The 53933-nt window shown below is 71.6% G+C and carries 60 protein-coding genes and 1 pseudogene (1 of these 61 running past the window's edge); 34 read left to right on the plus strand and 27 right to left on the minus strand.

Annotated elements, in window-relative coordinates:
- The first annotated feature begins 789 nt into the window (after window positions 1-789).
- The 3 genes from ACIGHB_RS32900 to ACIGHB_RS32910 all read left to right on the plus strand — a co-directional run bounded on the left by ACIGHB_RS32900 (window position 790) and on the right by ACIGHB_RS32910 (window position 2563).
- Window positions 790-1503, plus strand: a complete 714-nt coding sequence (locus ACIGHB_RS32900; protein ID WP_399918328.1) for a hypothetical protein — start codon at window positions 790-792, stop codon at window positions 1501-1503.
- Window positions 1500-1946: a helix-turn-helix domain-containing protein gene (locus ACIGHB_RS32905; protein ID WP_399918330.1), complete on the plus strand. Its 447-nt coding sequence runs from the start codon at window positions 1500-1502 to the stop codon at window positions 1944-1946. Before ACIGHB_RS32900 ends, ACIGHB_RS32905 begins: the two co-directional genes overlap by 4 nt.
- 185 nt (window positions 1947-2131) lie before the next feature.
- Complete coding sequence (locus ACIGHB_RS32910; RefSeq protein ID WP_399918332.1) at window positions 2132-2563, plus strand: hypothetical protein; 432 nt, start codon at window positions 2132-2134, stop codon at window positions 2561-2563.
- Between the two features lie 1084 nt (window positions 2564-3647).
- On the opposite strand, the gene ACIGHB_RS32915 is transcribed toward ACIGHB_RS32910, so the two are convergent.
- The 5 genes from ACIGHB_RS32915 to ACIGHB_RS32935 form a co-directional block, all read right to left on the minus strand.
- Window positions 3648-3920: a hypothetical protein gene (locus ACIGHB_RS32915; RefSeq protein ID WP_399918334.1), complete on the minus strand. Its 273-nt coding sequence runs from the start codon at window positions 3918-3920 to the stop codon at window positions 3648-3650.
- Window positions 3920-4153: a hypothetical protein gene (locus ACIGHB_RS32920; RefSeq protein ID WP_012477033.1), complete on the minus strand. Its 234-nt coding sequence runs from the start codon at window positions 4151-4153 to the stop codon at window positions 3920-3922. The genes ACIGHB_RS32915 and ACIGHB_RS32920 overlap by 1 nt, the downstream gene beginning before the upstream one ends.
- Before the next feature lie 305 nt (window positions 4154-4458).
- Window positions 4459-5238, minus strand: coding sequence for a hypothetical protein (locus ACIGHB_RS32925; RefSeq protein ID WP_399918337.1), 780 nt, complete (start codon window positions 5236-5238; stop codon window positions 4459-4461).
- Window positions 5239-5342: 104 nt separating this feature from the next.
- The gene (gene tpg / locus ACIGHB_RS32930) at window positions 5343-5933 is read right to left on the minus strand and encodes a telomere-protecting terminal protein Tpg (protein ID WP_399918339.1); all 591 of its coding nucleotides are present in this window, start codon (window positions 5931-5933) and stop codon (window positions 5343-5345) included.
- Between the two features lie 104 nt (window positions 5934-6037).
- Window positions 6038-6598, minus strand: a complete 561-nt coding sequence (locus ACIGHB_RS32935) for a hypothetical protein (RefSeq protein WP_399918341.1) — start codon at window positions 6596-6598, stop codon at window positions 6038-6040.
- A gap of 183 nt (window positions 6599-6781) precedes the next feature.
- Between ACIGHB_RS32935 and ACIGHB_RS32940 the strand changes: the two genes are divergently transcribed.
- From ACIGHB_RS32940 to ACIGHB_RS32960, 5 genes are all read left to right on the plus strand, one after another.
- Window positions 6782-7105 (plus strand): hypothetical protein, encoded by a 324-nt coding sequence (locus tag ACIGHB_RS32940; protein ID WP_399918343.1) that lies wholly within the window; start codon window positions 6782-6784, stop codon window positions 7103-7105.
- On the plus strand, window positions 7105-7719 hold the full coding sequence (locus ACIGHB_RS32945) for a 2'-5' RNA ligase family protein (RefSeq protein WP_399918345.1): 615 nt from the start codon (window positions 7105-7107) through the stop codon (window positions 7717-7719). The genes ACIGHB_RS32940 and ACIGHB_RS32945 overlap by 1 nt, the downstream gene beginning before the upstream one ends.
- Complete coding sequence (locus ACIGHB_RS32950; RefSeq protein WP_399918347.1) at window positions 7716-8015, plus strand: hypothetical protein; 300 nt, start codon at window positions 7716-7718, stop codon at window positions 8013-8015. The genes ACIGHB_RS32945 and ACIGHB_RS32950 overlap by 4 nt, the downstream gene beginning before the upstream one ends.
- A 101-nt stretch (window positions 8016-8116) precedes the next feature.
- Window positions 8117-9631: a hypothetical protein gene (locus tag ACIGHB_RS32955; protein WP_399918349.1), complete on the plus strand. Its 1515-nt coding sequence runs from the start codon at window positions 8117-8119 to the stop codon at window positions 9629-9631.
- A gap of 115 nt (window positions 9632-9746) precedes the next feature.
- Window positions 9747-9968: a hypothetical protein gene (locus ACIGHB_RS32960; RefSeq protein ID WP_399918351.1), complete on the plus strand. Its 222-nt coding sequence runs from the start codon at window positions 9747-9749 to the stop codon at window positions 9966-9968.
- Between the two features lie 202 nt (window positions 9969-10170).
- Here the strand turns inward: ACIGHB_RS32960 and tpg (ACIGHB_RS32965) are convergent, their stop codons facing one another.
- Both tpg (ACIGHB_RS32965) and tap read right to left on the minus strand, forming a co-directional pair.
- Complete coding sequence (tpg, locus tag ACIGHB_RS32965; RefSeq protein WP_399918353.1) at window positions 10171-10728, minus strand: telomere-protecting terminal protein Tpg; 558 nt, start codon at window positions 10726-10728, stop codon at window positions 10171-10173.
- A gap of 12 nt (window positions 10729-10740) precedes the next feature.
- Window positions 10741-12999, minus strand: coding sequence for a telomere-associated protein Tap (tap, locus tag ACIGHB_RS32970; RefSeq protein WP_399918355.1), 2259 nt, complete (start codon window positions 12997-12999; stop codon window positions 10741-10743).
- A 364-nt stretch (window positions 13000-13363) separates the two neighbouring features.
- Between tap and ACIGHB_RS32975 the strand changes: the two genes are divergently transcribed.
- Together ACIGHB_RS32975 and ACIGHB_RS32980 are read left to right on the plus strand one after the other, a co-directional pair.
- Window positions 13364-13609 (plus strand): hypothetical protein, encoded by a 246-nt coding sequence (locus tag ACIGHB_RS32975; protein ID WP_399918358.1) that lies wholly within the window; start codon window positions 13364-13366, stop codon window positions 13607-13609.
- A gap of 67 nt (window positions 13610-13676) precedes the next feature.
- The gene (locus ACIGHB_RS32980) at window positions 13677-14210 is read left to right on the plus strand and encodes a hypothetical protein (protein WP_399918360.1); all 534 of its coding nucleotides are present in this window, start codon (window positions 13677-13679) and stop codon (window positions 14208-14210) included.
- Window positions 14211-14364: 154 nt separating this feature from the next.
- Here ACIGHB_RS32980 and ACIGHB_RS32985 read toward each other — a convergent pair whose 3' ends face one another.
- The 4 genes from ACIGHB_RS32985 to ACIGHB_RS33000 all read right to left on the minus strand — a co-directional run bounded on the left by ACIGHB_RS32985 (window position 14365) and on the right by ACIGHB_RS33000 (window position 17682).
- Complete coding sequence (locus ACIGHB_RS32985; RefSeq protein ID WP_399918362.1) at window positions 14365-14739, minus strand: hypothetical protein; 375 nt, start codon at window positions 14737-14739, stop codon at window positions 14365-14367.
- Between the two features lie 177 nt (window positions 14740-14916).
- Entirely contained in the window at window positions 14917-15669 is a 753-nt protein-coding gene (locus ACIGHB_RS32990; protein WP_399918364.1) for a GntR family transcriptional regulator, read from the minus strand.
- Between the two features lie 207 nt (window positions 15670-15876).
- On the minus strand, window positions 15877-17001 hold the full coding sequence (locus tag ACIGHB_RS32995) for a hypothetical protein (protein ID WP_399918366.1): 1125 nt from the start codon (window positions 16999-17001) through the stop codon (window positions 15877-15879).
- Between the two features lie 9 nt (window positions 17002-17010).
- A complete protein-coding gene (locus tag ACIGHB_RS33000) occupies window positions 17011-17682 on the minus strand; it encodes a histidine phosphatase family protein (protein ID WP_399918368.1) in 672 nt (223 codons plus the stop codon).
- A 48-nt stretch (window positions 17683-17730) separates the two neighbouring features.
- Between ACIGHB_RS33000 and ACIGHB_RS33005 the strand changes: the two genes are divergently transcribed.
- From ACIGHB_RS33005 to ACIGHB_RS33025, 5 genes are all read left to right on the plus strand, one after another.
- Window positions 17731-18675: a phosphotransferase gene (locus ACIGHB_RS33005; protein ID WP_399918370.1), complete on the plus strand. Its 945-nt coding sequence runs from the start codon at window positions 17731-17733 to the stop codon at window positions 18673-18675.
- On the plus strand, window positions 18668-19684 hold the full coding sequence (locus tag ACIGHB_RS33010) for a hypothetical protein (RefSeq protein ID WP_399918372.1): 1017 nt from the start codon (window positions 18668-18670) through the stop codon (window positions 19682-19684). Before ACIGHB_RS33005 ends, ACIGHB_RS33010 begins: the two co-directional genes overlap by 8 nt.
- A gap of 25 nt (window positions 19685-19709) precedes the next feature.
- A complete protein-coding gene (locus ACIGHB_RS33015; RefSeq protein ID WP_399918373.1) occupies window positions 19710-20525 on the plus strand; it encodes a class I SAM-dependent methyltransferase in 816 nt (271 codons plus the stop codon).
- Window positions 20525-21304 carry a class I SAM-dependent methyltransferase gene (locus tag ACIGHB_RS33020; protein ID WP_399918521.1) on the plus strand — a complete coding sequence of 260 codons (780 nt, stop codon included), beginning with the start codon at window positions 20525-20527 and terminating at the stop codon, window positions 21302-21304. Before ACIGHB_RS33015 ends, ACIGHB_RS33020 begins: the two co-directional genes overlap by 1 nt.
- A 186-nt stretch (window positions 21305-21490) precedes the next feature.
- On the plus strand, window positions 21491-21745 hold the full coding sequence (locus ACIGHB_RS33025; protein WP_399918375.1) for a hypothetical protein: 255 nt from the start codon (window positions 21491-21493) through the stop codon (window positions 21743-21745).
- Between the two features lie 47 nt (window positions 21746-21792).
- Here the strand turns inward: ACIGHB_RS33025 and ACIGHB_RS33030 are convergent, their stop codons facing one another.
- The 4 genes from ACIGHB_RS33030 to ACIGHB_RS33045 all read right to left on the minus strand — a co-directional run bounded on the left by ACIGHB_RS33030 (window position 21793) and on the right by ACIGHB_RS33045 (window position 24063).
- Entirely contained in the window at window positions 21793-22710 is a 918-nt protein-coding gene (locus tag ACIGHB_RS33030; protein ID WP_399918377.1) for a multiprotein-bridging factor 1 family protein, read from the minus strand.
- 3 nt (window positions 22711-22713) lie between these two features.
- On the minus strand, window positions 22714-22956 hold the full coding sequence (locus tag ACIGHB_RS33035) for a hypothetical protein (protein WP_399918379.1): 243 nt from the start codon (window positions 22954-22956) through the stop codon (window positions 22714-22716).
- A gap of 613 nt (window positions 22957-23569) precedes the next feature.
- Complete coding sequence (locus ACIGHB_RS33040) at window positions 23570-23884, minus strand: hypothetical protein (protein WP_399918381.1); 315 nt, start codon at window positions 23882-23884, stop codon at window positions 23570-23572.
- 41 nt (window positions 23885-23925) lie between these two features.
- On the minus strand, window positions 23926-24063 hold the full coding sequence (locus ACIGHB_RS33045; RefSeq protein ID WP_399918383.1) for a hypothetical protein: 138 nt from the start codon (window positions 24061-24063) through the stop codon (window positions 23926-23928).
- A 288-nt stretch (window positions 24064-24351) separates the two neighbouring features.
- Between ACIGHB_RS33045 and ACIGHB_RS33050 the strand changes: the two genes are divergently transcribed.
- The 3 genes from ACIGHB_RS33050 to ACIGHB_RS33060 all read left to right on the plus strand — a co-directional run bounded on the left by ACIGHB_RS33050 (window position 24352) and on the right by ACIGHB_RS33060 (window position 28809).
- Window positions 24352-25692, plus strand: coding sequence for a hypothetical protein (locus tag ACIGHB_RS33050; protein ID WP_399918385.1), 1341 nt, complete (start codon window positions 24352-24354; stop codon window positions 25690-25692).
- 184 nt (window positions 25693-25876) lie between these two features.
- On the plus strand, window positions 25877-27673 hold the full coding sequence (locus ACIGHB_RS33055; RefSeq protein WP_399918387.1) for a hypothetical protein: 1797 nt from the start codon (window positions 25877-25879) through the stop codon (window positions 27671-27673).
- A gap of 242 nt (window positions 27674-27915) precedes the next feature.
- Window positions 27916-28809, plus strand: coding sequence for a hypothetical protein (locus tag ACIGHB_RS33060; protein ID WP_399918389.1), 894 nt, complete (start codon window positions 27916-27918; stop codon window positions 28807-28809).
- A 78-nt stretch (window positions 28810-28887) separates the two neighbouring features.
- Here ACIGHB_RS33060 and ACIGHB_RS33065 read toward each other — a convergent pair whose 3' ends face one another.
- Together ACIGHB_RS33065 and ACIGHB_RS33070 are read right to left on the minus strand one after the other, a co-directional pair.
- Entirely contained in the window at window positions 28888-29256 is a 369-nt protein-coding gene (locus ACIGHB_RS33065) for a hypothetical protein (protein ID WP_399918523.1), read from the minus strand.
- Window positions 29257-29264: 8 nt separating this feature from the next.
- Window positions 29265-29522, minus strand: coding sequence for a hypothetical protein (locus tag ACIGHB_RS33070; RefSeq protein WP_399918391.1), 258 nt, complete (start codon window positions 29520-29522; stop codon window positions 29265-29267).
- A gap of 57 nt (window positions 29523-29579) precedes the next feature.
- On the opposite strand from ACIGHB_RS33070, the gene ACIGHB_RS33075 reads away from it, so the two are divergent.
- Window positions 29580-31424 carry a zeta toxin family protein gene (locus ACIGHB_RS33075; RefSeq protein WP_399918393.1) on the plus strand — a complete coding sequence of 615 codons (1845 nt, stop codon included), beginning with the start codon at window positions 29580-29582 and terminating at the stop codon, window positions 31422-31424.
- On the opposite strand, the gene ACIGHB_RS33080 is transcribed toward ACIGHB_RS33075, so the two are convergent.
- Window positions 31388-31663, minus strand: coding sequence for a hypothetical protein (locus ACIGHB_RS33080; RefSeq protein WP_399918395.1), 276 nt, complete (start codon window positions 31661-31663; stop codon window positions 31388-31390). The two genes, ACIGHB_RS33075 and ACIGHB_RS33080, sit on opposite strands and share 37 nt — an antisense overlap.
- A 209-nt stretch (window positions 31664-31872) precedes the next feature.
- Between ACIGHB_RS33080 and ACIGHB_RS33085 the strand changes: the two genes are divergently transcribed.
- Window positions 31873-34575 (plus strand): ATP/GTP-binding protein, encoded by a 2703-nt coding sequence (locus tag ACIGHB_RS33085; protein ID WP_399918397.1) that lies wholly within the window; start codon window positions 31873-31875, stop codon window positions 34573-34575.
- Window positions 34576-34711: 136 nt separating this feature from the next.
- Here the strand turns inward: ACIGHB_RS33085 and ACIGHB_RS33090 are convergent, their stop codons facing one another.
- On the minus strand, window positions 34712-35104 hold the full coding sequence (locus ACIGHB_RS33090) for a hypothetical protein (protein WP_399918399.1): 393 nt from the start codon (window positions 35102-35104) through the stop codon (window positions 34712-34714).
- A gap of 415 nt (window positions 35105-35519) precedes the next feature.
- On the opposite strand from ACIGHB_RS33090, the gene ACIGHB_RS33095 reads away from it, so the two are divergent.
- Together ACIGHB_RS33095 and ACIGHB_RS33100 are read left to right on the plus strand one after the other, a co-directional pair.
- Window positions 35520-37142, plus strand: a complete 1623-nt coding sequence (locus tag ACIGHB_RS33095) for an integrase (protein ID WP_399918401.1) — start codon at window positions 35520-35522, stop codon at window positions 37140-37142.
- 245 nt (window positions 37143-37387) lie between these two features.
- A complete protein-coding gene (locus ACIGHB_RS33100; protein WP_399918403.1) occupies window positions 37388-38311 on the plus strand; it encodes a hypothetical protein in 924 nt (307 codons plus the stop codon).
- Window positions 38312-38829: 518 nt separating this feature from the next.
- Here the strand turns inward: ACIGHB_RS33100 and ACIGHB_RS33105 are convergent.
- The 5 genes and pseudogenes from ACIGHB_RS33105 to ACIGHB_RS33125 all read right to left on the minus strand — a co-directional run.
- A pseudogene (locus ACIGHB_RS33105) lies at window positions 38830-39216 on the minus strand (hypothetical protein); the annotation flags it as partial.
- Between the two features lie 101 nt (window positions 39217-39317).
- Entirely contained in the window at window positions 39318-40133 is an 816-nt protein-coding gene (locus ACIGHB_RS33110) for a DciA family protein (protein ID WP_399918406.1), read from the minus strand.
- The gene (locus tag ACIGHB_RS33115; RefSeq protein WP_399918408.1) at window positions 40130-40462 is read right to left on the minus strand and encodes a hypothetical protein; all 333 of its coding nucleotides are present in this window, start codon (window positions 40460-40462) and stop codon (window positions 40130-40132) included. The genes ACIGHB_RS33110 and ACIGHB_RS33115 overlap by 4 nt, the downstream gene beginning before the upstream one ends.
- Before the next feature lie 14 nt (window positions 40463-40476).
- Window positions 40477-41943, minus strand: a complete 1467-nt coding sequence (locus tag ACIGHB_RS33120) for a transcriptional regulator (RefSeq protein WP_399918410.1) — start codon at window positions 41941-41943, stop codon at window positions 40477-40479.
- Between the two features lie 1017 nt (window positions 41944-42960).
- Complete coding sequence (locus ACIGHB_RS33125) at window positions 42961-43269, minus strand: helix-turn-helix transcriptional regulator (RefSeq protein ID WP_399918412.1); 309 nt, start codon at window positions 43267-43269, stop codon at window positions 42961-42963.
- 114 nt (window positions 43270-43383) lie between these two features.
- Here ACIGHB_RS33125 and ACIGHB_RS33130 point away from each other — a divergent pair, with 114 nt between their 5' ends.
- Window positions 43384-44031, plus strand: coding sequence for an HAD family hydrolase (locus ACIGHB_RS33130; protein ID WP_399918415.1), 648 nt, complete (start codon window positions 43384-43386; stop codon window positions 44029-44031).
- Window positions 44032-44035: 4 nt separating this feature from the next.
- On the plus strand, window positions 44036-44872 hold the full coding sequence (locus ACIGHB_RS33135; RefSeq protein WP_399918417.1) for a DUF1932 domain-containing protein: 837 nt from the start codon (window positions 44036-44038) through the stop codon (window positions 44870-44872).
- A 7-nt stretch (window positions 44873-44879) separates the two neighbouring features.
- Here the strand turns inward: ACIGHB_RS33135 and ACIGHB_RS33140 are convergent, their stop codons facing one another.
- From ACIGHB_RS33140 to ACIGHB_RS33150, 3 genes are all read right to left on the minus strand, one after another.
- Window positions 44880-45449 carry a guanylate kinase gene (locus ACIGHB_RS33140; RefSeq protein ID WP_399918419.1) on the minus strand — a complete coding sequence of 190 codons (570 nt, stop codon included), beginning with the start codon at window positions 45447-45449 and terminating at the stop codon, window positions 44880-44882.
- Entirely contained in the window at window positions 45446-46483 is a 1038-nt protein-coding gene (locus ACIGHB_RS33145; protein ID WP_359172961.1) for an AAA family ATPase, read from the minus strand. The genes ACIGHB_RS33140 and ACIGHB_RS33145 overlap by 4 nt, the downstream gene beginning before the upstream one ends.
- Before the next feature lie 179 nt (window positions 46484-46662).
- Window positions 46663-47454, minus strand: coding sequence for a GntR family transcriptional regulator (locus ACIGHB_RS33150; RefSeq protein WP_359172964.1), 792 nt, complete (start codon window positions 47452-47454; stop codon window positions 46663-46665).
- A gap of 430 nt (window positions 47455-47884) precedes the next feature.
- Between ACIGHB_RS33150 and ACIGHB_RS33155 the strand changes: the two genes are divergently transcribed.
- From ACIGHB_RS33155 to ACIGHB_RS33200, 10 genes are all read left to right on the plus strand, one after another.
- Complete coding sequence (locus ACIGHB_RS33155; RefSeq protein ID WP_399918422.1) at window positions 47885-48493, plus strand: hypothetical protein; 609 nt, start codon at window positions 47885-47887, stop codon at window positions 48491-48493.
- A gap of 114 nt (window positions 48494-48607) precedes the next feature.
- Window positions 48608-49144, plus strand: a complete 537-nt coding sequence (locus ACIGHB_RS33160; protein ID WP_399918424.1) for a hypothetical protein — start codon at window positions 48608-48610, stop codon at window positions 49142-49144.
- 174 nt (window positions 49145-49318) lie between these two features.
- The gene (locus ACIGHB_RS33165; RefSeq protein ID WP_399918426.1) at window positions 49319-49522 is read left to right on the plus strand and encodes a hypothetical protein; all 204 of its coding nucleotides are present in this window, start codon (window positions 49319-49321) and stop codon (window positions 49520-49522) included.
- The gene (locus ACIGHB_RS33170) at window positions 49519-49707 is read left to right on the plus strand and encodes a hypothetical protein (protein ID WP_399918427.1); all 189 of its coding nucleotides are present in this window, start codon (window positions 49519-49521) and stop codon (window positions 49705-49707) included. Before ACIGHB_RS33165 ends, ACIGHB_RS33170 begins: the two co-directional genes overlap by 4 nt.
- 161 nt (window positions 49708-49868) lie before the next feature.
- Complete coding sequence (locus ACIGHB_RS33175) at window positions 49869-50183, plus strand: WhiB family transcriptional regulator (RefSeq protein WP_399918429.1); 315 nt, start codon at window positions 49869-49871, stop codon at window positions 50181-50183.
- A gap of 114 nt (window positions 50184-50297) precedes the next feature.
- Entirely contained in the window at window positions 50298-50474 is a 177-nt protein-coding gene (locus ACIGHB_RS33180; RefSeq protein WP_359172982.1) for a hypothetical protein, read from the plus strand.
- A gap of 388 nt (window positions 50475-50862) precedes the next feature.
- Window positions 50863-51222, plus strand: a complete 360-nt coding sequence (locus ACIGHB_RS33185) for a hypothetical protein (protein ID WP_399918431.1) — start codon at window positions 50863-50865, stop codon at window positions 51220-51222.
- 244 nt (window positions 51223-51466) lie between these two features.
- Complete coding sequence (locus tag ACIGHB_RS33190) at window positions 51467-53284, plus strand: DUF2637 domain-containing protein (protein ID WP_399918433.1); 1818 nt, start codon at window positions 51467-51469, stop codon at window positions 53282-53284.
- Between the two features lie 115 nt (window positions 53285-53399).
- Window positions 53400-53879, plus strand: coding sequence for a hypothetical protein (locus ACIGHB_RS33195; protein ID WP_399918435.1), 480 nt, complete (start codon window positions 53400-53402; stop codon window positions 53877-53879).
- Window positions 53876-53933 carry the 5' end (the start) of a hypothetical protein gene (locus tag ACIGHB_RS33200; protein WP_399918437.1) on the plus strand. Its footprint extends 251 nt past the window's final position, so 58 of the gene's 309 nt are visible here — the first part of the coding sequence; the start codon lies at window positions 53876-53878; the stop codon falls past the right edge of the window. Before ACIGHB_RS33195 ends, ACIGHB_RS33200 begins: the two co-directional genes overlap by 4 nt.

The raw sequence follows: 53933 nt of genomic DNA on the forward strand, positions 1-53933 counted from the left end.
GGGTCGCTCGTTCGTGTGGGTTCCAGTGTATCGCGTGCATCCGGTAGATGCAGCATGTACCGTTGGCGGAAACACAGGACACCCCCAGACCGTTCGAAGCGGGGCGCGTTTTTGAGACTGCATCAGCACCCTTGCTTGGCCCGGTGCTTAGGCGAGGAATAACGAATTGGGAAGGCTAGGGCCTCGGAAACAGAACGGTACCCCGGAAATCGGAAAGTGGAAATTCCGGGGTGCGGGGGTGCCTGAGCTGAACTGCTCCTCGGGCAGGTCGACGGAACCCGTGACGAAGGCTGGCCTCGCCTCGGGGAGCTCGTTTGTGAGGGTCGACGCCGCCTGGACTCAGAGCTCTGGCGCCGCGGGCTGTGGGCTGTGCGGGGCCTCGGGGCCCCACTCGAAGCCGCCTGAGCGACGCCGGGTCCGGGTGCGGGTGCGGGTGACCTCAGCCACTGATATATGGCGAGATCAAGAAACCGCAGGTCAGAGGCTCGGGATTCTTGAGATATGTACCGGGTGGGGGGACGTATCGCGGTCGATGTGTCCCGGGTGAGGGGGCAGATCGACCCTCCAATGTCAACTGGGGGCGACATGAATTCCTGCCGCATGTCAACTGGAGGCGACATGCGGCGGCAGATCTGTCCCGGGTCCGGGTCGCGGGACGCCAGGGGGGAGATCTGTCCCCCCTGGGGGGACACAACTCGTGCTGCATGTCGTGTCGAAGCGACATGCATGTCAAGCGGAGGTGACATACTGCTCCGCGTCGCAGAGATCAACAGCTTGGAGAGCAGCCTCGTGTCGACAGAGCCGCAGCGCCGCCGTCCGGGGGCCCGAGGGACGCCGCAGTCGCAGCCGAAGCTGCCGCTGACCGAGAACCCGGCCGATGCCTGGGATCGGCCGCTGCGGCCCGTCAAGGACCTGGACGACGTCGCCCGCGCGTATCCCGGCCGCAAGCTCACCCTGGACAGCGAGCGGAAGCCGCTGGAGTTCTACGGCCCTCCGGACGAGCCCAACGCCTTCTCGATGGACAGCCTGGAGTTCTTTCTCGTCATCGCGCAGTTCTTCCGGGAGGCGCTGCCGCTCCGGCTGATGCTGCTGCTGATCGCGTGCCAGAAGGCCGGCGGTCGGATCCCCCTGACCCAGGACGAGATGGCCCACGTCCTGGACGTCACCCGCACCAAGGTGAACGAGGCGCTGCAGGAGGTCATGGATCACGGGATCGTGTTCCGAGTGAAGCGCGGCGTCTACCAGTTCAACCCGCCGTACTCCTACCGGGTCGCCGAGTTCATCCCGGGTACGGAGACCATGGACGCGCAGTACATCCGGGTCGACCAGCACGAGACCATTGCCAAGATCCGGTCGGACGAGAGCCTGCCCGAACTGGTGCGCTTCCCCTCGCTGGAGCGGATGCGGCAGGAGATCGAGCGGCTGCGTGAGGAGCGGGCGAGCATGCGTGCTGAGCGCCGTCGGAAGCGGGTACAGCAGAAGGAGAAGGGGGCCGAACAGTGAGCGGTCTGCAATTCGCCGCGGTCAACGCCGAAGGCGTCGTGGCCGATCTGGACCTGCTGCCCGCGGCCTACCGCGTGCTGCTGAAGATGCGTGCCCACAGCGAGCCGGGCGGCCGGATCGAAGTCGACCAGACGACCCTCGCCCAGATGCTCGGCCTGAGCCGGGCCGCCGTGAACGCCGCGCTGCGTGACCTCGACCTGGCGCAGCTGGTGAAGAAGAAGAGGGCCGGCATCTATCAGCTCAACGCCATGCTCGCCGCCTACTCCTCTCCCGAGGACGCCATCGCGGCGGTCAAGGCGATGCCGAAGAACGAGCGGCTGAACGCGCCCGGCTTCGTGGAGAACTACCGGAAGGCCGTGGCGGCCTACCAGGATCAGCTCGCCGAGAAGCGCCGGCTCCGCGAGGACGCCAAGCGCCGGCAGAACCTCAAGGCCGTGTCCTGACCCGACGATCCCGTCCTCACACGACGGCGCTGCACCCACGGTGCGGCGCCGTTCTCGCGCCAAGACGGCGTACAGCGTTCCCCTGGAGAGAAAAGCCGCAGGCCAAGCGGCCCATACGAGCGTTCCCCGAAGGCCCTGCCGCGCGCCGCCCGCTCGAGTGCCGGCCGTCGCGGTACGAGTGGAGCGTGACGCACAACTTCGGCCTCCACCTCGCCCTGGAGCTGGGCAACCGCTTCGGCTCGCCCACCGACAGCTGGCCTCCCAGTGCCGAGCCGGTGACCCCGTTCCTTGCGATCGTCGTCAACGCCCTGGGTACGCAGGAGGCCGTGCGGTGGTTCGACGCGGCCCGCCGGGCTCACCAGAGCGTGGTGGCCGCAGACGAAGCCCGCACGCACCAGTTCGGCTTCCCCTCCTGCTTGGACGGGGAGCTGGGCCTCGACCGGGCGCCGTCTCTCGCTGTCGTCGCTGCGTGGGAGGCGATGAAGGCGCTGTACGTGGTCGCCCGCCGGGACGCCACCCTCGACGTCGACGTGCTCTTCGAGTGCGCGCTGCGGGCCTGCTCGCGCAGCGGCGGCCTGCCCGCCGGCTCGCCGATTGCAGCAGCCGCGACCGCGTAGTCGTCTCGGAGGCAGCGCTGTCTGCTGCACGAGTAAGGCCGGCCTTGCTACCCGAGCAGCACCCGTGTGCCGTCTGGGTCGTGCGAATGCTGCGCTGCACTCCTCACCGGGGAGCAGCAGACCTCTTGCACCCTTCACCGCCAGGAGCAGCAGGACGTCGGCGGCCGAGCAGCATGAGGTGCTGCACCCGGCCGGTGACGGCCGCCGGCGGTCGCGGGCTGGCAGGCGGGAGGCGTCTTGCACCCCATTGGTAGGTACTACAGGTAGTACCTATGTGCGGGTTGTAGATCCTTCCCCCTGAGGCGGAGCTCGGGCCGGGAGCAGCGAGAGACGGTGTCCGAGGGGGAGAGCCGGGCGGCCGTCGTGGAGCCGTTGCCGAGGAGGCAGGGTGCTTCCCCGCCGCTCGAAGCGCTGTGCGCCGCTGTGAGCGCCTTTCGGGGGCTTGATCGTCTCTCGGGGGCCGGGAGGGCGTCAGAACGCCGCAGACGGCCGTACAGCGCCGGGAAGGATCATGTGCTGGGGACGGCCGGAGTCAGCCTCGGTGGAAGCGGGGGCGGGCGATGTGTGCCCGCGCGGCGAGCTTCGCCCTCAGAGGGAAGGATCTACAACCCGCACATAGGTACTACCTGTAGTACCTACTGATGGGGTGCAAGACGGGTGTCGGGCCGGTCCGGGGCGGGGCCTGCAACGCAGAGTGCAACACGCGCCCGGTCCGCGCCGTGCTGGGTATTGCCGCAGGTCATGACCGCAACGCGGACTCTGGTGCACTCGTCTGTTGCACGGGCGCGGCGCAGGACGCGCCGTCGGCCCGGGGGCTCCGGGCAGGCCGGTGGCTCGGCGATGGGGTGCAAGGGTGCAAGGCGGGTAGCGAGCCCGGCGGTGAGGGCCGGCTGTACTTCCGGTACTTCGCCTTCGGCGGGTGGGGAGAGCGCGCTCGTCCCCTGGTCAGTCAGTCCTAGGTCTTCCTTGTACGCGAGCGATCCCTCATCAACCGGCGGACCCGATCCCTCACCAACCGACGAACACGCGGAGAGGCCGACCGGGCCCGGCGGCACGCGGTCGGCCTGGTCCGCGGCGTCGCGGGTCAGACCTCGAGGTAGGCGACCACGACCACGGTCTTCAAGGCCGTGACCCAGTACAGGAGACGTACGCGTTCGACTTCGTCGGCATACTCGCGCAGCTGGGGGCCGGCGGCGCTGCCGGGGATCGGCTCGCCGACCTCGGGGTCGACGGAGACGACGACCAGGGCGCGGTCCAGGGCGTGGATCTCCGCCTCGCTGGTGATGTTCTCCAGCTGCTTGGCGGCGGAGTCGGTGAACGCGATCCGGGCGCGGCGCCGGGCGTGCTGCGGGGGCATCAGGCGACGGCCGGGCGCTGGGAGGCGAGGCGGGCGAGGTGGGCCTCGCGCAGCTCCTCCCACGGGGTGCACTGCTCGGGGTCGGGCAGGCCGTTAGTGGCGATGTCCTCCAGGACGGCGGCGAAGCGGTCGGCGTCGGCGCGGGTCTTGGCCGCGTACGCGCGGACGGCGTCGGCGGCCGCGGGCTCCAGCTGCCGGGCGGCGGTGTCGGCGGGGGCCGGCTGTTCGCTCATCGAGGGCTCCAGAGGGCAGAACTGGCGTTGCTCACCACGGTATCGCCGGGCCGCGGGGCCCGGGACCACTCCGGCGGAACCGGGCCCCGTGACTACGGTCCGTACTGGCCGTGAGCGCTCGGGCGATCAACTCTTATGTGTCACGCTCCACCCCCGAAGCCGCCCTGGAGACCCCTACGGAATCCCTGAAGCGGACATATAGGGACATATTCGAGGTGGCGTGACGCTGCCCCGGGGGCGCGTGACAGCCGGTGTCACGCTCACGCTCGGTCAGCGTGACACCCCGCCGGAAGAGCGTGGTGCGGTCAGCTGGCGCCGGAACGGGCGCGGGCGAGGAACGCGGCGAGGTCCCCGGCGGCTTCGGGCTCGGTGGTGGCGAGCCGGGCCGCGAACGCCAGCTCGTCGGCGCGGGCGCCGGGGACCAGGCGGAGGAGTTCGGCGAGCAGCGCGGCGTGGGCGAGGACCGGCGGCAGCAGGAGGCCGGCGGCGGCTTCACGGGCGGCCGGGTCGCGGTAGTGCCCGCGGTGCGCGGCCAGGGCACGGGCGAGCCAGGCGTCGACGTCGGCCTGGACGTACCCGCCGGCTCGCCGGGTCAGCTCGTCACGGGCGGCTTCATCTCCGTCGCGGGGCTCGGTCTGCTCCAGCGTGCCGAGCTCGCGCAGCGCCTGGAGCTCGTCGGCGCGGGCCGCGACCCGGGCGGCTTCACGCAGCGCGGCCTCGCGGGCGGCGGCGGCCGCGGCTTCGGCGGCGAGCTCGGCCTGGACGACGTCGTCGGCGTCCGGGTCGTAGACGGTGCCCGCCGGCGCGGCGGCGAGCAGCTGGTCCAGGCGCTCCCACTCCGCGAGCTCCGCCCGGCCGCGGACGTCGTCGGCCAGGTCCTCGAACCGGGAGCTCTGCCGCGCGTCGAAGCGGGCGTCCTCGAGGGCCGCCGCGACAGCGGCGGCGTCCATGCCCTTCGCCCGGCGCCGTACGACGCGGCGGCCGATGCGGCGGCCGATGCGGGCGGGGTCGACAGGCTCCCGGGGTGCGGCGACGCGCGGGGCGAGCGGACGGCGGGCGGTACGCGGGGGCCAGGGCGTGGTCATCTTCGGCCTCGTCTTCGTGCTGCGGATTCGGGGCCGGGCCGCCGCCAGAGCGCTGTGCGGCGGCCCGTCGAATACGTTTCTAGCAGGTCTTGAATTCGGCTGGGTCAGAACCGGAATTCTATTTTCAGGACGTCGGTGAAATCTGCGCGCAGGCCCTCGGCGCGGGTGCCCCATTCCGTGAAGTACGACTCCGTGATGGCCTCCGCGACGATCGGATGCAGCTCCTCCTCCGTCGCACCGGCCTCCTGGAGCTCCAGGATCTGCTTCACGTAGGTGGGCGAGATGTCCGTGGTGATCTGGCGTTGGCGGCCGTCGTCCGAGCTGCCCGTGCACGTGAATCCGAAGTAGGCCGTCACGTCCACCATCATGCCCCTGGAGGTGGCCGCCGCCGCGCGTGCCTGTGCCCTGACCTGGGGTTGCCACTCGGATTCCGTCTCCTCCACCAGGGCGGCCTGGAGCCGCTTCTGCGGCTTCGTCAGCTTCCCCGCGAGGTAGCGCTCCACCGTCCGCCGTGAGGTGCCCAGGCGCTCCGCCACGGCTGCGGTGGACCCGCCCTCGCGCGTGCGGAGGAATTTCATACGTGCCTTTGCCGATTTCGGGGCGGGCCGGGTGAAGAGCTTCCGCTCCGCCCGCACAAGGGCCTCCAGGACCTTGCCCCGGCGCGGGGCCGGCTGCTGCTGCTCGTGATCGCTCATGCCTCCTAGGGACCACGGGATGCCTGTGGACAGCGGCCTGAGTCCCGGGGCCACCTTGCCCGGACGAGCAGCTGCTCGTCCGGGGTGTCCTGCCGGTTCGTCCGTCAGCGGCGGGTGACGGTGTAGCCCGTGTCGTTGACGGCGCGGGTCCACACGTCGCGGTCGAACCACTTGGTGATGTTCGGCTGCAGCTCGGTGATGGTGCGCATCCTCGTGTCCCAGTCGTGTCCGGCCGGGCCGCGGCTGCCGTCACAGCCGGTGCAGCCGTCCTCGCCGTGGATGTGGCCGGCCATCCAGGCGTTGACGGCGACGTTGATGATGACCGCGTACAGGTCGCCGCCGGTCTGCGCCAGGGAGTCCGGCACCCCGGCCAGGACCAGGGCGAGCTCCGGGTTGTCGATCGGCGGCATCGGGGCCTGCCCGACGGCCTTCTCGCTGCTGCTCTCCTCGTACGACGCCAGGCTCTGCGCGAGCCGGTCGGCGATGACGGAGGCGTCGAAGTACCGCCAGGCGGAGCGCACCTGGATCCTGAGCCGCTCCGCCACGGTGGTGATCTGCTTCTCGATCGTGTCCTCCACGGTCGCCGGCGCGAGGGTCACCCCCCGGCGGGCCAGCTCCGCGAGCGTCTGGGCAACGGCTTCCTTGAACGCCTTCGTGTTCCGCACCACCGCATCGTAGGTGCGCCGACGACGCCGCCGGACGGCTTCACCGGCATCAACCGGCAGGCCCTGGGCCGCGGGGAGCAGCGGGAAGGCGTGGGGCCGGAGATGAGGCTTCGGCCGAGAAGGTGTGGCGCGGCCGGAGCGGTCCGGGAAGGATGGCGGCACCAGCAGGTGACGGGGGTGGGGATGGACGCGGAGCAGGCCGTGCGGATCGCCGGGACGGCGTTCTACATCGACAGCGGACCGACGCACCGCTCGCGGGTGCCGGTGACCTGCCGTAGGTGCGGCGCCCGGACCGGGCTGACCCTGAGCGCGGCCGGCGAGCAGGCGACGATCTCGTGTCCGTCCGGGCACGAGACGGGGGACTGGCGGCTGGACGCCCGCGCCGTACGCGGCGTCGTGGCAGCGGCCGCCCGCGACGGGCACACCGTCGTGCCCGAGCACGACGAGGTCCAGTTCCGCGTGCCGGTCAACACCGACATCCTTCCCGGGTACGAGGACATCCTGTGATGGAGAGCTTCTTCCAGCGGGTGAGCGGCTTCTGGCCGGCGGGCCGCCGCGATCTGCACTGGCACATCCTGCCCACCCTCCAGGAGGCCGCTGCCCTGGCCGCCCCGTACGAGGGGATCTACCGGCCGGGCCTGGTCCGCGTGCCGCTCCAGTGGCAGCACTGCACCCTCCTGCACGCCGTCGGCCTGGCCCCCGAGGACGTCGACACCGACGCGCTCGTCGCTGACGCCCGCGGCCGCCTGGCGGCGGTGGAGCCCTTCACCCTGACGTTCGACCGGCCGTCCGTCGGCACCGTCGCGGTGGAGATCAGCGGCTGGCCCGGCCGCCCCGCCGCCGACCTCGTCGACACCCTCACCCAGGCCACGCTCCGCACCGGCGCCGCCTGCAGGATCGCGCCGAGCGCATCCCCGCACACCTCCATCGCCTACACCGGCGCCGGCGCCGAGGCCCTGGAGCGGGCCGAGCTCGCCGCGGCCCTCGCCGGTATCGACGGGCCGCTGTCGAGTACCGTCCACGTCGACCGGGTCCACCTCGTCGCCCAGTGGCACGACGGCGCCCACATCCAGTGGGAGCAGATCGCCACCGTTCCGCTCGGATGGGAGCTCACCGCATGAACCTCGCCCCTGGAAGCCGCCCGATCCACGGCGACACCGTCGACCTCGGGATCGGCGTCCACACGGTGACCATCACCGGCCCCGCCTCGACCCGCAGCATCCTGATCGACGGCCGGGGCTACGCCGAGCTCGTCCTGCCCGCGCTCACGCCCGAGCATCGGACCGCCCTGGAGAAGACCGAGCACTACGCGTACGAGCTGTACCGCGACGGCGTTCTCCTCTACTCCTCCCCCGAGCTGACGCTGCGCGAGACCCGGCAGAGCGACGACGGCCTGGTCATCACCGGCGCCCCCTGATGGAAGATCACCGATCACCCAGCAAGCGGCACGGGCGCCTTCGGTGCCCGGTACGGGAAACTGCTCGCGTCCCCGCCCGGTGGAGGCGGACACTGTGAGGTATGCGGCAAACCTCTCCTTTCCACCCGGTTCCGGAGCCCGTGTACTTCGAGCGGCTCCTGCGCCACGACCCGACCTCGCTGACCCGGTTGATCGCGACCAGCAGCGCTGCCGTCCCGTTCGCCCGGAACCCCGGCTCCCTCGGCTTCAACCCGCTCGCGCCGTGGGCCGTGTTGGACGTCGCCTGGGTCTCCCTGGCCCGGGGCCGGGACAACCGTCGTCCCGCGTCCGGCCAGGACCTCCGCGAGATCCTCAACCTGTTCTGGGCTCTCGACGACCCGGTCACCCGCGAACCGGAGGGCATGGAGCGCTGGGACGGGTTCCTGCAGCGAACGATCCACCACCAGGCCCCGTGGCAGGAGGACAACTACTCGCAGCTGAGCCGCACCATCGCCTGGCTGTCCCAGACCCCCTACCCTGCCGACTCCGACGACCCCCTGGAGGTGATCGTCCCGGGCTGGGACAAGCACCGCCTCGGCTGCTCGCTGGCGGACTACCTCGGCATCACCAACCTCATCTGGGGCTGTGCCACTGCCCACCCGAACCCGCGACGCCGCGGCCGCTTCGCCGTGGACTGGTACCCCGCCGAGGACTACGACCAGTTCGACGGGCTTCGCTCCCCGGCCCAGATCAAGAAGGTGCTGAACCGGCATCTCGTCACCACCAAGAACAAGCTCCGCGCCTCCTTCCCCGCCGACCACGACCCGCTCTGGCGCCGCTTCGGCCACAACCCGCTTCGGTCCACCCCGCTGGTAGGCGGTGTTCCGGGCGGCTACCTCGTCCCGGTGCCGGCCGCCGTGCTGGACAAGGCGTCCCCCCTCGGCCTCTACCACACCGGTGGCGACAACATGTCAAAATGGGGCAAGTCGTTCACCACCGACGTCGGCAGGCTCTTTGAGCGCTACGTCGGCCGCCACCTCGCCCTGCTGCCCGACGCCGAGGTGCACCCGGAGATCCTGGTCAAGATCTCCAAGAGCCAGAGCAAGAAGACCGTCGACTTCTTCGCGGTCTTCCCCGACCTGGTCCTGCTGATCGAGGTGAAGTCGACCCGCCCGAACCAGCAGTTGAGGTTGGGCGGACCGGACTTCGCCACCCGTCTCCGAGACACGCCGATCAATAAGGGGTTCGAGCAGATCAACCGGTCGGTGGACTTCCTCCGCACTGGCAGGCACCCGGAGCTCGCCGACATCCCGGCCGGCCGCCAGATGATCGGGATGGTGGTGACCGCAGAGCCGTTCCACCAGATCAACACTCCCGCACAGCGCAAGCACCTGCCCGAGACCAAGATCCCCGTGATGGTCACCGCCATCTCCGAACTGGAGCAGGCGGTCACCATCACCGGCGCCAGCCTGGCCGAGCTTCTCCGCGCGGCCGTCGACGCCAGCGCCGTGGACCTGCGCCAGATGTTCCCCCGGTACGAGTTCCTGGACCACAACGCCGTCCTGGAGCAGGGCTGGTCAGCGATCCCGTTCGCCCGGCCCCGCCGGCCGCGAGCCCAGGATGCCGCTGCCGCCTAGCCTGCAGCGGCCCCGAGCACCGTCCATGATCAGCGCCGCCCGTATCCCGCCCCGCCCCGGCCTGACCGGGTTACGCCGTCAAGCCGGGTCAGTGCCCTGGCTACACTCCGACTTCATGACGACGATCTACACGACCAAGGAGTGGAAAGGCCACGGGAGGCAGAACTACTACTGGAACGAGTACAGGCTCGAAGGCGACGCCGTCGTCAAGTACAAGTGCCACCGGCAGAAGTTCTTCGACGGCGATGAGAACACCTGGCAGGAGGACGAATCGCTCCGGGAGTCCTGGGGACTTGACGACCCGAGCATGCCCGACTGGCTGAGGCAATATCTCTGATCACGTCCCTATCCCTGGTCCTGGAACACATCGCCGCGTGTCTGTATGGACGCTGACAGATCCTCCGGAGTCATGAGGTGGCGGCGGGGCCATCAGCGGGCCTGCGGCGTCCGCACCGGTACGGGGCGGTGGCCGGAGGGAAAACGCGAGCGAGCCCCGGACCAATGTGGTCGGGGCTCGCGGGCTGTTCGGGGCGCGACTGCTAGAGGTCGAACTCGAGGTGCTCGACGTCCGTGAACCGGACCTCCTCCAGGGAGCCGGCGCGGCGGCCGCCGTCCTGGAAGTACACCTCCTTCAGGGCCTCGGCGGCGATCTCCTGGAGTTCGGCGTCGCTGGCGCCGGCGTCCTGGGCGTCGAAGAGCCGGGCGGCATACTGCGGGGGCAGGGCGACGGTCAGGTGCCGGATGCGGTCCTGGTCCGTCGACCCCACCGAAGCCTTGTAGCCCATGCGGGCGCGGGTGTCGATGACGATGCCGCCCGTGGTGGCCGCCTTCTGCCGGGCCTTGGCCCGGATCTGCGGCTGCCACCGCTTCTTCACCTCGCGCTCCAGGCGCGCGGCGAGGTCGGCGCGGGGCTTCTTGATCTGGTCCTTCACGTACCGCTCGACGGTGCGCTGGGAGATCCGCAGCATCTGCGCGGCCGCTTTCGTGCCGCCGAGCTGCTTGACCAGGTACCGCATCTGCGCGCCGGCCGACTTCGGTGCGGGGCGGGTGAACGCCTTCTGCACCGCCTTCTCCAGGCCGTCCCCGAACAGGCTCATCGTCGCGTGCTCCTACTCTCCGTTGTCTTCGTCGGTGACGGTGCCGTCCTTGATGGACCGGGCGAGGTTGAGCGCCGGGGCGTTGAACTTCTCGCGGACTTCCTCGCCCCACACGACGGTCTGGGTGCCCTCGTGCTTGACCAGGCCGGGGTTGATGCCGAGCTTGAAGCCGCCCGGTAGCGGCTTGCCCTCCCGGTAGGGCAGGAAGTCCAGCGGGCTCGGGCCGTTCGAGGCGTAGACGACGCAGTCGGACAGGATCGCGATCGGGTACTGCCCGGTGAACGCCGCGTGCTTGACGATCTTGCGGTGGAGGTTGATCCGGGTGCGGGAGATGACCGCCGCCCGGATGTCGGGCCGCCACGTCGGGCGCTCCAGGGCCCGCCACCGCTCGCCCGGCCGCCAGCCCTCGCCGCGGGGCCGCTCGCGCAGCTTGCCCAGGCCGCCCTTGACCGTCGCCTTGATCGCCGAGACGACGATCGCCAGCTCCGGGTCACGCTCCTTGTAGCCGTCCATCGCGGCGAGGAAGTCCTCGGGCGACAGGTCGGCGTCGACGCCGAGGTCGGCCATCGTGGCGAGGTAGGCGTCGCGCAGCCGCTGGTACCAGCCGTCCAGGTACCGACCGTTGTCGTACCGGACGTACGCCTCGGTCGGCGCGACGTCGTAGCCGAGCTCCTGGGCGTAGGCGACGGTGGGCGTCGCGTACCAGGCGGGGCCTTCGGGGCGGTTGCCCTTCGGCGTGAACGGGCTCGGCAGGAGGCTGCCGTCCAGGTTCACCCACTCCTTGCCGACCTTCACGCGGGACAGGTCGACGTGGGAGAGGTCGACCAGCCACGAGCCGGGCAGCTTCGGGTCGAAGACCGGGTTCTTTACGTGGGTCGGCTCACCGAGGCCGACGATCAGCCCGTTCGCGCCGGCGGCGAAGGCCATGTTGACGTCGATGCCGACGAGGTAGCGCAGGGCGCACTCCGCGCCGGTCGTCGGCCGTGCCCACTCGTACGCCTCCTCGAAGAGCTTCTCCGACGGGCCGCGCACGTGGAAACGGGGCAGGTCCGCCAGGAGCGGGTGTCCATCGGGGGCCTCGCACGGCGCGCAGTCCACCGGGTCCTTGCCCAGCGAGCCGGGCGTCTTGGTCTCGGACTGCCGCAGGACGCCGGTCTCCTCATCCCGTACGGCGTGCGTCGGCGGGTGCAGCGCGGTCATCAGCTCCAGGCCGGTGACGGCCGTGGAACCGCGCGGCGTCATCACCCGGGCCGCGTACACGCCCAGGACGCGGGCGAGCTCCGCCGGAGGGAGCTGCGCGGCGCCGCCCCAGAAACGGGAGTCCAGCGCGTTCCACGACGGGATGCACAGCTGCACGCACTGGCGCTCCGAGCCCTTGGCGGGGCGGTAGATCCGCGCCCACGGGCCGAACCCGCGCTTGGTCAGCTTCCACTCCGCACGCGCGAGCTGCTTGATGACCTTGTGGCCCTCCGGGATCCGCCCGGCGTCCTTCTCCTCCGCCGTGAGCGTGACGGGCAGGCCGTAGCGCTCGCACGCGGCCTCGGTGAGCACGATCAGCGGGTCGGCCGGCCTTCCCGGGCCGGACAGCTTCGGAGCCCCGAGCTTCGCCTCCGTGAGGGTCCAGTCGACCAGGGCCGGAATGGACTTGGCGGGCACGTCCAGGACCAGGCCGCCGGTGCAGTACGCCAGCACCTTCCCGTCCTCGACGTCGACGACCGCCAGCGGCCCGTTCTCGAACCGCGGGTCGACGCCCGCCGGGGTGCCCGCCGGGGCCGCCTTCTTCGCACCCGGGCGGCGCGACGTCGACGACGGCCTGGTGGTGCGCGCCGGACGGGCCGCGACGGCTGGAGCAGCGGCGACGGGAGCAGGGGCAGGGGTCTGGGTGTTCTCGGTTGCAGTCATGACTGCGGCCTCGGACGCCGCCCCTGCCCGTGCTTCCGCCGGGACGGATGCGGCGGTGAACGTGGCCGGCACCGCAGCGTCGGGGACCGGGGCGGGCGAGGGGGCGGGTGTGGCCGTGTCGGCCGGGGTAGCGGGGTAGAGCTCCGCGAGCTTGTCCAGCAGCCGGGCGTAGGCGTCACGCTCCGGCGGGCGGGGCTCGGTCTTGCCGGACTCCCAGCCGGACACCGTGGCCCGCCGCACCCGCAGTGCGGTGGCCACTTCGTCGATCGTCAGGCCGTGCGCGGCACGCAGCCGCTTGCGCTCCGCCGGCGGCGGCAGCGCGGCGCGGGACGCGAGCAGGGCGTCGACCGCGTCGAACAACTCGGACATGAAACACCTCCTGAACGACACCCTACACCATGAAGCGCACGTTTCGCGTACGAACACCGTACGAATCGCGTACGTTTCCTGTTCGGGGTGGGAAGTGGCGTCGAGCGACACGGGACGCTCGGGCCCGCGACCCCTCTGTCCGCAGCATGGTGAGCCCGGCCCGTGCCTCTATCAGCTCCGCCTCTCAGCACCCGCTTCCACCTGGGAAAACAGGGGTCCGACCTAATCCGGTCGGACCCCTCACTCACCACGGTCCCGCAGACCGCCGACAGCTTCCAGAGACGCCGGTGTGCCAGGCTGGGCATCCAGCGGGGCCGCGCTCATGGAGCCGCCCCCGACCAGCGCGACAGAAAGGACCGGCACCGTGGACAGCTCGGCCCGCGAGGACCAGGCCGCCGCGTACGCGGCGGAGCTCCGCTTCCGCACGGGCGGCCCGGCCATCTTCGGCGTCTGGTCCCAGCCCGACGTCGCCGACCACAAGTTCACCGAGTGGCTCGGGGCCTACAGCCGGCCCGGCGCCGCCCTCACCCTCACCGCCCTCACCGGCGGCACCGCCCGGCCGGTGAAGAGCTGGACCTACGAAGGCGGCCTGACGACCGGGGCCGTCTGACCCACGCGGCGGCGCGGACGGCAGTGAGGCGGGCGTCGCGGGCGGGGGGCCTGGGCAGATCCCCCGCATGAACAGCACCGACGTCCCCCGCCCGGTCTTCCTGCCCTCGGGCCCGTCCTGGAACGCCCAGGCCCACCTGGTGGGCGAAGTCCTGCACACCGTGGCAGCCGCAGCAGCGCGCACCCTGGACGACACTCGCTACCTGGTGCCAGCCCTGACCTGGCAGGTGGCCGCCGACCAGGTCAGGGACTGCGTCACCGCCGACCACCATCCCGACCGTCTGCGCATCCTGCTCCTGCCCGCCCACGCCCTGGAGGCGATCTGGTCCTGCCGCACCGCGCTCGCCCGGACCACCGGGCACGACGACGACGCCGAGCGCCTCGCCGGCCTGCTCGACTCCTACCTCGACCCGGTCCACGACATCGGCCTGCCCGGCCTGCTGGACGCCCTGGACCAAGTCCTCGCGGTCCTCACCCTCGACCTGCCCGCCGCCCGCACCCTGGCCACCCGCGCCGCACTGAACAGAGGGATCCGAGAAGAGGACCAGGAGGTGCTCGACGAGATCCGCGCGGCATGGCGAAGGACCGGAACCTCCAGCTGACACACCCACAAGATCCCCTCGGCGCCGGACGGAGGCCGGGAAGCTCCCGGGCCCGCAAGAGTTGCCCCGGCACACTCACCACGGGCCTGTGACCTGCGGTGGTAAGCCCGGTGGTGAGTGTGATGGTGAGTGGGCGGAGCGCGCTTCTACCAGCTCACCGCGAAGGCCGGTCGAAGATGCCCTGCGCACCGGGGCCGAGGCCGCGCCGCCGGGGCCGGCGTCCCGTACGCGGGCCGGGCACGCCCGGCGCCGCCGCCGCACGGTCCGGCTCCTGCCCGGTATCGGCGGGCAGACCCAGGCGGAGGCGGGCCCTGGTCGTCGCCGCCGTCACCGCGGCCAGTGCCTCGCCCACGTCCGGGGCGATCTGGGCGAGCGCGGCGGTCAGGGTGTCGATGGCGACCAGGGCGTCGTCGGCGGCGGCCGCGCTCCAGTCGGACCCGGCCGCGGCGTCGGCGAGTTCGCACGCCGCTTCCGCCACCCGGTCGGCCTGCTCCTCGATGCCAGGCCCTGCCCGGTCTACCAGCCCCATGCCGTCCCCAACGCCGCGCGCGGCCGCGGGGACACTGCCAGACCGTCCGGCAGTCCTTCCGCCGGGCTTCCGCCCACCCGTGAGGATGGCGGCCTCGGCACAGCCTTCCACCTGCGTGTGTCTCGGACGCCGTCCGGTCCTGCTGGGGTCGAGCATCGCTCTCGGACAGCTTGTTGATCAGCCGATGATGTCGAGGGTGACGCGGTGGTGGAGCTGTGCCGAGGTGATCGTCACGAACACCGTCCCGCCCCGGGAGTCGCGGGTGATGCCGACGATCCGGAAGCCGGGCGCTCCGGCCGGGATGCCCAGGGCCGCGCAGACGGTGTCATCCATCGGCTCGGCGGTGATGACCGACTCGGTGCGTGCGACGTCCCAGCCGAGCCAGTCGGCGACGCGGGTGCCGGCCGGTGCCTTCGGTGACGTCTCGCCGGCGGGGGTGAGCATCGGCGGGATGCCTTCGTACCCGTCGGGCACCTTGGCGGCGATCTCGTAGGGGATCACCGTCATCTTGTGCTGTACGGGCACCCCGTCGACCGACCGGATGCGGGTGCGTTCGACGACGGTCGTGCCCTCGCTGATGCCCCACGCCGTCATCTGGGCCGGGGCGTCGAGCTGGCGTACCAGCGTCGTCTCCTCCGTCGCGGTCCCCTGGACGGTGGGCTTCCACGCCTGGGCGGCCGACAGGTCCGGGGGCGTAAAGGTGCCCAGGTGGGCGTCGGCCTGCCGGGACGCCGTGACGCGGGTTCCGCTGCGGGCGTCGGTGCGGACCAGGCCGAGCGCGCCCAGCGCGGCGTAGGCGGCGGATACGGTCTGCTGGCTCACCCCATGTTCTGCCGCGAGGTCTCGCACGGTCGGGAGCTTGCTGCCGTGCGGGTACTCACCTTCGATGATCTTCTGCCGTAGCTGCGCTGCGATCGTGCTGGCGTCCATGTGTGTCCTCCGGCTCGGCGGCGGTGCCTGGCTCGCGCCCTGATCCTGTGTCAAGCCAGGACTTCAACTGTATTGACAGCGCGGGTTGCTGAGAACCAGTCACCGCTGACAGGGCAGATGCAAACTGTATTGACAGCGTATCGGGGCGTCCCTACTTTCGAGGAACACCATCGCTCTCAAGGGCGACGCCGCCGGACCGGTCCAGGTTCACCGCCGCCGGCCGACGGCGTCCCGGCCGGGGAAGGCGGGAAGCAGATGTGTCACCGTACGCGCGTCCATCAGCCAGCCCATGTCCCCGCTGCGCACCGCACGCCGCACCTCACCGGCACGGCCTTCGGCCTCCGGGCCGGAAGGGGCCAGACAGACCCGGCGGAAGAACTTCACCAGCGCGGGCAGCTTGCCGGGGTGGATGCCGCCCCGCTCGCGCAGCGCGTACAGCGGCAGGAACCACTCCTCGAACAGCGCGCGCTGCGCCTCGCCCAGGCGGTGGACCTCGTAGAGCCGGCCGAGCAGGACGTCGCCGTAGGGCACCTTGCCGTGGACGGCGTAGCCCAGCCGGATGCCGCCGTGGTTCCTGAACGGCAGGCCGTAGGCGGCGACGTGCGCGGCCGCGGTCTCGGTGGCCAGCATGACGGCGCGCTCGGCGCCGTGCCGCTCGGCCGCGGCCAGGACCGCGATGTGCAGAGCGGCACGGGGGTCGAGGACCGTCCCGGCCAGTCCGAACGGCGCCAGGCTGATCCCGTGCGCGCGGGTGCGGGAGAGGATGAGCTGGTCGGGGACGTTGCGGGCGATGTTCTCCAGGTGCGCCAGGCGCCGCCCGTGGACCTCGTCCGGGCGAAGGACCGGAGCGCCGGCGGGGCGGCGGGCCGTCAGCTGGGGCGCGACCTTCTTGACCAGGTCGGTGCTGCCGCACGCCTTGCAGGCGGGCGAGCCGACGCCCGCCATGTGGTCGCAGGACGAGCACACCACGGTGGCCGCCTCCTCCACGCTCAGGACGCCCGTCTCCAGGTGGTCGCGGATCATGTCGTGGGCCAGCGCGGCGACGGCCGGGTCCGCGTCGGTGAGCACTCCCGCCGCGGGCAGCACGCCGGCGGGGTACTTCGCGCGGATGCGGGCCTGCTCGTGCTGGTGCCGGTCCGCGCCGGCGGCGAGCTCCGCCTGGTGGCGAAGGTCGCCTTCGAGGGTGACCGTGTTCCACAGGTGCGGGACCACGCCCTCGCCCAGGATGGCGTTGAGGGCGGCGGCCGCGCGGATGCCGACGGCCTTGCCGGGCTTGTCGGTGAAGGTGAAGTCGCCGTTCTGGACGGGGCCGTTGAAGAAGGCGATGCGCACGGTCTCTCCTTACGCGGGAGGCTCGATGACCTGCTCCAGCTCGTATCCACCCGTAGCCGCCCGGTAGACGAGCACGGCGGCGTTGGGCAGCTTGCGGGCGCGCGATTCCTCGACGACCTCGGTCACCGGGCGCTGCTCCAGGACGGCGCGCAGGCCGAGGATCGTGGTGTGGTGGGTGAAGGCGACCACGCTGCGGCCGGCCTCGACGGCGCCGGACGAGAGCAGCGCCAGGAACGCGGTCACCCGCCCGTGGACACCGACGGCCAGGGACTCGCCGCCCTCACCGGGCGGCGTCCACAGGTGCTTGCGGTTGCGGCGGTCGTCCGCGCCGTCGGGGAAGGTGGCGAACAGCTCCCGCATCGTCATGTAGGTGGCGTCGGCGTAGTGCTGCTCGTTCAGCAGCCCCGTGACCTCCGCCTGGATTCCCGGCATCGCGAGCTCGGCGGTGTCCCGGGCCCGCCGGTACTGCGAGACGAACACCGCCGGGCCCTCTCCCACTACCTGCGGCAGGGTCTCGCCCAGCCACGCCGCCTGGCGAAAGCCCCGGACCGTCAACCCGATGACATCCCGCGACAGGGCGTGCGCCGCCGCGCCCGCCCACGGGCGGGGGTCCTGGTAGAAGCCGTTGTACTTGTCGGCGTTCTCGACCGACTCCGCGTGCCGTACCACCGCCAGTCTCATGCCGCCGAACGATAAGCCCCGATACCTCCCGAGAAAAGAGGAAAAGCGATGAAAGATGAATGGACGTTCGTCAAGAAGCGGACCGCGGCCGACGGCGCCGTCTGGGTGAACCAGGACCGCTCCCGCTACCGGCGCACCGGGGACAGCCAGCTCGAGGCGGAAGGAGCGTTCCAGCAGCGGATCGCCGCCCTGGGCTACCCCGTCCCGGCCGTCCTGGAGACCGGCTTCGACGGCGCGGAGTTCTTCTTCGTGGAGCCCTCGCTCGGGCCGGCCTCGCTGCACGACGCGGCCTGGAACGCCGTCGGCGGCGCCTACGGGCCGATGCCCGACGAGGTGGTCGACGAGGCCGCGGCCGTCGGCGCCCGGCTGCTCGCCGCCCAGGCCAAGCACCCCGAGCCGGCCACCCGCGACGCACTCGACACCTGGGTGACCAAGGCGGGGTGGACGGGCAACGTCTTCGCCGAGAACCCCGACCTCGACACCCCCCGCAACCGCGCCGTGCTGGAGAGCGCGCTGGACCGGCTCGCCCACACGCCGATGTGCTGGGCCCACTACGACTACGGCCTGCCCAACGCCTTCGCCGCCGGAGTCATCGACTGGCAGCACCACGGCCTCGCCCCGGTCGGCTACGACACCTACCCGGCCCTGGAGATCATCGCCTTCAAGGGCGGCACCAAGGGCTACTACGCCACCGCCGCCCAGCGCGAGCGGTACACGGCCACGCTCGACGAAGCCGCCCTGCACGTCCTCGGCAGCCGCCCGAGCCGGCACCTGGGCGAGTTCCTGCTCATCAAGGCGCTGTTCTTCCTCGCGCTCATGAAGCCGGCCGACCTCACGAACACCGGCAAGGTCACCAAGTGGAACTACCGCCGCACCCTGTTCACGATGGGAGTCGAGCAGTATGAGCGCACCGGCCGTATCGACACCGCCGCCTTCCCCAGCCTCGACGACTTCGCCGCTCAGCCTGAGCACTGCCGTACCGGCGGTGCGTGACCGGGACTACCTCCTGGACCGCCACGGTGTGGTCTTCAAGGTCATCGGCGACGTCCACCCGCCCACCCACTACCTCGGGTACGTGAAGTACTACCCGGACGACAAGGGCGACCGGCAGTTATTCGGGCGCACCTACCGGCAGAACACGGTCGTCTCCAAGGCGTTCGGGATCCTCGCCGACCGGCCCGAGTGCTACCTGTACTCCGACACGATCGGCTGCGTCATCACCGGGGTGCCCCGCCACGACGTCGTCCGGCACTACTCCTGCCGCCACGCCCTGGCCGTCCTGCACCAGGCGCCCGAGCTCCTCGGCGGCTTCGCCGTCTCCCGGGACCTGAAGGCCGTCATCGACCGCGTCGTCGAACTGGGTGCCCAGGAGGTGGTCGGTGTGACCGGCTCGTTCCTCGTCGGCTGCTTCAACGCGCGCTCCGACGTCGACCTCGTCTGCTACGGGCCCCGGGGCTACGAAGCCGCCCGCGAACTGTTCTCCGACCGAACCCTGATACGCCCGTATGAGGGCGACGCGCTGACCCGGCTGTACCTGCGCCGCGCCAAGTACATGACGGGCAGCTCCTTCGACGTCCTGATGCGCCAGGAGACCCGCAAACTGCAGGGACTCACGGCCGGGGCCGACGCGCACATCAACTGCGAACCGCTGCGCGACGACGGTGACGCCACGTTCACCGGCGTCACCACGAAGGAGGTCGGCGCGATCAGCGTCGTCGCCACCGTCACCGACGACGCCCAGGGCCTGGCCACGCCGGCGCTGTACGGGATCGGCGTGGACACCGTCATCCAGTCCACCGTCGACGACCCCGAGATCTTCGCCCGCCGCATCACCCACATGCGCTCCTACCTGGGCGCCTACACCGGGGCGTTCCGCACCGGCGACACCGTCTACCTCTCCGGCCGGCTCGTCCACACCACCGACGGGCCCCGCTCCGGCTTCGGCATCGAGCTCACCCCCTGGACCGCCGCCGAGTCCTACCTCGCCACCCTCGCCCGATAACCCTGCCCGCGAAGGAAGGCCCGCCGTGACTGCAGACCCGACCGCTCTGTTCGCGTCGGCAGCGGAGCACTACGTCCGCTTCCGCCCCTGGTACCCCGACGAGTTCTTCGCGCTCCTGGCCGAGCGGTTCGGTCTCGACGGCACCCAGACGGCCATGGACCTGGGCTGCGGCCCGGGCATGTCCGCCCTGCCGCTGGCGCCCCACGTCGCCCGCCTCTACGCCATCGACCCCGAGCCCGGGATGCTCGCCGCCGGCGCCCGCCTCGCCGCCCAACGGAACGTCACGAACATCGAGTGGGTCAACAGCGACTCCACCCAGATCACCGCCCTGGGCCTGCCCCCGATCGACCTGTGCGTCATGGCCAAGTCGTTCCACTGGTTCGACCGGCCCCGCGTCCTGGCCGACCTCGACCAGCTCATCACCCCCGGCGGCGGCATCGTCATCGCCTCCGCCGGGCCGCCCGGCACGACGCCCCTGCCCGCGTGGGCGCCCGTCATCGCGCAGGTCCGCACCGCCTACCTCGGGCCCGTACGCCGCGCCGGCACCGGCACCTACCCCGAGCCCGAAGACCGCTTCACCGACACCCTGGAGCGCTCGCCGTTCTCCTACGTTGAGCTCACGTCCCTGGACCAGCACGTGACGCGCGACCTCGACCAGCTCGTCGGCCTGCAGCTGTCCAACTCCTACTCCACCCCCGCCCTCCTCGGAGACCGCCTGGACGCCTTCACCCGCGACCTGCGCCGCGCCCTCCTCGACCACGACCCCTCGGGCCTCTTCCATGAGGTGATCCGCACCGAAGTCCTCGTCGCCACCCGCCCCGGAAGGAGCACCACCCCGTGATGACCTTCGCCTCCGCCGCGCACCACTACGCCGCCTTCCGCCCTCACTACCCGGAGGAGTTCTTCACCCTCTTGGCCGACCGTTTCGGCCTCGACGGGACCCAGACGGTCCTCGACCTGGGCTGCGGACCGGGCACCATCACCCTCCCTCTCGCCGCACGGACCGGCCACGTCCACGCCGTCGACATCGAACCGGCGATGATCCGCGAGGGCCGCAAGGCCGCGGCCGCGTACGGCGCCGGGAACATCACCTGGGCGTGCGGCGACGCCGCCGGCCTCACCGGCATGGGTCTGCCCCCGCTCCACCTGTGCACGATGGGCAAGTCCTTCCAGTGGATGAACCAGGACCGCCTCCTGGCCGACCTCGACACGCTCATCCGCCCCGGAGGCGGGATCGCCCTGGTCTCCACCGGCCCCCGGGCCAGTGCGCCCAGGCCGGCGTGGCTCAGCATCATCGAGAGCGTCTGCACCGACATCATCGGACCCGGCTACCGCCAGAAGCACGGTCCCGCCGCCCACCCCGCCGAAGGCCGGGACGACGCCCTGGCCCGCTCCGCGTTCTCCCGCATCGAGACCGCCCGCTGGGACCAGACCTTCACCCGCACCCTGGACGAGCTCGTCGGCCTGCAGTACTCCTTCTCCTACTCCAGCCCCGCCGTCCTCGGCCCCCGGCAGACCGCCTTCGACCAGCGCCTGCGTCGCGAGCTCACCGCGTTCAGCCCGAACGGCACCTTCGAGAACACCGTCCCCATCGAAGCCGTCATCGCCACCAGGCCGTAGCCGTCCGGCCGCTTGCAGCACCGTCGGCCTGCCCCCGCCGCCCCTGCGGCCGCACGATCGGGCAGGCTGGCCCGCGGCGGGGAGCGGCCGGTGTGCCACGCTGGAGGTGCCCGATGGGGTCGCGCCCATGATGCCGACGTCGTTCCGCCGGACTCCGGCATCCCGATCAGCGCAGGAAGGCACACCGTGGACAGCACCGGTCTCGAGGGCGAGGGCGTCACGTACGAGGTCGTGCTCCGCTTCCGCCGGGGCGGGCCAGCCCTCTTCGGCGCCTGGCCCGAGTTCGAGACGGCGGACCGGAAGTTCACGCAGTGGCTCGGGACGTGGGGCCAGGCCGATGCCGTTCTCACCCTCACCGCCGTCGCCGGCAGCGTGGTGTACCCGGTGAAGCACTGGACCGCCGAAGGCGGGGTGCAAGCCGGTTCGGCCGGGTCCGTGTAGGCCCCGTCCTGACGGGGCCTACACGGAGTTGAGGCGGGCGCCGGCTTCTAGCAGGTGGCGCAGTCGAAGTGGCCGGGCCGCTTCCGGGCCGGGCCGATGAGCCGTCTTTCGCGGTCCAGGCTGCACAAGGGGCAGCCTGCACGGTCCCGGACGACGCGGGTCAGCCGGACCCGGCTCACGTGGCCACAGCGGCGACAGCGCGCCGACCAGGGTGTGTCGGGAGAGCGGGGTGGCGCTTCGACCGGGTCGAGGCCGGCCGCCCGCAGAGCGTCTTCGGCCTGGCGGCGCCCCGCCCACCCGCTCCAGCGCTCCCGGGCTTCCTTCGCCGCCCTCTTCTTGGCCACCGCCTCCTCGTGCTCCTTGGCCTTGACCCTCAGGTAGGCCGCGACCAGCTCCCGGAACTGACGCGCGGGGACCTCGCACGCGTACAGGTAGGAGCGGAGCTGCCGGACGCTGCTGGGAAGCTGACGCCGGTTGTAGATCCGGTTCGCCGCGCTGCGCGACAGGAACGCGAAGTGCTCCTTGTCCTCCTGGTAGGCGACGGCGGCCCGCCGCTCCATCTCCGCCATCGACGGCGGCTTGTCCCCGCTCTCCTCGCAGGCCCGACGCAGCGCGTTGCCGAGGTCCTGCTCGGACTCCACCAGGTGCGGCGCGGGCGCGGGGGTGAGCGTGCGCCGCTGCCGCCCGGCCGGACGGGACGCCGCCGCCCACAGCTGCTCGGCCTGCGCGGCGTCGAGGCCGAGGCGCTCGACGTAGCGGTCCACCACGTACTTCTCCGGGGGCTTCTCCCCGGCCTCCGCCCGCTGCACGGTCGAGGAAGAGAAGCCCATCTCCTTCGCGGCCAGGGCCTGGGTCAGGCCCTTGGCCTGGCGGGCGTCCCGCAGCGCCTGGGCGAGCTGGCCCACGGGGCTGTCGGGCCGCCGTATCCACTTCAGGCGCCGGGCCCGGTACGGCTTGTCCTGCATGGGTCAGACCTGCGAGGACGCCTGGACGCCAGCCACGGTGGAGCGGACGAGCCGGGTCAGCGCCCCGCTCGTGGTCAGCCGGACCGTCAGCGCCCCGGCCGCGCCCGCGCCGGCCGCGAACAGGACGGAGTCGAGGGGCGGCGTCCCGGTGCGCGCCAGGAGGAGCGCGATGACGGCCACGACCACGATGACGACCGCGTCGGGGAAGAGCAGGTGCCGCGTGTGGCGGCGCGTGATGATCCTCATGGGGGTACACCCTTCGTCGATGGGTCCGGCCGTACAGGGAGGCGGCCGAACCGGTGTGCCGCGGAGCCGGATCGGCTCCGCGGCTGTACCGCACTGCATCCCGCGGGGCGTGCCCTGCCCTTGTCGCGGTGACAGAGATCGTGCCACCTCGTGACGGGGCGTTACGACGAATGGGCGGACTTCCTTCACGCCCATCTCACCTGGAAAACCTGGATTCTCCAGGAAATCCTGGAGCCGTATCGGGGCGAACCACAGCTAAAAGATCATGCTCCGGCCGCGCCTCACCCTTGCGACCAGCACGTACGCACTACCGTCCACACGTTCGGATTGGCGGCGGGTGCCCTCGCCGCTTGGCGATCTTATAAACACCCATCCGCAAACCAGTTTGGCTTGCCCGCATCCCGCCGCGCTGCGAGGATCCGACCACGCCCCTGTACCGCATGGCATGACTCAGGGACACCGTGGCCCCGGAGTGCCCCCGGACCACGACGCCGAGCCGGCAGCCTCCAAGGCCGCCGGCTCGACGCGCATCGGGCGGGCGCGCGCAGCCGGCCCGGCATCTCGGTGCGCAGTCCGGCGAAGGATCCGGCGACCGGCCGGAGCGCGGGCCCGGTCAGCTGCTCCAGTCGTGCCCGCCGCCGTGACAGGCGTACAAGTCGCAGGTGACCGGCTCGCCGTCGGCGATCCCGTTCTCGACGGTGCAGCAGGGAAGGAGCGCGATCCGGTACGGCCTGCCGGTCTCCCACATCGCCCACCACTCCCGGCCGGGCGTCAGGCTGGACTGCACGAGCGAGGCGTGGTCCCCTCCGTGAAGGGGCGTCAGCAAGCACTCCAGCACGGGTTCGACCTCGTACGCGGCGTACTCCACGGCGCTCCACCGCTCGATGTCCTCGGCGGCCAGGGCGACGGCTAACCCGCAGCGCTCCATGAAGGTCTCCTCCTCGGTCGGCAGCTCGCTCCGGCGGCGGGTCAGACCCAGCCGGTGTCGCCCTGGGCGCCCCACTCGGGGTCGAAGCCCCAGCCGACGTCCGCGCGCCGGCGGTTCCGCTCGGGAGCGTCCACACCCCAGCCGGAGTCGCCGTATCCCCACCCGATGTCGCTGCTCATGACGTTCCCCTCCCTGTGCCCGGCACCTTCGGTGCTGCGCCGTTGGGGCGACCGTAGCCGCAGCTCACGCACCGCACCAGCCCCATGAAATCGAAGGGCTGTGACACCTGCGGGCGGGGCGGGGCGCGCGCCCCCGAACGGCAGGGAACCGGCCACCTCGTAGTAACGGAGTAGCCAATCTCCTCTCTCCTGAGAGCAGTTGGCCGGTTGCGCCCCGGGCGGTCTCCCCTCTCAGGCACCATACGCAGCGGAAGCGATCAGCTACTTAAAGCAACATTTGGGGGAGAGATGGCCCGGACCTCCGGTTTCGCCGAGATGGTCTCCATGCTGCACAACGCCGTCCTGCACGGGGACCAAAGCCTGCGCGAGGCCCTGACCGAGAGCGTCGAGAAGATCGACGAATCCGGCCGTGACGCCCAGGCGGCCACCTCCCGGGCCGTCACGGAAGGTCTCACCCAGGTCTTCGACGAGCTCAACCTGCTACGCAAGGACGTCAACAGGGCGGTCAAGCCCGCCTCCGGCGACCTCTTCGCCAGCAAGACCGAGGAGGTCACCGGCCTGCTGCGCGCCGAGCTGACCGAGCTGCGCACCACCCTCAACCACATCAACGCCCTCACCCTCGCCCCGCTGGCACCCGCCGGCCCCGGCTCCTCCCAGGCCGACAGCCCGGGCACGCCTCTTCCGCAGCCGATCCCCGTCCAGCGCGGCCCCGGCCACGAAGACCCCACCGTCGCCTCCCCCTCGGTGCCGGCGCCCGCCTCCGGGCCGGGGACCGACGACGGGCGAGAGTCCGGGGCGCAGAGCGTCGACGCGGTCGAGACGCAGGAGCCGGACGGCGGCACGGCCGGGGAGGAACCGGCCGCCGAGACCACGCCGGAGGCGACCGCCCCGGCGCTGTCGGAGGAGTCCGTGCGCCAGGCCGTCCGCGAGGTCCTCGCCCAGGAGCTCACCCCCCTGGTCGAGCAGCTCACCACCCCGGCCGCCACGGCCGAAGAGCAGCCGGACGGCGCCGAGCAGCTGCGCCAGGCTGCCCACGCGGCGGTCCTCGAGGTCGCCGGACAGGTCCGGGACGAGCTCGCCACCGTGCTGGAAGCGACCCGCGACGGCTTCGCCTCCCTCACGCAGGAGATCGCCGGGCTGCGGAGGATCGTCGACGAGCTCCAGGCCCGCCCCGCCGAGACCGCCGAACCGGTCCAGCCTGACGAGGAGCACACCGCGCTGCTGCGGACCGCAGCCCGGATCTCCTCCGCCGACCTGCGCTGCCACCGCGACACCTGGGAGTTCCTCACCGCCCGTACCGCCGGCCACCCCCACTTCCGCGTCCCGCCGCGCGTCACCGACGAGGCCGACGAGCGCGTCTTCGCCCCACTGTCCGGCCGCTCCCTGATCGCCCTGCTGATCAGCCTGCACACCGTCACCAGCTCCACCCCGGACGGCAGCGGCGACCATGAGCTCGCCGCCACGCTCTACGAGCGGATCAAGCAGCGCCTGACCCGCCTTGGCCCCGGCGACGGCGAGCGGGTCACCATCGCCCTCGACGACCGCGTCACCCCCGAGCCGGACGACGACGGCGACGACCAGGACGGCGGGACCGGCGGGACCGGCACACCGAGCGGCTGGGGAGCGTAGAAGAAGCAGGTGGGGCGGCGGCGGGCCCGCGCCCATCGGCATCGGCACACGGCGCCGGGCGGCAGCAGAGCGCACGGCGGGGTGACTTCGTGGATCAAGCCCCGCTCGGGCCCGGGTGCGCCGTACGGTCGTTCCACGGCGACCAGGTGGTGACGCCCGGTCAGGAATGGGAGGGGATCCGAGAATGGTCAACGTTCGTACGTACCCGCTGTGGCGGGAGCTCGCGATGAGCGAGGACCTTCCCAAGGAGGCCCTCAAGACGGTGATCGAGGCTCTGTGCACGCCGGCGTCGATGCCGACCGGCTTCGAGTCGGGGGCCGACCGGTGGCGGGAGGAAGCTCTCACGGCCGCACTGCCCGCGCTGCTGGCCCGGACGTCGGCCAAGCGGCTGCGCGGCCGGCTCCTGGTGCACGCCGACGAGAAGACGCTGACCGCCCTGGCCGCCGCGGGCACGGTGACCGCCGCCGACGTGCCCGTCATCCTGCGCCACCGCAGGGCCTGGGCCGGGCTGGTCTCAGCTCTGGCACGCCACCCCGGACAGGTCGAGGCAGCCATCGCGCTCCTGCCCCGGCTCTCCAGCCACGAGGTGGGGCATGTCGTCCGGGACTGGGATCCCGACCACTACACCTGCGGCGCCGCAGACGCGACAGTCCCGCCCGTGCCGCAGGAACTGTTCGACGCCGTCCTGGAAGCGTGCCTGACCCCGCTCGCCGCGTTCCTGCTCCACCCGGAGCCCGAAGAGGGCTGGGAGGCCGTGTCCGAGTTCTCGAAGGACTGGTCGCTGGACCTGACCGGCCACAGCCGCGGCTGGGCGATGCTGGCCCGGTGCCCCGAGCGGTGGGCGGAGCTCGCCGCACACTCCACGCTCGGAGCGGCCGTCCAGCACCTGCTGCTGGACCAGGCCGAGACCCAGGCCCTCGAGGACGCCCGCCTCCGCGCCGCCGGCACCGACCCGGACAGCGAGGAACGTCCCGCCGACCCGCCTCCCGCTCTGAGCGAAGAACTGCTGCGCGCCTGTCTCCCGGCCCTGTGCCTGCCCGAGCTGGCCGAACTGCCCAACCCGCAGGTCACGGCCCGCAGGACCTTGCACCACATCGCTAACCGCGTCCACAAGAACCCCCGCCTCGCGGCCCTGGCCGCCGACCAGCTGCACGCGGCCGCCGACGCCCTCGTGACCCACGGCCGGCTGCTCAGCCCGCCCGAGAAACAGGACGGCGACTACGACTTCGACGGCCGCGTCCTGCGCCTTGCCGAGGACCTGGCCCTCCTCAGCGCCAACCCCGACCATCTCGCCGGGGCCTGCGCCCAGCTCGCCCGGCTGGAGCAGCCGGCCGTCGTCTCCCCCGCGCCGAGCCGGACCCTGATCCGCGTCCTCGACAACGCCGATCCCGACCACGACCGCCCGGTCCGGCTCCTGGAACGCCACCACGAGCACCGCCGCGTCCAGGCCCTGGCCGCCCTCGCCGCCAACCCGCACACCCCGCACACGGCCGTCACCGACATCCTGGACGGCCTGCACCCCGCGGAGCTGGCCTGGATCATCGAGAGGGCCGGCGGCCCCGACTGGCTCCTGACCGCGGCGGCGGCCGTCCCGGCCGACGAGGACGAAGATGACGGGGTGCTGCGCCTGGTGAGCGACGACGAACTCGACCAGCACCCCGATCCCGCAGCCGTCCTGCAGTCCTGGCTCGACTCCCCCGCGACCGGCGACTTCCTCTCGCGCTCCGAGATCTACCGGGCCGTGGTCAAGTCCCGCCACCACACCCTGGAGCACCTGCTCCAGATCCCCGCCGACGACGTCCTCTCCCGCAGCGAACCCGAGGTCGCGCTGCAGATCCTGCTGGACCGCTGCGGCCGGAACGCCGACCGGTGGGCAGCGCTCGCCGCCGCGATGACCTTCGAGTACGACGAAGAGAAGATCAGCTTCGGAGATCTCCTCGACTCCCTGGACTCCGCGCCTGCCGGCACGCAGAAGTCCTGAGGGGCTGCTTGTGAGTGGCACGTTCGACTGCCACGGCAACCAGATGGAGCGGCTCCCGGCGTGACCTCCGGTTGGTGCGCTACGGTGCCCTCGGCTGGACGCGCACCGCCACCCGCCGCAGGCCGACGCCCACGCCGTCGTCCCGCAAACGGCCAAGGTCCTTCGGGGCCCGCGTCGCCCCGACGCCGTTCCTCTTCGTCGACGGGCAGCGTGGGCATGCCCGTGGAGTCCGGAGAAGACCGATGCCGCGTCACCAGAACACCGCCGCCCAGCGCGCCCGCCAGGCCCAGCGCGAGACCGGGGGCAAGTACACCGCCGAGCTCCGCAAGACCCAGGACGGAAGCCGGCCCGGGCCGTTCACCCTTGGAGAGTTGCTCACCGCGTGCGGAACCGCGCCGGACTGGACCGGCGAGCACCCGGTCGTCGTCCCTGAGTGGGCACCGGAGATGTTCGACTTCGCCCCGCTGGGCGGGCCGGTGCCGTACTCGGCCGTCATGCTGCTCCTCGGTCTGCTGGCACCCGCCAGCAGGTCCACCGAGCTGGAGCTGGAGTCCCGTAACGGCTTCCACTCGCTGATCGTGGCGTGCGACGGCCGCCGCTTCGAGATGGTCCTCTCCCAGGACGACTACGTCACCGAGCGGTGCCGCGTCCCCGGCTGCGAACTCAGTCCGGTCTCGGTGCACTCGATCCCCTACTGCGCCCCCCGGCACCTCGCCGAGCGGTCCGAGGACGAGCTCGTCGAGATGGCCACAGCGTGGGGGAACGCCCAGCATGAGGAGTTCAGCGCCCGGAACCCCGCCGCCGTGCCGCTGGGCGAAGAGGGCGACCAGCTGATCGCGGCCGCCGAAGCCCAGTGCGCCTTCTTCCCGGTCCAGGCCGCGCTGATCGCGTCGGCCTACGAACGGCCGGACATGGTCGACGTCGTGTACTTCGGCGAGCAGGCCGTACAGGTGCAGAACGCGATGGACACCGAATACTTCCGGCTGATGCGGGTGTCCGAGGCAGCCCGCCGCCGCATCCAGAAGCTCGCCGGCGGGCGCTGTGCCTGCGGTGCGACGCTCCAGAACGGCGCGGGTCCGAAGGTGCCGCCCCAGTTCTGCTCGGCAGCATGCGCAGCAGCGGCAGGACGGCAGTAGCCACACGTCAGCCCTGCCCGGTCCACCAGCCCCATGCCGTCTCTGGCGCCAGCGCGCGGGCGCCAGAGACGGCCGCCCTCAGGGGGTGAGGTCAAGGACGCGAACAAGCTCGCCTTTCCATCGTTCGGGGGTGGTGGTGGCGATGACCGCGCCGTCGGGCCGGTCAGGGGTGGGCTGGGCGGCGTGCTGGGCGTGGGCCTGGGCCCAGGTGGCCTGCTGGGCGATGGCGAGGACGGCCGGCAGGTCGAGGTCGAGGACGGTGATGCCGGGCAGGGCCGCCAGGTGCTCGGCAGTGCCGGGACGGGTGCGGTCGGCTTCGACGAGCGCGCAGGCGGGGGCGTAGAGGTACCAGCCGGCTTCGGCGTGGGCGCGGTGGATGAGGCGGGAGGCGAGGACGCTGCCGGTGCCGGCGGCGGTCATCGCGGTCTCGTCGAGGACGATGTGCATGGGCTCGGTCACGGGCGCTGTACCTGGGCGAGGCGGCGGTCGAGTTCGTCGTCCAGGGCGGCTTCCTTACTGGCCGTGGGGTTGTAGCCGGTCCAGGCGCGCAGGGCGGCCTTGGCCTGGTCGGCCCGTTCGGCGCGTTCGGCTGGGGTCAATACGGTCTCGGCCAGCCGGGCGAGGTAGGCGCGCAGGGACAGGCCCTCAGCGGCGGCTACGGCGGCCAGGCGGTCCCGGGCCTCTTCGGGGATTCTCACGTTGGCGTCAGACATGGTGCTCCTTCCCATAGGATCAGGGTACGGGTACGCACCCGTACCCGTACCCATCACGTGGACGAAGGGGAGGAACTGGTGAACGGCCGCGCCGTGCTGGAGCTCGACGAGGCTGAGCATCAGCGGGTCCTGGCCAAGTGGCTACCGCGGTGGATCCGGGGGGCTGTGCCGCAGGGGCGGCCGGTCGTCGTAGTCGTCGCCGGCCAGCCCGGAGCCGGGAAGACCGCAATCGCAGACCTGGTGGAAGCGGCCCTGAAGCGGCGCGGCGGTGCCGTACGGGTGTGCCGCGACCTCTACAAGCACACGCACCGCGCGTACGCCGCGGCGTTGGCGGCCGACATCCGTACCGCCGGTGCCGCGGTGCGGCCGGACACCAGCCGCTGGCAGGCCGAGGTCGAGGAGTGCGTCCGCGCGCGGCGGTTCGACGCGGTCGTCGAATCGGCCCTCGCCGACGCGGACGAGTTCCGCACCTCCTCGGCTGCCTACCGGCGCTCCCGCCACCGGATCGAGATCGTCGTGGTCGCGACCGCACAGGCATGGAGCCAGCTCGGGACCCTGGACCGCCTTCTGGACGGGGCGGCCGGCGGCGAGGGCCCTCGGTATGTGGCCTGGGACAACCTCGACACATGCGTCGAGGGGCTACCGGGGACGCTGGCGGTCATCGAGGCCGAGCACCTGGCCGACCGGATCACCGTGGTGACCCGCGACGGCACCGTGCTGTACGACAACGAACTGCTCGACGGCACGTGGCGGCGCCGGACGGCCGCGGACCGGGCCGTGGTGTACGAGCAGCGCCGGCCCTGGAGCGCGAAGGAGACGGCCGTCTTCCACCAGGCGCTCACGCGGGCTGAGGTGCGGGTGCACCGGGATCTGCCCGAGGACGAGCGCCTGGCCGTGCACCGGGACGTCCGGCGCGCGGCCGCGCTCGCCGAGCCGGTCCGCCGTATCGCCCAGCCCCGGCGGCGAGCGCCCGGCGTCGACTACCACCGCCTCTCCGCCGACGAGCACCGGTGGGTCTTCGACGAGCTGATCGCCCCGTCGTACCTGAGCGGCATCATCGCCCGGCCCGATCCGCGCGCCGTCTACGTGCTGGGGCAGCCCGGGGCGGGCAAGCTGCTGGCCGCGCGGATGGTGCGGCGTGCGATGCGGCCGGGCACGATCCACCTGATCGGCGACGACCTCAAGGCCCAGCACCCGGACTACCTGCGGCTGCTGCGTGAGGACCCCCGCCGTGCCGGTGCGGCGATCCGGGCGGACTACCGGGCCTGGTTCACCCAGGCCGAGCAGTACGTGCGGGAGCGACGTGGTGACGTCCTGATCGAGGGCGCACCGGGCAGCGTCGAGGAACTGTTCAACAGCGTGCTGCCGTACGCGGCCGGCGGCTACCCGGTCGAGCTCGTGGTCCTGGCCGTCCGGGAGGCCGACAGCCGTCAGGCCACCGCGCTGCGCTACGCCAGGTCCCTGCAGATCGGTCTCACCCCCAGGTTCACCACGCGGTCGGGACACCGGACCTGCTTCCACGCGCTCACCGATGTCGTCACCGCCGCCGAGCGCCATCCGGCGATCGCCGCGATCACGGTGATCCGGCGGGACGGCCGGGCCCTGCTGCGCCACGAGGCCGGCGGCGCCGGGAGCGCGTCGTGGGCCCTGGCGGCGGAACGGGCCCGCCCGTACACCGAGCAGGAGGCCGCGGCGTTCTTCCGCCTCCACCACGGTCTGTGGCGAGCGCTCCCGCAGCACCGCGACGAACTGCAGGAGATGGTCACCCTCGCCCGCCCGCTGATGCCGCCCGGGATGCAGCCGGTCCGCCTCGACCGGCCGCACCCCACCCTCTGGTCCCTGCCCGTTCCGCTGAGGGAGCCGGCCTACGACGCGTCGAGTTCCTTCAGCCGCGCCGCGTAGACCTCCGTGATCCGCGCCGCCTCCTGCGAGTCGGCGGTCGCGAGCTGCTGCTGGTCGGCGAGCGCGGCCTGACGGCCGGACCGCAGCTCCTCGATCCGCTCCTCATCGGGCACCGGCGAGCGCTGCTCGGCGAGGAGCTGGGTGTTGTACCAGCTCACCACTGCCCGCACCGCGTCCGCGGCCTGCTCCTCGGCGCCGCCTTCCAGGCCGGAGAAATCGAGCCCATCGGGGTCTGTCACGCTGACCACCCTTCTTGAGTTGATCTTGAAATGGGACTCGTCATTCTCCTCAACGTCCCTCTTCGTCCTGTGCCTGCGCCACGCCGACCGCCCCGCGAAGGGCGTGAAGGTGTCCTGCGGACATGCCCCCGATCGGGAGATGCTGGAGGTGAAGGCCCGCTCACAGCGCGTAGGTTGGGCCTGTTGATCAACGGATTCGGGGGACGGGCGTGGCGGAACGGGATCTGCGGGCGCTGTTCAGCAGCAACGACCGGGGCGTGTCGACGGCGGAGGCGTTCACCAACCGGCAGGCGCAGTGGGAACTGGTCGCGGCCGCGCTCGCCGAGCACCTGGTCCGCGTCGCCGGGCCGGGCTTCGACGTGGAGGATCTCGAGGCGCCGCGCGACAACGTGCTCGTGTTCCACGGGATCGGCGGCATCGGCAAGACCACCCTGTCCCGGAAACTCGAAGCCGCGCTCGCCGGCGCCGAGCAGCGCCCCGCCCAGTGGGGCGAGCCCGCCTGGCCCTCGGGCAGCAGGATCCTGCCCGTCCGGATCGACCTCTCCCGGTCGGCTGGCGGCGACTTCGAGCATCTCGTCCTCACCCTCCGGGCCGCCCTCGCCGCCCTCGGCCGCCCCCTGCCCGCCTTCGACATCGCGCTGCGCCGCTACTGGGAGCACCAGCACCCGGGCGAGCCGCTGGAGGCGTACCTCCAGCGCGGCGGGCTCGCCGCGAAGTTCGGCAAGACGATGCCGCAGCAGGTGCAGTCCGCGCTCGCCGACGTCGCCCAGGCCCTGCTCCTGCCCGGCACCGTCGGCAGCGCCGTCGGGCAGGTCACCGGCTCCCTGGTCCGCGCGCTGCGTGAACGCCGGCAAACCGTGCGGGCGCTCGCCTCCTGCTTCCGGCTCGCCGACCTGCTGGAGGCCGAACCCGACCTGGAGACGCTCTCCTTCTACCCGCACCTGCTCGCCTGGGAGCTCGACCGCCTCCCGGCCGACAAGAAGGTGACGCCGGTGATCCTGCTGGACACCTTCGAGGACGTCGGCGACCGCACCCACCGCGACCTCGAACGCCTCATCCAGCGCGTCGTGTGGCTGATGCCGAACGCGTTCTTCGTCATCACCGGCCGCGCCCGCCTGCAGTGGTCCGAGCCCGCCCTCCAGGGCCAGCTCGACTACACCGGCCCCACCGCCTGGCCCGGCCTCGCCCTCTCCTCCCGGCCCGGCGGCATCCCCCACGCCCGCGGCATCCTCCCCGACACCGCCCCGCCGCGCGGCCGGCAGGTCCTGGTCGGCGACTTCGCCCCCGAGGACTGCGACGACTACCTCGCCCGCCGCCTCGAAACCGACGGCGCCCCGCTCATCCCCGCGCCGATCCGCGACGTCATCACCACCCGCTCCCACGGGCTGCCGCTCTACCTCGACCTCGCCGTCATGCGGTTCCTCGAACTCCGCCGCACCGGCCACACCCCGACACCGGCCGACTTCGAGCACGACTTCGGCGCCCTGATCGCCCGCACGCTCGCCGACCTCACCCCCGACGAACGCCACCTGTTGCGCTCGGTCAGCCTGCTGGACGCCTTCGACACCCAGCTCGCCACCCAGGCAGCCGGCCTCACCCACCAGGCCGCCGCCCGCCGCCTGATCGAGCGGCCCTTCGTCAGCGAGAACCCCTTCGGCCTGTGGCCGTACTACCTCCACGGCCTCATCCGCTCCACCCTCCGCGGCGCCGACGACCACACCGACGACCGCTGGACCCCCGCCGACTGGCACGCCGCCGCCACCCGCGCTCTCACCGCGCTCGGCGAACAGTGGCAGGCCGGCCCGGACCGCGACCGGCTGCTCCTGGTCGGCTGCCTGCGCCAGGGCCTCGCCCTCGCCCGCGACTTCCGCCTCGACCTCGGCTGGCTCACCGACGCCGCCTGGGCCTACGTCGGAGATTCCGTCTGGGAGCCCGTCGCCCCGCCCGCCTCGGCCGGTCCCGGCACGCCCGCCGCAGTGGCGGGGCTGGCGACGGCGGCCGACGCGCTCACCGAGCTGCTCTCCACGCTCGCCCGCCGCCAGCACGAGCACCGCGCGGTCACCGCCGACCGGCTCACCGCCCTCACCGCCGTCGGCATCCTGCCCGGCGACCTGCAGGAGATGGCCGTCTACTACCTCGCCAAGGCCCAGCGGGACCTCGGCCGCTCCGCCGAATCGCGCCGCGGCATGCAGTACGTCGCTGGCGCCGGAGGCCGCCTCGCTCCCGCCGGCCGCCGCGGACTTGCGCACCTCGCGCGCCTCGCCGGCGACTTCCCCGCCGCTCATGCGGTCGTCCCCGACCTCGGCTGGTCCGGTCGACACCACCGCGTTGACGGTGACATCTGGTGGCCCCACGGCGACATGCCTCGCGCCGCCGCCGCGTACCAGGCCGCCCGCACCGAGGCCGAACAGCACGGTGTCGCCGGCGAGCGCGCCACCTCCCAGGCTCAGCGCGCCTTCACCCTCGCCTTCACCGACCCCGACCGCGCGGCCGACGAGATCGAACTCGCCCGCCACCTCATCTCCGGCCTCGCCCTTCGCCAGACCGGGCACACCATCGGCATGGCCGCTCTCGTCCGCGACGCCGGCACCGGCCATGACGTCCTGGACCGCGCCGACGTCCTGCGTGAGGAGATCCGCGTCTCTGGTGTCGCCATCGCCACCGCGATCCTCGAGCTCGTCGTCTGCTTCCATCAGGCCGTCCTCGGCGACGACCAGGGCATCACCGACACCATCGCCCGGCTCCGTGCCCTCACCGACGGCGGCGACTACGCCTACTACACCGAAATCGCCGCCTTCATGGCCGACCGGGCCATCCCGCCGGGCTCCGCGCGGTGGGTCGAGGACGAAGCCACCGTCCGCGGACGATGGCGGCACCTCGTGCTTGCCCGCCGCTCCCGCCTTCAGCGCTGAGTGGGAATGACACCCCGGGCCCGGCTCGCGGCCGTTCCCTGCGGCCCAGGCGTCCATCAGCGTTCCCGATGGTCCGCACGGCAGGCGCTGCCGGCCAACGCCACGGACGATCGTCGGGGGCTCGGGAGGATTCTGGTCAGTCCTCGTGGCGGTACTGGGTGATCTCCTCGCTCAGGACCCAGGCGGGAAAGTCAGGGTGGGCTTCCCAGATGCGGGCGAGTACGAGCTGGATCGGGCACTGCTTGTAGTGCACAGGGGTGAAGTCGTAGGGGCCCACACAGCCCAGGCAGTAACCGTCGCGGTCCCGCGGTCCCGGATGCATCTTCAGCAGCTGCGCGTTCGCCGCGGCGGCAGCCCGCAGGTGCGCGGAAGACAGGTACGTCTCGAACCGGCTGCCGGTCTCTTCCAGCGCCGCGATCCGGTCAGCGTGCTCTTCGGCGTCGCGGATACGAGCTGAGAGGAAAGCGGCCAGCTCGCGCGGATCGTGCTCCAGGCCGAGATCCTCGTCATCTATGGACGGTGTGGTCATGTGCGTCATTGTGCCCCCTTGTGACAGCCCGGTTCCTGTCGGGCAGGCAGCTCGGCTACTTTGCTGACCGCCCGCCCGGACTGCAGCCGACAAGGTGCCGCGGTTGACGGGAGCCGGGCCCGTGGCGGGACGTCATCACGGTGTCCGCTGGCTCGTTGCGGCTCCCCAACAGGATCATGCTGTGACTCGGCCCTCGAGACCGGCTTGCTGCTGCCTCCCGCTCCTCGTCATCCGTGGGAATGAGCGCCGGCGTCGGCGGACAAGAAAAATGGTCCGCACGCCAGTCGGCGTGCGGACCAAAGAAAAGAGGGGCAGTGGCCATAAATGGCGAGTGCCCCTTCAAGTCTGGAATCAGGTTAGCACAAACGACGTAGGCACCGGTGTCTGCTGGATCGGGCTCCACTAGGGTGCCGGAATGGTCTCCAGCACGGTCCAGGATCCCTACGCGCGCCATGTCCTCGCACGCATGTCCGACTTCTTCGTCGATGAACGTGGGCCCTGGCCTCGCCGGCTGTGGGACATAGGCTCCGTCCTCGCGCTGGAGGAAGTGTGGGAGGCCGGCCACTGGCAGGCCCACAACGTACTCACGCCCGCCACGTGTGACTGGCAGCGCAACGAGCTCAAGGCGATCCTCGGCAAGGACGCCGGCCTTGGAGACAGGGACCTCCGCAGAGAAATCACGACCCTGCTCAGCAAGCCCCTCCCCGACCCGAGCCCAGAGAGGCGCCGCCTGAAAGAGATCATCGGCCACCTGCGCCCCGGGTACCTGGACCGGTGGACGACTGCGATTGCCGTCGAAGAGGCCGAGCGGGTCAAGCCCGAGCGGTTCTCCCGGACGATTGCGGCCCACCTGCTGGACCTCGGGTACAGCGGCCTGTACCTGCGGGACTGGGCACGCGGCCTGAAGACCGCCCGGGTGACGGTCACCGACATCGCCGAGAGCGCCGCAGAACTCGCTCGCGCCCGCCCGCAGACCTTCGACGTCCTCGTAGCCCTCGACAAAGTGCCTCGCCGCGACCTCGCCGAGGCGATGCCGAACTGGCTCAACAAGGGCAAGGTCGGCGCCTGGCTCCGCGAGCACGGCCACGACACCACCGGCTTCCGCACCGGCGGCGGTTTCGTGTACCAGCTCCAGGCACTCGACGCCCTCGGCGCCGCCGACCAGGCCCGCCAGCTCGTGGACCGCATGACCGCCCGCTCGGAGTTCCTGCGCGGCCGCCGCGGAGGCGTGCTGCCGCTGCCGTACATCTGGGTCGCCGGATACGGCACCCCCGTACCGCTCGAACCCCCAGCTCGCGGCGTCGACGTCCTCTCCCTCGTCTCCGAGGGCCACCTCTACAAGGCCGACAGCCGAGAGCGGATCGACGACGCCCTCGAGCTCGCCGCCGCCAGCAACCGCGGCGCCCTCGCGCCCGCCGTCGCCGGCGGCTGGGCCGCGGTGGAGTCCCTGCTCGTGCACCCCGACGACCCCCGAGGCGACGGAGAACGCTCCGGGAAGGCCGTGGCCGCCGACCGGATGGCTGCGATCATCGCCTGCTCCTGGCCCCGGGCCGAGCTGACCGCCCTGGCCCACCGCCACCAGCCCGCACAGCCGGACGCTCTTTCCGAGGCCATCGCGGCCTGCACCGCCAACCGCGAGCGGGCCCGGCTGGTCGCAGATGCTCTGCGGGCAGGCGGACCCGAAGCTCTCACTCTGAGGTACACCGACACCGCGGCTGCCCAGCGGATGGCCGCGCTCGTCCAGAACCCGCGCAGACAGCTCGCCGAGGTCAACCACGCGTTCCGCATTGCCATGCGGCGTCTCTACCGGACCCGCAACATCATCCTCCACGGCGGCGCCACCCAAGGCGTCGCCCTGGACGCCTCCCTGCGAACAGCCGCACCGCTTCTGGGCGCCGGTCTCGACCGCATCGTCCACGCCTCCTACACAGAGGGGCTCGATCCGCTCGACCTCGCCGCGCGTGCCGAAGTCGCTCTTCAACTCGTCGACGGCGAAACCGGGCTCTCCACCGTGGATCTGCTCGAACCCTCTCGGTAAGCCCAGTCGCGGGTACTTCCTCCTCATCCGTTCGGGTCACGTCGGCGTTGACACCTTGCACCGCCGTCTCACCGCGGGCTTCGATGTAGCCGGGCTCGTGAACGCCCGGCCGCGCGAGGGAAGACGCCCCCGTACCCCATCGCCGAGGACCGGCCAGAAGCATCACCGTCTGTACGGCTCTTTGCTGATCCTGCTCATCAAGCGCTCGCCGCCGGGGGCTGGTGCGGCGCGGAACAGCGACCACGATGCCTCAGGCCGCCCTGGCCCTCACCGAAGACCGACGCCGCAGCACCGGCGAGTCCCACCAGGCCCTCCACGCACTCCTCACAGACCCCGGCCAGCCACTCACCATCCCCGCGGCCCGCCACCCGGAGCAGGCACAGCTGGAGGCCGAGGTCTTCTTCGCCACCTGCAAGCTCGGCAGTTCCTCCGCACATCCCCTCGGGATCGTGCAGGTGCGCCCTGAGGAAGACCAGCTCATCCTTCGGCTCTTCGACGAGCCGTACATCGTCTACTACTGGGCCGAATTTCTTCTTCCCCGGCTCACCGGCGAGGAGAGCGACCACCCGCAGGACCGCGTCTCGGGAGTAGCCGGCCTCCGCTACCGGCGCGAGAGCCGCGGCGTCCTGCTGCACCGCCCCGGCATGCCTGCCCGCATTCTGCTCACCGGCTTCAATCCGCGCTGGTGGGAGCGGGTCGCCGACCGGCTGAACAGCGGCTACGACCTGCTCCAGAAGGGGCCGGACTGGACACCGACAGAACGGGAGGCGTACACCGCGCTCGTGAGCTCCTCCTTGCAGCCGCCGTCGATCTTCTCGCCCCTCCTGCGGCGCATCCGGGCGACCGCCGGCCCAGGTCCGTTCAACGGAACCGACGCATGGCGAGCGGTCGGCTGCTCCTCCTTCCGGCTGGAGACAACCGACGGCCCGCCGTGCCCCGACCTCATCCGCCTCCTCGGCGACGGCCCCACCGGGCTGGGCTGGAAGATCGGCCCCAAGAGCTGCACCTGCTTGTGCGACCACCCCCATACCGGCATGGGCTGCGACATCGACTTCGTCGTGCCCGCCACGGGCCAGCTCGTGTACTACTCCAACCTCAAATGGGGCCACACCCTCAGCGACCACGGCCACCAGGACATCGCCGATCTGAACCGCATGGCCCTCGCCTGACGCAGCCGCGCACGGCCTGACGATCAGCGCCGGCCCCGTCTCCGCGGCAGGACAGATACGCAGCTGCTGCCGTTTCCACTGGAAACGGCAGCAGCCGGTCGTTCATGGTCCGGGTAGCAGATGCCGACTGTTCAGCGAAGACCCTGGCCACCAACCGGAGCACGGGCCCGGTCAGCTGCCCGATCAGGACGGCGACGACCAGGCCGCGCGGGTGCAGGTGACGACGCCGGTGAGCAGTCCGGCCGGGTCTTGGGAGCGGCTGGCGTATTCGATGGTCATCGGACCGGAGCCTGGGCTTGGCCACCGGCCTCTTCACTCCAGGGGCCTGTACGCACATACCTCAGGCGTCGTACGACTGCGTCGCGTTGCACGAGAGTGAGCGGCACCTCCGGGTGGTCACGCACCTCGGTGTCGCTCACCAACACGCGGCCGGCGGCGTCGTGTACCTCGAAGACGTCGCCCGTCGGCCCCGCGGGGTCGGTCGGGTCGGGGTACATGAGCACCATGTGCTCGGTTGACGCGTCGGGGTCGACTTCGGGGTGCGTGAACCGCACCGGCCGGCCGAGCGATCGGGCGTAGGTGACTTCGGCTCGGGTGCTGTCCCCGATGTAGTCACCGACCACGAGCACCTCGTCAGCGAGCCGGATCTTCGCCCGGTGCAGGTCGTCGAGCCGGCCCTTCAGCGCCTCGGCCTCGACCGGGTCGGACCAGAGCGCGTGGGGCGACTTCATGTCGATGCCCGGCTTGACGACGATCTTCCCGGCGTAGGTCTCCCGCAGATCGGCCTCGGCCATCTCGGTCATGAAGCGGGTGGAGCCGCAGATCACGACGATACGCGGAAGGCCCAGCTGCTTCTTCGCGTCGGCGAGCTTGTCCTCGGGGGTGAGCGGCTGCGGGTACGGCACGGGTTCCTCCTGGTGGGGTGGTCGAAGGTCTGCTTGCGGAAACGAGGGCGCACTCGGCCTGGACGCCCCGGACGGCGGCAAGGCCGCTTCCCGTGCCGGGGTCATGCGGCGGTGCGTTCGGCGCGGGCGCGGCGGATGGCGGCGTCCTGGATCGCGGAGGCGGTCTCGCGGGCCTGGGCGCGGTAGTCGGCGAAGGCCACCTGGGCGTCGGCGGGGATGCGGGAGGGGTCGCCGTCGTCGGGTGCGGCGGGGCGCTGGTGGGCGGGGTCGACGGCGGCGCGGTGTGCTTCGAGGGCGAGGCGGTAGCCGGCCGATGCGGTCTCCCTGGTCTTCACCGGCCCGGCCGGGGCCGCGGCCGCGCTGGAGGCGGGCCGGTCGGCGGCCGGGGGTGGGGTGGTGTCGACGGCGCCGGGCGGCAGGACCCGCAGCGCCTTCACGGCGGAGGAGCCGACGTGTTCGTTGGCGGTGGTGATGATCCGGGCGGTGAGGAGGCGGAGCTGGGTGGCGTAGGCCGGGGAGTCGGGGCGCAGGTCGAGACGGCCGGCCTCGGGGTCGTAACCGGTGGCCTGGACGTGGGCGGGCAGGGTCGGGGAGACGGCCGCGGCGATCCCGGGCCACTGGGCCAGGACGGTGCCGCCGGCGGCGGGCATGTCCCACGCGCGCTCGGCCATCAGGTGCTGCAGGACGACCGCGAACCCGGCCGGGTCCCGCCGGTCGGGCAACGCGCCGTTGGGCCGGGGTCGGCGGCGGGGTGCGCGGGTGGCCTGCTGGCCGCGGGCCTTCGCGGCGGCGCGGGCCTGGTGCAGGGCGATCCGGGCCAGATCGGCACCCGCCCCCGGAGCCCCCGTTGCACCGGACGGCGCGACGGAGGAGGGCGTGGTCGTCGGAGCGGGCGGCGGGTTGAGGGTGTCGGTCATCGCTGGGTCCCGCCGATCGTGACGTGGTGGCTGGCGTGCGCGAGGCCGAGGGCGTAAGCGACGAGGCCGGGGCCGTAGAGGCGGTCGGCGCTCTCGCGGCCGCAGGCGTCGACGAGCGAGGTGATCAGCTCGGTGTCGCCGTACATCAGGGCGGTGCGGGCGGCGGTCCGCAGCGCGGCGGCCTCCTCGGGGTCGAGGTCGTCGACGCCAGCGGGGGTGTCGGCGGTCAGCACGACAGCGGTGTCGGGCTGCTGGGGCAGGAGGTCGTGGACGGTCTGCTCGACCAGCCGGCGGACCTCGGGATCGGACGGAGCACGGAAGATCTGCATGGTCGTCGGCCTCTCTACCGGGTGCCGAAGGTGACGGATGAGTTGCGGGCGAGCCCTTCGAGCTGGAGGGCGCGGCGGACCAGGCCCTCGCCCAGGACGCGCGCGGCCTCCTCGGCGCCGAGGGTCTCGATGGCGGCGGAGACGAGGTCCGTACGGCCGTAGGCGAGCTCCTCGCGCATGGCCGCGATCAGCGGCGCCAGCTCCTCATCGCCGAGCTCGAAGGTCTCGGTGCCGTCGAGGACCAGGCCCTGGCCCTCCTCGACGTCGACGGGAGCGGGAGCGGGGGCGGGGGTGAGCAGCTGGTCGAAGGCGGCCTCGACCTCGCGCCGCACGGCACGGCTCACCGGGGCCTCCCAGCCACCGTCGTGCTGTTCGCGCGCCGCACGGACACGCTCGATCCGGTGGCGGCGCCGGGCCTCTTCCGCCCGGTGCCACTGTTCCACCGCAGCCGTCCGCTTGGCCGGGGTGTCCAGCACGGTCGTCGCGGACGCGAGCAGGACGGCGAGCAGGCCGGAGCCGCGGCGGACCCGCTCAGCGGTGCCGCGCATCTCCAGCCAGGCCAGGACCTCGTCGGAAGTCCACCCGGCGTCGGCGACCTCCCGCGCCACCCAGGCGATCCGGGGCACCGAGCAGCCACGCAGCCACTCCACCCGGCGGGTCAGCTCACCGGCCAGCTGGAAGCGGCGACCGATCTTGTTCAGCGCCTTCTTCGGCTTCCGCCCACCAGCGGCCTTCGCCTTGGACTTCTTCGGGGTGGACTCGCTCTCCCCGCTTGCGAGCTTGCTCTCAGGGGGGAAGTAAGTACCACCCGCAGAAGAGCAGCCAGTGGAACCACCCCCCATTGGGGTGCAACGCGGCCCCCCTGAAACAACCGTCTCAGCAGCCCCGCCAGCACCCTCCCCGGCGCCCCCAGCAGGAGCCTTCGAGACCGGCTTCGACGTCGTCGTCGACGGCTTCCGGCGCGGTCGGCGGACCTTCCGCGCCGCCCGCGTCGCCAGCTTCGCCATCAGCTTCCGGCCAGCCTCCGCGATCCCGACAACCCGCCGACCCGTCCCCTCGCCGGCCGTACGGATCCCCAGCGCCCGGTCAAACTCCACCGGGACCATCAGGGCGAACTCCGACGCCTGCGCCCGCTCCCCCCGCACCCGCGTGCCCTTGACGATCCACGCCAGCAGCCCGGTCTCCCGCAGCGCCGCCAGGTGGTACTCCACCGCCCGCTCGGACAGCCCCGTACGCCGAACCAGGTAGTCGATCCCGGGCCTGCATGGGGAAAGCTCCGCCAGGAGCTGGGCGACGAACACGGTCGTGGCGGTGAACGACCGCAGACCGGACGAGCGGTGCCGCCGCGGCTGGTACAGCCCCGACCCCGCCACCCAGTGAACCGACTGCATCCACGAGTAACCGTCCAGCGCGCGCCGGCCCGCCGACGACGACAGCCACTGCGACACCTCCGGCACGAACAGATCAGGCAGCGTGCGCACCTCAACGACATCGGACGCCACGCGCGGCCCGGGCACCACCACAGCGGCCTCCGCCGCCACGGCGCTCATCGAGCACCCGTAGCGGCCGGAAGGTGGAACGTGGGTACAGCGGTGAAAGCGATCATCTCGGCAGCCTGGACCGGACGACCTGTGGACAGAGTCCGCTCAGCACGGATTACCCCCCGTGCTCCCGCACGGCGGACAGGAACTTCGGATCGCGTCCCGCCACACGGGAAGCCGCCCTCGGGGATGCCCCCGTCGACGGAGTTGCGGGCGACGTTCGCGAGCGGGTGCACGAGCCGGACAGCCGGCGCCGCGAAGGAACTCGGCGAGACCGCTCCGAAAGCACCGCGCTTGTAGCTTCCTACCGGAAGACCCTCTTCCTGCACGAACCGGAAAAGGGGGGATGAACCGTACTTCGATCCCGCCGCGCGGAACGACCGCCACGCCTGAACCGGGGTGAAACGGACAAGGTCAAGCTGACAGGGGGACACCACTTCGGGCACTATGAGAACGACCTACCTTCCATCTAGCTGGACGGACCAGAGCCCCTCGGGGCTGGACCGACCTCCTTGCGGATGTGTCAGGGGCCGCCCCCTTCGCGAGAAGCGGGCGGACACCGATCGGGCGGGGGGAGATTTCTCCTCTCCTCTTGATCTTGGTGAACCGCAGGACCCCTCACGGGGCCCCGCGGATCAGCGGGACGTGGCCGTTGTCAGCGGCCGGGTGTTGCTGAGGTGCAGGACTTGGCCGTCGTCAACGGCCAGGTCTTGCAGGTAGGACGCCGACCGCGTCAACGGTCGGGGTACTGCTGGTGGCCCTTGTCAAAGGGGCCGACCCGCTTGTCAAGGCGGGGTATTGCATAGGAACTGGCTCGATGAGCCGAAGCTCAGGACCGGCGTCAACCGGAACTGAGCAACCGAACTGAGGTGTCACGCCCCAGTCGGTGCGAAGGGCCGCGCTGGCCGAAGCGGATTGTCAGTCCGCAAGGTGGCCGCGCGGCCGGTGGCGGCTACGTCACCCCGACCCCCTTGAATCCGAGGCTGGCGTCGGCGTGCCCTCATCCGCCTTCGCGGCATCGGGGAAGCGTTCCGCGAGACCGCGAAGCAGGCGCAGGTAGTTCTCGCGATGCGGACGTCGGGGGCTGGTCTGACCCAACTCCCAGCGCGTGACCGCGACCCTCTTCACGCCCACGGCATCCGCGACGTCCTGCTGAGTGAGGCCGGCCGCGAGGCGCAGCTTCGCGCGCACATGCGGAGACGGCAGAGTCTCGGGCAGGGCGTTCAGCAGGGCGTCAACCTGCTGGGAGCGGTCCGGGTCGGGCATGGTCGAGCCTCTCATGATCGTTGTAACTGTGAAAGATACACGATCTGATCTCCACTCGCGGGAAACGCCCGCCGCGAACTGAGTTTTATTCGGCGCCCGGTAGGGTCCGTGCCCGTGCCCCGCTTCGCCTTCTTTGATCTCGACGGCACGCTGGTCGACCGGCAGTCGGCGCTCAGCGACGCGTTGACGTGCTTGTGTCGCTCCCGCGCGCTGTGCCCGGATGCCGAGCGGTGGCTGCGTACCGAACTGGCCGACCGTGCGACCGTCAACGACTTCGCCCGGCTGCGGGACGCCTTCGGCCTGGAGGCGTCGGGCGCAGAACTGTGGCAGGAGTACGTCGACCTCATGTCGGCCACCGTCACCTGCCACCCCGAAGTCCTCGAGGGCTTGGCACGCCTGCGCGCGGCCGCCTGGACGATCGGCATCGTCACCAACGGGGCCAGCGATATCCAGCGAGCCAAACTCGCCGCGACTGGCCTCGCCTCCCTGGTTGACGGCGTCGCGGTCTCGGGCGACCTGGAGATCCGCAAGCCGGACCTGCGCCTCTTCGAGCTCGCGGCGTCCCGGTGCGGAGTGAGCCTCGCGGACGGCGGCTGGATGATCGGCGACAACCCGGGCGGAGACATTGGCGGAGGACATCAGGCCGGCCTGCGCACCATCTGGCTGCGCGGTCGACCGTGGCCTGACGGACTCCCGGCTGCGCACCACGCCGTTGACGACGTCACCGACGCCATCACCATCCTGCTCAACGAGACGGAGTAGCACCGTGGACCAGCCGACCGTCGGCATCCTCCACCCCGGCAGCATGGGCGCCGCCGTCGCCGCCTGCGCCACGACCAACGCGGCCGCGGTCCTCTGGTGCGAGACGGGCCGCAGTACCGCGTCGGCGGCGCGCGCCGCCCGGTTCGGCCTGACACCGGTGGCCGAGCTGGCCGAACTGCTGGATCGCAGCGACATCGTCATCAGCCTCTGCCCGCCGGCGGCCGCCGAGGACCTGGCCCGCGACGTCGCCGCGCACCGCTTCGCCGGGGTGTACGTGGAGGCGAACGCCATCAATCCCGAGCGGGCACAGCGGATCGCCGCGCTGCTCGAACCGGACGCGACCGTCGTGGACGGCGGCGTGGTCGGCTCTCCGCCGGTCCGGGGCAAGACGCCGACCTTGTACTTGTCCGGCCCGATCGGCGAGACAGAGCGCATCGAAGTTCTGTTCGCAGGTACCGCCGTCCGGACGGCGGTACTGGGTACGAAGGTGGGACAGGCGTCCGCGCTGAAGCTGTCGTACGCCGCGTTCCAGAAGACGAGCCGAGTGCTGGTGGCGCTCGCGGTCGGCATGGCGCGCGAGCACGGAGTCGACCAGGAGCTCATCGAGGTCGCCTCCCGGCGTACCGACTCGTACCTCGCGGAACCGGAGTACGTAGCCAAGACGGCGGCGCGCGCCTGGCGCTGGGGCCCGGAGCTGGAGGAGGCCGCCGACACGCTCGCGGCCGCCGGCCTTCCGCCGGAGATGCTGCGCGCGGCCGCGTCCACGTTGGCACGCTGGAACGACGCCAAGGACGGCGAGCTCACGCTCACCGACGCCTTGGACCAGCTCGCCCAGCCGTAGCCGACGTTCATGCCGTCGCCGCTCCCGCCCGCTGCGCCAGCAGCTGGTCGATGAGCCGCGCCGCATCCTGCGGGGACGCTTCCGTGGTGTCGATGGTCAGGTCCCAGGTCGCACCCGGGTGTGCGTCCAGGTCCTCACGGGTTGCGTCCCACGCCGCCAGGCGTGCCGCGGTGTCGCTGTCGCCGCGTCCCGCCGACCGCTGCTCGGTCACCTCGCGCGGGCACCACAGCAGCACCACTGACCAGTCGGCCGGGTAGCCGTCGACCAGCGCGCGGATGCCGTCAACCTGTCCGAGGTGCACCACGGGCACCCCGGCCGCGAACGCCGTGCCGACGCCGGGCCGGTCGATCGCGTACGTGTTGCCGTACCTGGTGTTCGCGTAGACGACATCGCCCACAGCCTCCAGCTCGTGCAGCTGCTCGGGTGTGCCCATCCGGTAGCCGGTGGCCTTACCCGTCCCCACCTTGAGCCGCGCGAACTGCGCGTACCTGGGGTCGAGGTCGCTGAGCGCGGTGGTGACGGTGTCCTTGCCCGCGGCCGGCGGCCCGTACAGGATCACGCCCTGCTTCCGCTTCACGAGTGCATCGCCCCCATCGCCTGCCGGGCCTGGTCCGCGAGCGAGATTGCGGCGCCCAGCCGGTTGTCCACCACTAGGTGCGGCACCGCCGGGCGCAGCTCCAGGTCGATGGTCGCCATGTACTCGTCCCAGCGCGCCAGCTTCCACGCGTCGCGGGCGGCGGACCGGAATCCGATGTACTCGCGCATCGACTCTTCGTCGCATCGCACCCACACAGGGAAGACGTCGACGCCCATCGCGCCGGCCCGGTTGGTCAGGCGCTGCATCCAGGCAGGGTCGGTCATCTCGGAGATGAGCGGCGCGGTGAGCACAGTGCTGATGCCGCACTTGATGTTGGCCATGGCCGACTGCATCAGGCAGTCGTATTCCACCGGCCGGACCTGCTCGCGGTAGAGGTCGGTGTGCCGGTCGTTCGCGTCGCCGCCCAGGGCGACCAGGAGGCGCTCCACGAGCGGGCGGGTGAGCGGGTCCTTGTCGAGCAGCGGCCAGCCGGTGAGCTGGACGACGAAGCGGGCGAACTCGGTCTTGCCGCTGCCGGCGAAACCGCCGACCAGGATGAGCACCGGACGGTGAGGGTCGCCGCCGGTGTGCCTCCGCTTCCACGCGTCGATGATCCGCTGCTGCAGGTCGAAGTGGTCGGCCTCGTCCGAGCCCGGCGCGATGCGGTGAATAGCGCGCTCAACAGCCAGGACATGTGATCCGTTGAGACGGTCGTCCAGCGGCGTGAGCTTGAAGGAGGACTCCTCCCCAGGGAGGGCCGTACGAAATCCCAAGTCGGGCTCAGTGGCCCGGTAGAGGAGGCAATAGGCCCGCCGGTAGTGGGGGCCGGGGTAGACCTCGCCCTGCTCGTGCTGCCACAGAGTCTGCGGATTCGCGGCGGGGATGCCCTTGAGCTTCGCCTGCTCGGCAACCGCCCGAAGGCGTTCGCCGGCCTTCTCCAGAGTCAGGCCGTGGGCCTCACGCTGCTCCCGCAGCCGGTCCGGCCTCCATCCTGCGCGCTGCTTCCCCACCCTCTGCCCCTCCGTCATCGTCATGGCCGCGAGCCTAGGGCGCGGGCTGCAAATCGCATGTATACGCGGATGTTGAAAACGCGTGAATGGCGGTGCGTACGAGCTTGGACAAGCCCCTGTGATGGCTCGTCCTGCTTGACCCGAGTGTGATGGCCCTCACGAGGCCAGCCGACGGGAGGGGCACCATGACACGTGAGGTGCTGTCAGTTGTCGTCGTCACCATCTCCGTCGTCGTCAGCGAGCCGAGCGCTCGCATGGCGTCGGATGGAGTAGCCGATCTCGAATTCCTCGGCGCTCATCCTGGTGTCATTCAGCTCGACGACCTCACCGCTGGAACTGGTCGTGACTCGAACGACGCGCAGGAGCGGAACGCCAACGTCGGCGGGGAGATCCAATGCCTCCGCCTCTTCAGGCGAGGGCATGCGGGCGGAGACGCCTTCGCTCCAGCGGAGGGGGCGGTGGCCCATTTCCTCCAGACGGTCGTAGATGCCTCCGGGTCCCGTGTCGGCTTCTGCGAGTCGAGTTCCTCGAGCGAGTTCGGCCGGCAGGTAACTGGTGGCCAACTGCTTCGGCTTCCTGCTCTCGGGATCGCCCATCACGCGGTCGCGAACGAGGACTTCGGATCCGGTGGGGAGGCCCATGAGGGCAGCGAGATCGACCGGCACAATGCCCCAGCGAAGGGTGGGAGGCTCCAAGGCCACCCACGGCTGGGCAGTCGGGTCGAAGTAGTAGCCGATCTCATCGCGGAAGACCTGGCGGGACCGGGTGATGCGTCGCTTCTCAGGGCGCTCCCGCACGATGGTCCCCCTGCGGCGTACCGCGACGACCAGGCCCTCCTGCTCCAGGAGCGAGATGGCGCTTCGCACGGTCTGGTAGCCGGCGCCGTACTGGGTTTGGAGTTCGGTCAGCATCGGCAGCTTGTCCCCCGGCATGTATCGCCCCTCGCTGATCTGCTGTCGCAGGTCAGCGGCGATGTCGCGATACGAGACGGGCATCGAAGCCACCTTTCAGAGTGCTGTGCGGATCTGATTCTAGGGCTAGCTCTATCAGGCAGCGATGCGCGAGCACAACCGATCGACACGAATAGAGCTATCGCTATTGACTCGGCGACCCGGCATGGTCTCTACTAGGCGATAGCGATAGCCCTAACGCTCCGTTGAGCAGGGGTTACGCCTCTCAGTACCACTGCAAGACCGCAGTAGTCGTCCGCCCTTCGGGGTCGGCCGGAGTAGTCGTCCTCGGGTTCGCCCAGGGACGCGAGAGCACCATCGAACTCCTCCGGAGCCTGACGGCCGCGACCACTGCGAGTACGTCGCAGCGCTGTGCGCTGTCTGTCCTGCGGGACGCCGGCCTTGTGCCGTGCGGCCTGGAGGGCGGAGAGAGCATCGCGACGCTCCCCCTGCCGCTCCGTCACGAGGAGTTCAGATGTCTGCTTCCACCGTTGAGCGCACCGCCCGGCCCCGCAAGAGCCGGACCCGCTCCCGCACCGTCAACGCCCGCCCGGCGCTCGCCCTCTCCACCCTCAAGCCCAACCAGTACGACCTGCGCCCCGCCTGCGCGTCGCTGGTCTGCCCCGACTGCGAGACGTGGGTGCCGATCACCGGTCTCCAGACCAAGAAGCCCAAGCTCGTGCCGCACGACACCGGCCGCGCGTTCGAGGCCCCGGCCGTCCGCTGCCGCCTGGGCAGCAACCGCCTGGTCACGGTCGACGTGCTGGTGAAGAAGTGGGCGGAGCGCCTGGAGGACGGTCGCGCGGAGACCGGCCACCGCCGCCGGACCACCGTGCGGCGCAAGCCGAAGGTGCAGCCCGCCCCGGCCGTCAGCCAGATCGCCGCGCAGAAGCAGGCGCCGACGGGCGACGAGCGCGGCAACGGACGGCCCCTGTGGCGGCTGCGGAAGGAGCAGTGGGCGGCGACCGCGCCCGCGGTTCGCGACGCCGACGCCCGCCGGGCGCAGCTGCCCGCCGGTGCCGCGCCGCTGGGAGCGCCGCCGGTGCCGCTCAAGACGCTGCACCCTGAGCGCCGCGCGAGCTGATCCGCTCCGGACGAACGACCGCGGCCCCGGCCACCCCGACGAAACCGGGGTGGGCGGGGCCGCGGCTGCTCGTACGACCAGCCGAGTTGACCTCCAGCATGAAGGGACAGCCGCATGAAGCTGCCGTTTGTACGACGCACGACCGCCGACGCGTTACGCGACAAGCTCGCCCGCGCCGAGCAGGAGGCCGCCGCCCAGGCCGTGAGCGTCGAGGCGAAGGACGCCGAGGTGAAGCGCCTGACCGGCGAACTGAACGAGGCTCGCCTCGCTCGGACGTCGGCACTGGCCGCGTACGAGGTCGCCGACTCCCGGGCGAACCGTGCGGAGAAGAAGGCGGCCGAGCTGGAAGTCCACCTTCGGGCGGTCCGGGAGCAGCCGGATGCGGGCGAGACCAGCACGGCCGAGCCCGGGGCGAAGGACAGGGACTACGCCTTCCACTTCCTCAACCTCGTGCTGCCGCAGTTCGCCGACGTCGTCGCGCAGAACGGCGGGGTCCTCCCGGAGGATCACTACGAGGCCCTGTCGAACTACGTGAACGGCGCTGCGCGGTACGGCCTCAGCGACGCGGAGGTCGAGGAGCTCCGAGCGCGGCACGGCCTTCCCGCCCCGATCTTCCAGAGGGCGAAGGACTTCGCGCCCCGCGCCGCCTGACCCGCCTTCCGGACGAACGCCCACGGCCCCGGCCACCCCGACGAAACCGGGGTGGCCGGGGCCGTGGCTGCTCGTACAGCGGCCGACTCCCCAACTGGGGAGTGAACGCGACAGCCCCAGGGATTAGGGCCCCGGGGCTGTCCAGGACCTGACTCGGAGGACCTGATGCACAGCATGATGACACGTCCCCTTCCCGCCGCTCCGTCGGCTGGCCTCGTCCGCGACATGGAGGAAGAGGACAACCAGCGCGGCCCGGAGCGGGACGAGACCGACACCTTCTACCAGCTGGTCCGTCCCCTGATGGCCGACGACCCCGCAGAGCTGAGCCGGAAGCTCGCCGAGGTCAACAAGCGCTCCTCGCAGGGCAGCGGCCGATGACCGCCCGCCCGACCGACGACCTGTACGTCCGCTACATGAAGTCGTTCGAGGACTCCACCACCCACCTCGGTGGGTGCGCGGCCTGCCAGGCCGAGGAGCCGTGCGAGGCCGGGACACCGATCCACGAGCGGTTCGCCCGCCTCCAGGACGCCTACCTCGCACGACAGAAGAAGCAGCAGCGCTGAACCCGGCCCTGCCCGTCGTCCCCGCGCCGTTCTCGGCCGGGGCCGGCGGAGAGCGCCGGGAGCTCCCGCCCGCTCCGGCCGTCCGGCCGCCACGACATGCAACAGCCCCGGGGTGGCCGCCCCGGGGCTGACTTCTGCACTGGACCTTCTGGGAGGCCCTGATGAATCGCAGCTACATCGTAAACGCCGGCTACGCCCCCTCCGCCGACCTGCCGGTGAACACGAACTGGCGGGAGGCCAGCGCGTGCAGCGAGGAGGACCCCGACCTGTTCTTCCCGATCGGCAACACCGGCCCGGCGCTGCTCCAGATCGAGGAGGCCAAAGCCGTCTGCCGTCGCTGCCCCGTGATGGAGACCTGCCTCCAGTGGGCGCTGGAGCACGGCGAGGACACCGGCGTGTGGGGCGGTCTGAGCGAGGACGAGCGCCGCGCCATGAAGCGCCGCGCCGCCCGCCAGCGGGCCCGCAACGACTCCTGATCCGGTCTGCAGGCTGCCTGATCCGCCCGCACCGGCCGCCGACCACGGCGGCCGGGACGGGCGGTGAAGGGGAGCCGGACAGCCCGGACCCGATCCCTGGAAGGCAGGACAGACATGCGCGGAAACCGCATCACGCTCACCGCGGACATCGAGGCCCTGGGCACCCGGCACCGCGCCGGAGACCAGGGAACCGTCGAGGAGGTGCACACCGGAGGCCACCTGACGGTCCGCATGGACGACGGCCGCACCAACTTCCCCACCCGCGACGAGGTCACCACCGACCCGCAGTGACGGACTGCCGGTTGCCTGATCCGTTCGTCCCGGCCGCCGCACACCACGGCGCCGGGACGAGCGGTGAAGGGGAGCTGGACTGCCCGGCCCCACCCCCGGACACCTGGAGCGAGTCATGAAGAACCGGCCCCGCATCTCCCTACGACCGGCGAAGCCCGCTTCGGCCGCTGGCCCCGTCGAGCCGGAGACCTCTTCCGCCGCGAGGGTGCGCGACACCATCCGGCTTCGCGAAGGCCACACGATCCCGCCGGAGTGGACCGCCAGCTCCGACGGCAACTGACGTCTGACGACTGCCTGATCCGCCCGCACCGACCGCCGACCCCGGCGGCCGGGACGGGCGGTGAAGGGGAGCCGGACAGCCCGGACCGAACAGCCGAGGGAGGCCCCCATGGCCACGACGATGACCCCGCTCCAGCCCGGCACGGAAGCCACCGCCCAGGCCACCGTGTTCGCGATCTTCGGCAGCGACATCCCGCCGATCGACCCCGAGGACTGCGACGGCAGCTGGCGCACCACCCTCCACGTCATCGCGGAGGAGTGGGTCGGCGAGGGCCGCTTCGAGCAGCACGCCGCCCGCACCGCGACCGCACTCAACGAGCTGTTCGCCACGCAGAAGCGGTGCGGCGTCGGCTCGCCCAAGGCGCTCGCCGAGGGCACCAGGCTTCAGCCGCTGATCGACCGGTGCCGGCACTTCGGCATCACCACCGCCGACCTTCGGCGGCACGGCGCGCAGTTCCCCAAGCACTGACGCTGACTTCGCGCCCGCCCGGCGGGAGCCGCATCCAGTTTCGAGCCCGCCTCGCGACGCTTCGCGAGTACGGCCGCCCGCCCCCGGGCCGCCGGCCTTCTCGTGCGCGCGGAGCGGGTAGAGCCGGTGCCAGCTTCGTGATCAACCGCTCCCAGCGGCCACTGCTTCGGGAACACCTCGCCGCGTTTCGGGAGCAGCCCCCGCCGTTTCGCGCACACCCTGAACGACCCCTTCGGAGGCCCTCATGACGATCACCGACATGCCGCAGACCGCGGCTCCCGACACCCCCGCTTCGCGCCCGCCGGGCCGCACTTCGGACACGCCCGAGAAGGTTTCGGGAGCGGCCCGGGGCGTTTCGGGACCGGATAAGCGGAAGACGATCAAGCCCACCCGTGACCGGCTGATGACCGCGCTGTCGCTTGTCGCCGCGGTCGGCGGAACGCTGGTCGGCGTCATCGGCTTCGCGATGTCCTACAGCACCCTGGCCAAGGTTGCCCTGAGCTGGGGGTTCAGCCAGGAGCTGGCCCCGTGGTTCCCGGTCGGCGTCGACGCCAGCATCATCGCGTTCCTCGCGCTCGACCTGTACCTGATCCGAAAGAACACCGCGTGGCCGCTCCTGCGGATGGCCGCGCACGCGATGACCGGCGCGACGATCTGGTTCAACGCCAGCTCACAGGGCCAGATCGCCTCCGACCCGGTGCAGGCCGCCAGCCACGGCGTCATGCCGGTGCTGTTCGTGATCGGCGTGGAGGCCGCCCGCCGCCTGATCATCCAGAAGGCCAGGCTGGAGGCGGGGACGGTCACCGACCGGATCCCGCTGCACCGCTGGATCCTCTCCCCGGTCGCCACCCCGCGGTTCTACCGCCGGATGCGCCTGCACAACGTCACCTCCTACCCGGAGATGATCCGGCGCCAGCAGGAGCTCATCGCCTACGAGCAGTGGCTCAAGCGCAAGTACGACGGCGACCTCGGCAAGGCCACGGAGGACGAGCTGCTGCCGATGAAGATGGCCGCGCACGGCTACACCGTCGCCCAGGCCCTGGCCATGCCCGACGATCAGGAACGGGCAGCCCAGGAGCGCAAGGCGGAGGCCGAGCGCCGGCGCCTGGAGGCGGAGACCCGCAGCGAGGTCGCCAAGGCCAAGGCGGAGGCCGAGCGGCTGCGCGCCAAGGGCGAGGTCGACCTGGTCCAGGCGGAGGTCGACGGCCAGACCGGCCAGGCCCGAGCCCACGCCCGAGCCCAGGTCAGCGCCGCAGAGCGGGCCGCTGAGCTGGAACTTCAGGCCCTCGACAACGCCGTGGTCGCCGAAGCCCGCGCCCGCGAGGCCGAGGCGGAGCACCTGGAGGCCGAGGAGCGCAAGGCGGCAGCCGCCGCGGACCTGGCGAAGGCCGAGCTCGAGCGGAAGGCCGCCGAGCAGCGCAGGGCGGCGGCCGAGGCGGACAAGATCGCGGCGGCCGAGGCCGGCGCGATCGAGACCGAGCGGATCGCCCAGGCGCGTAAGGCGGCGGCTGCTGCCGACCTGGATGCGGCCGAGCTGGAGCGCCAGGCGGCCCTTAAGCGGAAGGAAGCGGCGGAGGCCGACCGGGTCGCCGCGGCGGAGGCACAGGCCATCGAGACCCAGGCCATCGCCGAGGCCCGCAAGGCCGCTGCCGAAGCGGACCGGGTCGCTGCCGAAACGGAGAAGGCCGCCGCCGAAACGCGGCGCGCTGCTGCCGAAGCCGACCGCAAGAAGGCGGAGGAGGACAGCCGCCGGGAGTCTGCTCTCGCCGACGCGGCGCGCTCTCGTGAGGCCGCTGCCGAAGCGGACCGCCGCGCTGCCGAAACGCGGCGGGCTGCCGCCGAAATCGAGCGGCGCGCGGTCGAAGCCGAGGACGCCGCGAAGCTCAAGCCGCGCGAGCGGGCGGTCCGCAAGGTCGCCCGGATGATCCTCGCGGCCGGCGGCGAAGCCGACCAGCTGCCGCTCACGAAGATTCAGCACGAGCTGGCGGTCACCTCGCCCGGCACGGCCTCGGAGTACCGCCAGGAGGCGGCCGAGCTGCTCGCCGGCGGCTACCGCCCCTGATCCACCGTCCGGCACACACCAGTGAGGGCCAGCCCGAAGGAAGCGGGCTGGCCCTCGCTGCGACTGCCGGAAGCAGTCGACAGCCCCACCAGTACACCAGGAGGGAAACCCCGCCGTGAACAGCAACAACGACCCGAACTACTCCCCCCTGCGCGACGTCGCGCAGAGCCCGGAGGCCACCGCCCGGTACCTGGCCGACGTCCAGCGGGTCCTGCTGGACATCGGCAAGAACCTGGAGACCCTCTCGATCGAGACCCAGGTGCACCTGCGCGACACCCACGTGGAGGGCGACCGCTGGTACCACGCCAGGCTGCGCGCGATGCCCGTCGAAAGGGCCCTCGGAAACGTCCTCAAGAACCTGAAGAACCTCACCGAGGGCCTGGAAAAGAGCGCCTACAAGCGCCGCGCCCACGACGAGGCCGTGGTGAATACGGCCAAGGAAAGGAAAGAAAAGGAGCTGGAAAAGCAGCGGAAGAAGAACCCGCCGGTCCTCCAGGCCGCGCCCAACCCGCCGCAGCAGGGTGCGCAGCCGCAGAATTCCGGCTACAGTGGTCCCACGTCGATTTTCGACCTCGGTAAGAGGGAGTCGGCGTGACGCGCCCCCTCAGCAGCGTCGAACGCTCCATTCAAGGGCGGATCGGCTGGCTGC

Origin of the sequence: Streptomyces sp. NPDC085460, assembly GCF_044541975.1 — a bacterium.
Lineage (GTDB): Bacteria > Actinomycetota > Actinomycetes > Streptomycetales > Streptomycetaceae > Streptomyces.

What these genes read in the sequence shown, in the direction of transcription:
- ACIGHB_RS33090 (WP_399918399.1), bottom strand. Translation starts at nt 35,104, where the DNA reads ATGACCACACCGTCCATAGATGACGAGGATCTCGGCCTGGAGCACGAT.
- ACIGHB_RS33070 (WP_399918391.1), bottom strand. Translation starts at nt 29,522, where the DNA reads ATGTCTGACGCCAACGTGAGAATCCCCGAAGAGGCCCGGGACCGCCTG.
- ACIGHB_RS33100 (WP_399918403.1), top strand. Translation starts at nt 37,388, where the DNA reads ATGCCTCAGGCCGCCCTGGCCCTCACCGAAGACCGACGCCGCAGCACC.
- tap (WP_399918355.1), bottom strand. Translation starts at nt 12,999, where the DNA reads ATGTCCGAGTTGTTCGACGCGGTCGACGCCCTGCTCGCGTCCCGCGCC.
- ACIGHB_RS33110 (WP_399918406.1), bottom strand. Translation starts at nt 40,133, where the DNA reads ATGACCGACACCCTCAACCCGCCGCCCGCTCCGACGACCACGCCCTCC.
- ACIGHB_RS32950 (WP_399918347.1), top strand. Translation starts at nt 7,716, where the DNA reads ATGAACCTCGCCCCTGGAAGCCGCCCGATCCACGGCGACACCGTCGAC.
- ACIGHB_RS33175 (WP_399918429.1), top strand. Translation starts at nt 49,869, where the DNA reads ATGAATCGCAGCTACATCGTAAACGCCGGCTACGCCCCCTCCGCCGAC.
- ACIGHB_RS33040 (WP_399918381.1), bottom strand. Translation starts at nt 23,884, where the DNA reads ATGGAGCGCTGCGGGTTAGCCGTCGCCCTGGCCGCCGAGGACATCGAG.
- ACIGHB_RS33170 (WP_399918427.1), top strand. Translation starts at nt 49,519, where the DNA reads ATGACCGCCCGCCCGACCGACGACCTGTACGTCCGCTACATGAAGTCG.
- ACIGHB_RS33180 (WP_359172982.1), top strand. Translation starts at nt 50,298, where the DNA reads ATGCGCGGAAACCGCATCACGCTCACCGCGGACATCGAGGCCCTGGGC.
- ACIGHB_RS33115 (WP_399918408.1), bottom strand. Translation starts at nt 40,462, where the DNA reads ATGCAGATCTTCCGTGCTCCGTCCGATCCCGAGGTCCGCCGGCTGGTC.
- ACIGHB_RS32940 (WP_399918343.1), top strand. Translation starts at nt 6,782, where the DNA reads ATGGACGCGGAGCAGGCCGTGCGGATCGCCGGGACGGCGTTCTACATC.
- ACIGHB_RS33155 (WP_399918422.1), top strand. Translation starts at nt 47,885, where the DNA reads ATGTCTGCTTCCACCGTTGAGCGCACCGCCCGGCCCCGCAAGAGCCGG.
- ACIGHB_RS32955 (WP_399918349.1), top strand. Translation starts at nt 8,117, where the DNA reads ATGCGGCAAACCTCTCCTTTCCACCCGGTTCCGGAGCCCGTGTACTTC.
- ACIGHB_RS32980 (WP_399918360.1), top strand. Translation starts at nt 13,677, where the DNA reads ATGAACAGCACCGACGTCCCCCGCCCGGTCTTCCTGCCCTCGGGCCCG.
- ACIGHB_RS32990 (WP_399918364.1), bottom strand. Translation starts at nt 15,669, where the DNA reads ATGGACGCCAGCACGATCGCAGCGCAGCTACGGCAGAAGATCATCGAA.
- ACIGHB_RS32985 (WP_399918362.1), bottom strand. Translation starts at nt 14,739, where the DNA reads ATGGGGCTGGTAGACCGGGCAGGGCCTGGCATCGAGGAGCAGGCCGAC.
- ACIGHB_RS32945 (WP_399918345.1), top strand. Translation starts at nt 7,105, where the DNA reads ATGGAGAGCTTCTTCCAGCGGGTGAGCGGCTTCTGGCCGGCGGGCCGC.
- ACIGHB_RS33060 (WP_399918389.1), top strand. Translation starts at nt 27,916, where the DNA reads ATGCCGCGTCACCAGAACACCGCCGCCCAGCGCGCCCGCCAGGCCCAG.
- ACIGHB_RS33050 (WP_399918385.1), top strand. Translation starts at nt 24,352, where the DNA reads ATGGCCCGGACCTCCGGTTTCGCCGAGATGGTCTCCATGCTGCACAAC.
- ACIGHB_RS33185 (WP_399918431.1), top strand. Translation starts at nt 50,863, where the DNA reads ATGGCCACGACGATGACCCCGCTCCAGCCCGGCACGGAAGCCACCGCC.
- ACIGHB_RS33000 (WP_399918368.1), bottom strand. Translation starts at nt 17,682, where the DNA reads ATGAGACTGGCGGTGGTACGGCACGCGGAGTCGGTCGAGAACGCCGAC.
- ACIGHB_RS33055 (WP_399918387.1), top strand. Translation starts at nt 25,877, where the DNA reads ATGGTCAACGTTCGTACGTACCCGCTGTGGCGGGAGCTCGCGATGAGC.
- ACIGHB_RS33150 (WP_359172964.1), bottom strand. Translation starts at nt 47,454, where the DNA reads ATGCCCGTCTCGTATCGCGACATCGCCGCTGACCTGCGACAGCAGATC.
- ACIGHB_RS33165 (WP_399918426.1), top strand. Translation starts at nt 49,319, where the DNA reads ATGATGACACGTCCCCTTCCCGCCGCTCCGTCGGCTGGCCTCGTCCGC.
- tpg (WP_399918353.1), bottom strand. Translation starts at nt 10,728, where the DNA reads ATGAGCCTGTTCGGGGACGGCCTGGAGAAGGCGGTGCAGAAGGCGTTC.
- ACIGHB_RS33160 (WP_399918424.1), top strand. Translation starts at nt 48,608, where the DNA reads ATGAAGCTGCCGTTTGTACGACGCACGACCGCCGACGCGTTACGCGAC.
- tpg (WP_399918339.1), bottom strand. Translation starts at nt 5,933, where the DNA reads ATGAGCGATCACGAGCAGCAGCAGCCGGCCCCGCGCCGGGGCAAGGTC.
- ACIGHB_RS32925 (WP_399918337.1), bottom strand. Translation starts at nt 5,238, where the DNA reads ATGACCACGCCCTGGCCCCCGCGTACCGCCCGCCGTCCGCTCGCCCCG.
- ACIGHB_RS33125 (WP_399918412.1), bottom strand. Translation starts at nt 43,269, where the DNA reads ATGCCCGACCCGGACCGCTCCCAGCAGGTTGACGCCCTGCTGAACGCC.
- ACIGHB_RS33190 (WP_399918433.1), top strand. Translation starts at nt 51,467, where the DNA reads ATGACGATCACCGACATGCCGCAGACCGCGGCTCCCGACACCCCCGCT.
- ACIGHB_RS32915 (WP_399918334.1), bottom strand. Translation starts at nt 3,920, where the DNA reads ATGCCCCCGCAGCACGCCCGGCGCCGCGCCCGGATCGCGTTCACCGAC.
- ACIGHB_RS33095 (WP_399918401.1), top strand. Translation starts at nt 35,520, where the DNA reads ATGGTCTCCAGCACGGTCCAGGATCCCTACGCGCGCCATGTCCTCGCA.
- ACIGHB_RS33145 (WP_359172961.1), bottom strand. Translation starts at nt 46,483, where the DNA reads ATGACGATGACGGAGGGGCAGAGGGTGGGGAAGCAGCGCGCAGGATGG.
- ACIGHB_RS33065 (WP_399918523.1), bottom strand. Translation starts at nt 29,256, where the DNA reads ATGCACATCGTCCTCGACGAGACCGCGATGACCGCCGCCGGCACCGGC.
- ACIGHB_RS32920 (WP_012477033.1), bottom strand. Translation starts at nt 4,153, where the DNA reads ATGAGCGAACAGCCGGCCCCCGCCGACACCGCCGCCCGGCAGCTGGAG.
- ACIGHB_RS33045 (WP_399918383.1), bottom strand. Translation starts at nt 24,063, where the DNA reads ATGAGCAGCGACATCGGGTGGGGATACGGCGACTCCGGCTGGGGTGTG.
- ACIGHB_RS32960 (WP_399918351.1), top strand. Translation starts at nt 9,747, where the DNA reads ATGACGACGATCTACACGACCAAGGAGTGGAAAGGCCACGGGAGGCAG.
- ACIGHB_RS33030 (WP_399918377.1), bottom strand. Translation starts at nt 22,710, where the DNA reads ATGCAGGACAAGCCGTACCGGGCCCGGCGCCTGAAGTGGATACGGCGG.
- ACIGHB_RS33005 (WP_399918370.1), top strand. Translation starts at nt 17,731, where the DNA reads ATGAAAGATGAATGGACGTTCGTCAAGAAGCGGACCGCGGCCGACGGC.
- ACIGHB_RS33020 (WP_399918521.1), top strand. Translation starts at nt 20,525, where the DNA reads ATGACCTTCGCCTCCGCCGCGCACCACTACGCCGCCTTCCGCCCTCAC.
- ACIGHB_RS33035 (WP_399918379.1), bottom strand. Translation starts at nt 22,956, where the DNA reads ATGAGGATCATCACGCGCCGCCACACGCGGCACCTGCTCTTCCCCGAC.